This window comes from Legionella brunensis, from assembly GCF_001467025.1.
GTDB classification, from domain to species: domain Bacteria; phylum Pseudomonadota; class Gammaproteobacteria; order Legionellales; family Legionellaceae; genus Tatlockia; species Tatlockia brunensis.
This window is the reverse complement of record NZ_LNXV01000004.1, coordinates 439,949-487,781: the sequence shown is the minus strand read 5'-3', so window position 1 is coordinate 487,781 and position 47,833 is coordinate 439,949. Positions and strand designations below refer to the sequence as shown.

Below are 47,833 nucleotides of genomic sequence, written 5' to 3'. Positions count from 1 at the left end.
TTATAGTTATTAACAGATAAAGGTAGTTGCAACACCAGTAATCAAGGCAGTCAGAAAGGGGTTGTCGCACTTCGCCCGAGATTCTCCACACTTTAATTTAAGTCTGATTATCAAAATAATCAGACTTAAATGGTGGGTTGTAGGGTGCACTCCCCTGTGGGATACTTTGTACAAGATTTCAGAGATAAGTACTTGTCATAACCAACAAACAAGTAGTCGGGTAATATAATAAATCGTTCTTCTAGAATATATAGGACGCAGCTTCTATATTTTCTGCCCCTCTTTTTTCTTCTTGACTGAGCTTGTTCATGATTTCGTCCAATAGGATAGATTTTGTAGATAATGGGCAGATCGTTCATGTTTTTCTATCATTTCATTATCAAATTTATCTTTGAATTCCTTTACTGTTTTTTCATAACTTCCATCAATTAAGTTTCCTTTCTTAAGTAGAGAGAAATAAACGAAATTTTTGTAGATGGGTTTTATCAATACCTCGCAATAATTGGCTAGTTTCATATGGAGTTAAACTTCTCGATACGGCACTCTGTGCAAGCTGTAATAATTCAAGCTCCTTATTTTTTTTAGAATTATCAGTCCTTTCAGATTTTTTGTAAGACATGTCTATCCCCCCAATTTATATAAAAATTAAGGGAATCCTACATAGAGTAATGCGTAATTGTAAAGCTGTTTTGTTGAGTTCCAACTGTCCATTAATGGTCTAGTTAGAGAACAGCCACGTAAGGCAGCTTGCTGTCTCAAAAAGAGAGATAAAGAGTACCTGATTTATTATTCATCATTGTTAAAATAGCGGTTCGTCAAATACAATATCTTTCCAGCCCTTGTCACTAAAGGTAGTAGCGGGGTTTTGTATAGTCAGCATTAGAGTATCTGTTTCACAAACTATCTGGTGAACGGTTTTCTTAGGAACGTTAATTGTAGTCCCGTCGTTAAATTCTAGAAAATAATCCCCAATTAGAACCTTACCTCTACCAGAAATAAAGCAGAGTTTTGCATCATAAGTTTCATGATGATGTTTAACGTTTCGATCACCTGCATTCATAAAAGTCAGATTGTAGCCTGATCCGTCAAAGATCCCCAAAACTAGATCATATTCATGTACTCTCTCACTCCAAATTTCTGGCAGCTCAGAAAGAGCAGAAGCTATTTTATTAATGGACATGTTTAAACTCGGCTTCATAAATATGGTTATATTATTGGACAATAATTAAACAAATGCAAATTTGCCGTTACATTTTCAAGAGGTTGTCTACTCCTCAATTGGATATTGTTTTTGCTTCATCAATTGATGGGTAGAACTACCCATCAGTTATTTGTCTTAGGGACTCTGTCCTACACTTTATAAGTTGCTTTTAATGCCTTCAACTAATTCATCCATGCCCGATGTCAGAAGTTTCTGGCCTTTTTGATCCACGGTTTTAATTTTGTGGGATGCAATAAAAAATGAAGTGAGCGCAACAAGGCTTGCAACTGAGGTTTTAAATCCATATTGTCTAGCCAAATTTCCCATAGCATGCTTGTCTCTAGCATCAGCAGTTGATGAAGGTGAAGCTGTAATAACAATATTAGGAACATGAGAAAATGCTTGGCGAAGTGCCTTGAGTTCTTCGTCATTGAGCTTTTTTAGTGTCATCTCATCTAGATGCAGTGTTTGCAAATTAGGAAATACATTATCTAGTTGCTGGATATCCTTAGCGGATAAGTATTCAAACCCATTTAAATGTATTGTCTTTAATTGCTGAAGGGACGAAAATATTTGTTGTACTTTTTTGCCTGATCTTTCGTAGAAAATATTAGTATAGTTCAAATTGATCTCGATAATATTCTGATTAATCCTCGAAAAAGCCATTTCTAGTTCATAGGAGGAGTAATTTCTTAAGTCATTACTTTCTATGCTCAATACTTGCAAACCCTGCGGAAGTACTTCGAACAATGTTTGGAGCGATGCATTATCATCTAGACTATCCCTTAAGCTCAGACTAATTAGGTTTTGCGGCAGACAAGGAATCCATTTCGTAAGGTCGAATTGTCTAAATGGATTAACATTAACTGCCTCAAGATGTTTAAGATGGGATAAGATGGGTTTATCATTCTCTTGTTTTATAGAACAAGTTATAGTTCTCAAAGGTTCATGTCCCAACACTAGCTGCTCTAGGCTTGGAGGTAGATTCTCCCACAAAGAAATCCATTGAGTGTCTGTAGGAATATTCAAGTCATTGTAAGTAAGGTCAAGCTGTTTTACTGACTTTGGTTTAAGCCAGTCGAGTATCTTGATTATCCCTTCATAACCTAGTTCATTATGAGATAAATTCAGATTGATTACATTTCTATGGAGATAGATGAGAGCATATTGCAAGAAATCAGCCTCAAAATCATTGTTACTTAAGTCAAGTGTAGTAATTGAAGGAGGTAGACTTTCTAACAACGATAGATCCCCTCTGTTTTGGTGTTTAAGGGTGGTGTTAAGTTGATTAGATCTCAGGTTAAAATGGGTAATTGAGCAACTTAATGCGGAAAAAATGTGTTTTAAAGCAAAGAAATTTAGATTACCCAGTCCATTATTTCGACAATCTACTTTTCTCACGGTTTTAGGTAAATTCTTAAATGCTTCTGCTATTTCATAGGTTGATTTATTTTGCAAGGTATAATATTTACCATCAGCCATTATAGAGGCTTTGAATACAACAGATGTTGTATTGGCTGGAAGTTTTTTTACTTCATCAATTAATGAAAAATCGATTGGATTTACTTCAATAGTGTACAGCATAATTACCATCCTTTTGGAAGCAGTTCAATATATGTTAAAAGTGGCGTATTTTAGTTCAATTTGAATGGTTAATGTATGGGTAGTTTTACCCATTATTCATAAAAAATATGGTTAATATATTTTTTGAACAGGTTCTGCGAGAAAAATTTGAGTTTTAAAAATGGGGATCAGTAGTTTAGTTGAGATTTTTTCATATCATATTTTGAAATTGGGTTATAGGAGCTATCCCCCCCTATTTTTTTAAAAAATACAGATTACTTAATACCTGCCATATAATAAATGGCTTCTGTTATAGCTTTGTCAGAGCAATTTTTATGAGGTACATCTGCTTCTTTGCATAGGCCACCATGAGGCATTAATCCTTTGCCAATACTTGCTTTATATAATAAATAGTCCATGGCCGTTTTAAATTGAGTTGGATTATTTTTAGATTCAATCGCTGCCTTTTTAAATCGCTCAGCCCATGCCTTTTTATTAAATGCTGCAGGAGCATGCATCCCTATAGCAAACCTAGGAGTGTGACAAGTCTGACAAGTTATTTCATAAGTTGCTTTCCTAAGTCACTCGCTATAAGGGGGGTATTCAATGCAATAAACAGAATAACTAATATAACTTTCATAGTGAACTCCTGTAATAATAACGCATAAAATCCTAATTATTTCTCAATTATAACCGTTAGTTCTCGAAAATCTTATTGGATTTTAGAGAGCCTACATTATAATCAAGCTAAGTTAGGTGGTTTGTGTTTCAAAATAAAAAGCACTCTTGTTTATTTATAAGGTATCATGAAAATTTCTTTTTTTAGCACACAAAAATATGAGCAACCTATTTTTGAGAAAATAAATCAATTTCATCAACATGAAATTAATTATTTTGATTTTCATTTAAACTCGGACAGTATTGGTGCTGTTACACCAACGGATGTAGTATGTTGCTTTGTTAATGATTCGATTAATGCCAAAGTAATTGATGGACTTTATGAGCGGGGTGTTCAGCTGATTGCTTTGCGTTCTGCAGGATATAATCATATTGATTATGCTTATGCACAAAAGCAAGGAATAAGTGTATGTAGAGTTCCATCTTATTCACCGCAGGCAATCGCGGAGCATACTATTGCCTTAATTTTGTGCCTCAATAGAAAAATTCAACACGCCCACAATAGAATAAGAGAAGGTGATTTTTCTCTCAATGGATTAATGGGGTTTAACTTATACCAAAAGACTGTAGGGATAATTGGTACGGGCCAAATAGGAACAGCATTAGTAAATATTCTTAATGGTTTTGGTTGTCACTTACTTGCATTTGACCCTCAACAAAATGAACATTGTATTAAACTTGGTGTAAGCTACGTTGACTTGAACACGTTATTGGAAAATTCGGATATTGTTAGCCTAAATTGTCCATTAAACGACAAAACATTCCATATGATCGATTGTCATGCTTTAGAGCTAATGAAACAAGGAGCTATGCTTATCAATACCGGCCGAGGAAAACTCCTTGATACAAAAGCAGTTATTGATGCATTGAAGTGCAAGAGGTTAGGTTACCTTGGAATTGACGTATACGAAGAAGAAGAGCCATTATTTTTTGAAAATCATTCCTCTGAAATTATTAACGACGATGTATTTTGTAGACTTCTCACATTTCCGAATGTATTGATTACTGGCCATCAAGGTTTTTTTACACAAGAAGCTGTACTGAGCATTGCTACAACAACACTCGAAAATATAAGTAATTTTGAAAAAAAATCAGGACAAATTTATTGGCTCCCTACCTCCCTACCAAATCTGAAAGTATGAATAAATTATTATTCATAAAAAAATGTCGCTAAATATGTTTTTCGAGGAAACTCCTGCAAGGAAAATTTGAGTTTTTAATTTGTTGGTCATCTCTTTAGGCCCACAGACATAAACTTTCGTTTGCATCGGCTCCTGCAAATACGTTAATGCATATTTTTCTATAAAGGCCTCAGGAAAAAGCCCTTGGCTTTTTATCACACAAGGCTTAAAGAAAAATGTGTTGAACATCAGCGAGAGCATTTCAAGCTCCTCTCGATAATAAATATCTTCATCAATTAAGCCGCCATGAACTAATGTAATCCTCCCTTGATGATTTTGATTTAGAGCGCTCTTGATAATGGGGCTTAAAGGGGCGAGTCCAGTTCCTGTTCCTGCTAATGACATATTGAAAGACAGTTTTTCAGGAACCTAATTTTGATTTAGTCCCGTGCTTTAATAAAGAAAAAAGCTAATTGCTGTATTGTTCCTGAGGCATATTGGCCCAGGCAACGTTTATAGAGATTTTAAAGCGCTACACCGTGGCTGATGTACTCTATAACAAACATGACTTATCAGCTTTGTTAAAGATTCAATCTGTTTGATTTTTATTCTATGTTGCCGTATCATGAACAATTAATTGTATTTTCAAATTGAGGCTTTGAAATCCGATGGAAATTACAGCTTAAGTAGACCCGGCAAGACTGGGTAAATGTTTTTAAACTGCCCTATCAATACTTAAGGTGTAATATCATGCATAAGCCTATCCGATTTAAAGATGTCGGTCTTTCCTTTCCAAATAGACAGTGCTTCTCTGACTTTAGCGGACAAATTCTGTACGGTAGCCGTATTGCAATTATTGGTCGTAATGGTGCAGGTAAATCAACGTTGCTTAAAATCATATTCGGAACATGGGATGTCTACGAAGGAAGCGTAACGTTACCTGATGACATATGCATCGGCTATCTGCCTCAAGCAATTCATGCTTTTGAGACATTGAGTGGTGGGGAGCGTTTAAACCGTGTGCTTACAGAGGCACTTTGCAAAGCCCCAAACCTCTTATTGCTTGATGAGCCCACTAATCATTTAGACAAAACCAATCGACGATCTTTAATAAACCACCTTCGTCATTACAGAGGAACGTTAATCCTTGTGACTCATGATCTGGAGTTATTGGATAATATGGTGGATACAATTTGGCATATTCAGCATGGAAGATTGCATGTTTTTAATGGAAATTATGATGATTACCAACGTGTTCTGGCGCATAAGGCTGCTTCTATAGAACAGGAGCTTGGGCAATTGCAGCAACAAAAGAGAGAAACTCATCTTGCTTTGATGAGAGAGCAAGAAAGAAATAAACGTATGCGCATACGAGGAGAAAAAAGTATTGCTCAACGCAAATGGCCAACCATCCGTTCACAAACAAAACTAGGCAACGCCGCTAAAACAGGCGATAGGCGTTTAAATCAAATTCGCGAGGAAAAACAAGAGCTAATTAACCAGATGTCTGCGATTTATCAACCCGAAATTATTCAACCCAAATTTCAAATGACACCCTGCCCTACTCAAAAAACAGTGATTACCATCAAGGATGCTTCTGTTAGCTTTGATGATGGAACTGTAATTTTACGTAATATTGATTTCCACATGCGTTCATTGGAAAGGGTTGCAATATGCGGTGACAATGGTTCTGGCAAATCCACGTTTGTCAAAGCCATTTTAGCTCATGACAGTTTGAAAAAAACGGGATATTGGGTGTTGCCAAATCGTGCAAACATAGGGTATTTAGATCAACATTACCAAAATCTTCATGCCGATAAAACCGTATTGGAAATGGTGTCATCGAACATGTCTCATGCGACAAACATTGAGCTTCGAAAACATCTCAATGACTTTTTATTCCGAAAAAATGAAGAGGTCGAAACTCAAATTAAGTACCTTTCGGGTGGAGAAATGGCAAGACTTTCTTTATGTTGTATTGCAGCATCGCCACCTACATTACTCATTATGGATGAAATGACTAATAACTTGGATTTAGAGACAAGAGAACATGTCATTCAGGTATTAAAAAGTTACCCGGGTGCTTTGGTCGTGATTTCTCATGATATAGATTTCTTGCACGCTATTCATATTGAAACAACTTACCAGATCCATCAAGGACAAATTAAATGGACTGGAGCCTTTGAGAGGAAAAAATGAATGGTCATGTTTCAAGTCGAGCCCGTATTAAGCTTAGTTAATACGGGGCATCTTGATAATTACATTTGATAAGAATCTACCCATTCATCGATATGTGCATCAATTTGTTTAATGGCTTGGCGAAGCTGGGATTTACGAGGTGATAACTTGGAAAAAAACATAATATTAGAAAGACTTGGTGATTCTAATGAAGTATTCTCTTCATAAGTGGGTGATTTTTTTCTAAGTTGTTTTAAGCTTTCTTTGAGATATTCTAAAGACAGTTTTCTCTCTGAAAAATACTTATCCAAGTCTTCTATAGTATTTTTTACTGCATCATATTGATTAGCTAACGTGGATAATGAAGCCCTTATACTTTGATATTCCCTTTCAATATCGAGGGTCGCATAAGCTTCTATGGTTTTTAGATAAGATGTGTCGTCTTGTTCTGGTTGTAATGTAATGGGGCATATCTCTGGTGACAGTTGTATTTCTGTTTGTGCTGTTACCAGGAAATACTTATTAAGCTTGTTTGGGTTTTCCCTGCTAAGTTTCTCCAAGACAGCAGGCACTACCTCATTTAAATTTTCATTCTCAGTCAGGAAGTATCGTTGCCCTACTACAATTCTTTCTTCTTCTAATCTCCGGCGTAATTGGATGTATTCTTTTGAAGTTCTCTTGGAGGTATCAATAAACCATACTTCGTCAAATAGTTTTAAAGTGGATATAAAAGATAGGTCATATCTTTTTTTAGCTTCCTTATGTTTGGGTGAGGAAACTGTTTCCTCCGCACTTTTATCAAGAGTTTCGTCAGGTGCTGTCTTACTAGTTGGGTAAAAATAAGAACTAACAAATGTGAAAGCAGAGGATAAAAAATTTACGAAATAAAAACCACTTCGTGGTGATGGCATAACTTTTTTTCTTCTTGTGAAGAGTGGTTATCAGATTCTTTGACGATGGGAGTGTTGTCTTCATCACAATTCTTTATTTCTTGAATATAATGTAAATATTCATTAACAGAGAATAGAGCAATTTTTCTGGGAGGTTTTGGCAATATATTTGACAGGGAATGTTGTATTGTTTCAAAAAATTGTATCGCTTCCTCTGGGGTAGGTCGGATCTTGGGATTTTTATTAGCCATTCTAGAGAAACAATAAGAACGAAGCTTCAGGTAAAGATCTCGATCTTTAATAGGACATAATGAGGGATCGCTTAAGCTTAATAAATAAAAAAAGTTGCGCCCAGTGCATAAATGTCTGTTTCCTCACTGTAATGGCCTTTTTGCTCTATTTCAGGAGCCGTATACCCTATGGAGTATATTATTTCTTCTCTTTTAGTATTTAAAAAAGATCGTTTTTTTCGAGATGCGCCAAAGTCAATGATAGTTGCTTTATTTTTGATGAAACAGTAAAAAATATTTCCTAGCTTAAGATCCTTATGGACGATACCTAAGTCCTTTACTTTTTTATATTCTTTTAATACTTGCAGGATGATTTCAATCCATTTATTAGCAGATAAAACGTAGTTGCCTGTCGATAGATCAGCCAATGAAATTCCGTCGGCAAGTTCCATTAAGAGATTAGCTTGATAAGCTGACCACCAAGTACCAGAACCACTGGCATGTTGTTTTTTCTGATTTTCAATAAATGAATTATCTTTAAGCACTTTTCGCTCAAGATAACCCAAAGCCAAGTCAACTTTTTGCAGCACAAGGTATTCATTGTGCTCTTTATCTGGAACTGCCAGTTTTAAAACAGCCCATACACCTGTTTTAATATTTTGTACTAATTTTACATAACCGAAGCCCCCTATGCCCAAATGAGTGTTTCGTTTGGCTCCATAATAGATGGCGTAATAATTTTCATCAAAAGCAATAATATCGTAGGGAGTGTTTAATTCATTCTTTTTAAATCTTTGTGCAAAAGGTGCTTTTTTTAATGTCTTCGTGGATGAGTTTTTACTACTTTCAATTTTCTCAATGACTTGAGTTAGCAGTTGGTTGTCTAATAGTTTACCATCTGGCGTGAGGTCTTCTACTCTTACTTTGAGTGGCACAGAAGGGAGAACGATTTCATAGATTGTTGAAGACGGCATTTAGAACTCCTGTAATATTATGAATTGTCCTTTCTTCTAGATACCCCTGAAAAGACTATAAAAATGAACTTTCCAGATCATTAATTGGATTAGCTAGCATAGCTTAAATCCTAGGTACTATCTCTAATTTCTGTAGCTTGAGCAGAATGTTTGTAGAAATGAAACAACAAATTTGAGATTTTGAATGAGCCGAGCCATACTTTAAGCGTCCACCTGATTGGGATTTAAAATGAAAAAAATCAAAACCTATTTGTATTTATTCTTTTTAATTCTCCCTTGGTATAGTAATACCCACTCTATGAACCTTCGGATTGGTACTATCTTCGACAATGCCCCTTTTGAAATAATTACCAATAAAGAAAGTGGCCAATTTATTGGTTTTGATATTGCCCTAATGGAGGAAATTTGTAAACGACTCAAAGCGACCTGTACTTTTAAGGGGGTGTATTTCGATGAACTTTTTAAATTAGTTGAGAATGGTGAAGTAGATTTAGCAATTGCAGCAATTATTATAACACCAGAAAGAAGGGAACAATTCTTATTTAGCCTTCCTTATAAGGAAAGTCATGTACAGTATATAACCCATCATAATGCTCCATTTCAAGATGTTGAGGATTTGAAGAACCAAAAAATCGGCATATACTTAAATTCCCCCACAGAAGATTTGGTAGTACAACAATTTGGAAATACTGTGCAGCTACAAACTTTTCGAACTTCTGCTCAAATGTTTGATGCGCTGAGTGCTCAAAAGGTCGATGCAATTATTACCAACCCCCCTCAGGCTATTTATTGGATGTCTAATGATTCAGGGGTATATAGATTACTGGGTGAGGTATATCCTATAGGTGAAGGTTACGGAATAATGACTCAGTTAGGTCGTGATGACTTAATTGCTCAAATTAATAATGTCTTAAATGATATGGAAAAGGATGGGACCTATCTTAGCATTTATAATTCGTTTTTTAGTGAATAAGCTGTTTAAGGTCACCGTTAGCATGACTCCCAACTAGGCAATACCTCCATTCACACCAATCGTTTGTGCAGTTATCCAGCCTGCTTCGTCACTGACTAAAAAAAGAGCTGCTTTGGCAATATCTTCAGGTTCTCCAATACGATTAAATGCGCTAAGCCCGGCCAGCTTTTGTATCATTTCAGGTGTTTTACCTTCGGTAAAAAGCTCGGTATTAGTAGCCCCTGGAAGAATGGTATTAACACGAATGCCTCTCTCCCCTACTTCTTTGGCAAACACGCGAGTAAGTTGTTCAACAGCTACTTTACTTGCTGAGTAACCACCATAAGTTGGCATTAACAATCGTGTAACGGTTGAGGAGATATTAAGAATGCTGCCCCTATCAGCTAAACGAGTTGCTGCTTCTTTAAGAGCAAAGAAAACGCCCTTCAAATTAATGCGTAAAAGCTTATCAAACTCTTCTTCGCTAGTGTCCTTGATTTGTTTATAAAGAACAATCCCTGCATTATTAATTAAAATATCCAATTTACCGTATTCATCAATTGCTGCATCGAATAATTTAGTTATATCAGCTGAACTGCCAACGTCAGCTTTGACGGCTATAGCCCTACCTTTAGCTGCTTTAATTTCATTAACAACCGTAGTGGCTGCAGAACTATTACTGGCATAATTAATTACTACAGAGGCGCCAGCGCCAGCCAAGTGTTTGGCAATAGACGCACCTATGCCTCGAGAAGACCCAGTGATCAATGCTACTTTATTATTTAAGGTACACATCAGTCTTTCCTTCTTCCCCTATCAGGAAATTAAAAATGAATAGGGAGAATTGTAGTATCAATGACTAAAAATAATTACTATAACGCATTTTATAACGATAAGGATATATGAATTATGTTTAGTGCAATTGTAGAACTGTTATCTAATGCTGTTGGAACATTTGATGATATTTTGCAAGACACTCCAGCCCACCAAATTGTTTTAGCTACCGCAGCACTTTATTTTCTTTACAATCAATATCACAATCCTTGGATAGCTCGGTCTTACCGTGCACGTCACAGCAAGACCTCTCAGCAACGTATTCTTGATGTAGTCTATGAGATGGCTAAAAATTTACCGTCTGTCCAGCAATATTTGGAGAAAAAACTCGATAAAGAACTTGAGTCCACTCGAAAAAAATTGGCTGAGCAACGAAAAGAAATGTCACTTCTGGATAAGATGCCTGAAAAAGGCCGCCCTATCATCGAGATTTTAAATGAGTTTGGTATTGATATAAAAGATTGTAGTTTTGATTTCCAGGCATTAAAGGATGGGGATAAAGCTAGAAAGTTTAGGGTAAATCAAGGTGATGGCCAGGATTCAGGGGCACTTTATGCTGTTCATCCTAAGGAACTTACGGAGTTACTCAAAGAAGTCTATGGTGAAACGGCTTTAAGTAATCCTATGCATGATAAATGGCCTCGTATCAATGCTATGCAAGCCGAAGTGATACAGTGGTGCCAAGAGTTGTTTCATGGATCAAAAGAAGGATATGGCCTCATAACTCACGGTGGAACGACGAGTATCATTGAAGCAATGGCAGCCTATGTGATTGAAGCTCGTGCCAGAGGTATTGAACACCCTGAAATTGTGGTGCCAGAAACGGCTCATGCAGCATTTAAAAAAGCAGCAGAACTTACTGGTGCAGTATTAGTAACGGTGCCTGTTGATCCTAAGACAGGCGCTGTTAGTGCTGCTACAATGAGTAAATATCTCTCTGGTAATACCGCTGTCATGGTAGGGTCTGCACCATCATTTATGAATGGAATTAATGATCCGATTGGTGAGCTTGGAAAATTAGCGCAGCAAAAAAAGATTCCTTTCCACGTTGATGCTTGTCTAGGTGGTTTTTTAACAGCTTACTTGGATACAGATGGTAATCCAATGGATTTTCGTGTACCTGGTGTAACATCTATTTCGGCTGATCTGCATAAGTACGGTTATTGCCCCAAAGGAACATCGGTTTGTTTATTTAGTAAAGACTCCCCTGCGTTGTCAGTTTATGCGGCATTGAACTGGTGTGGAGGGTTATATGCTACGCCCGGGATTCTAGATGGTTCAACCAGTGGTGCACGTGTTGCTGAGATCTATGCCACCTTGTCTTACTATGGACGACAAAAATATCAAGAAATTGCTGAAAACATTATAAAATTACGTCAAAGTTTACAAACAAAAGTAGCTGGATTAAGCCAACAAAAAAACATTAAACCTGGTGATATCTATGTGTATGGTGATCCAAAATGGTCAGTATTGGGATTTCGTAGTGATTCGTTAAACCCACATCTGATTGCTGATGAGTTAGATGCTCGTGGCTGGAAGTTAAATTTATTACAAAATCCCCCCGGATTTCATTTATGCATGACTCATGTACACACGCTAGTGGAGGGGTTTGAAGATAAATTTATTAAAGATCTTAATGAGGCTATTGCTACTGTAAAGAAATATCCTGCAAATAAAGAGCCTACTGGGAATGTGAAGACCTATGGTGCCGTTGGAATGATGCCTACTGCTGTACAGCGAGACGTATGCGTACAATATCAAAAGGAGCGCCTGCATTATAGAGCTGCAGCTACCAAATTAGGGATATTCACCACTGAGCCTGACACGAATAATTTAAAACAGGAAACAGATATAATTAATCAATATGAATCTGTAATGTAACTAGATTATAGCTAGCCAAAGCACACATCAAAGTAATTTGGCTAGCTATAAGTACAATCACTTTAGTTTATGATTAGCAAAAATTTGTATTATTTGAAGCAAGAGTTCTGCTCAGCTATCTAAATGAACAAGACACATGATATAAAGATTACGTAACGTGAATTCAGCAAATCTGAATAAATTTATTTGGTTTGCAGTAGTGAGTTTTAAGGATTTGTTTGGTCTGATTGGTTTTGATCCAATGTTTCATTCTCTTCTTCTTTAGTTGTTGCCTTATCAATAAGATTTCTGTAATTTTCTCGCCAGAAATTATTTTTATTCACACTACCAGGTAAGCTTTTAGTACTTTGTTTTCGTGTTGTCCATTGTTGTTGCCACTCTTTTTCTTCCCAGAAAGGATCGACAACCTCTAACACATAACCATTGGGTGTTGAAGTTGCTTTGACAAATTTAAACGTTTGTTGGGCTACCTCGTTTAATTTATCGCCAAATTCGTGGGCAAGCTTATAACACCTCCGTAGTTCTGTTAATGTAACTCCTTTTTCAAAAGGATCTGGTGCTCTTGCGGAAATTCTGGCGAGATCATAGGACTTTTTATCCAAGCCTACAACAAAAAATAAGGGAGTTATTGGTTGACCATTCTGTTGTTTCTTATAATTCTCCAGCACTAAGGCATTTAGAAGATATTTAAAATGATCATACTGCCCCATAGTTTGTCTTTTATCAAAAACCTCCATACTGTAATCATAATCTTCTGAATTATAGGCTTTCATACCAGAAAGGGCATTGATAGCCTCGCATATTTCTAAATAATTAAAATTACCAAAGCCATAGACAACAACCTCCTTGCTTTCGCCACAAATAGCTTTTACGGATTCCTCATCAACAGTTTTCATATGGATTAGTCGCTATGAGAACACTACAACTATATTATAGATTAAATTATGAACATCACTGACAATTGCGCTTTCTGCGCTAATTTAGTACCGTAAGCTTTTCTTAAAAAAGTAAGGACTTGATACAAAATGCAGAACATGACCAACAAAATAGTCTTGATTACTGGTGCATCAAGTGGCATTGGTGAGGCATGTGCTCGGCTTTTTGCATCAAACGGAGCAAAATTGATTCTCTGTGCCCGTAGACAGGATCGTATTGAGTCTCTGGCAAAAGAATTAAAATCTTTGTATGGTACAACCAGCTTGCCCCTGCAACTCGACGTTAGAGTTAGGGAAAATGTTGAATCGACTTTAGGCTCCCTTCCTGGGGAATGGCAATTTATTCATGTATTAATTAACAATGCGGGACTTGCCTTATCAAGTGACCCTATTCAGAAAGGTTCATTTGAAAACTGGGACACGATGATTGATACCAATGTTAAAGGATTATTGTACGTAAGCCGCACTTTATTGCCAGGCATGATACAGCGTAATCAAGGGCATATCATAAATATTGGTTCTATTGCTGGTCAGGAGTGTTATCCGGCTGGAAATGTATATTGTGCTACCAAACATGCTGTTAGGGCGATAACAAAATCAATGCGTTTAGATTTATTGGGTACACCCATTCGAATTACCGAAATTGCTCCAGGGGCAGTGGAAACAGAGTTTAGCGAAGTAAGGTGGGGAAATAAGGAAAAGGCAAAGGCATTTTATCAAGACTTCAATCCTTTATTAGCGGCAGATATTGCTGATGCTGCTTATTATTGTGCTACGAGGCCTGGACATATGGATATCGCTGAAATGACTATTATGCCTACTGTACAGGCTTCAGCAAATCATATTCATAGAGGGGACAAATGAGTTTGCAAAAAAACTCATTTGTGTTTATTGGTTTAGCCTTTTGATTGAACAGCTTGCTGTTGTACTTGTTTGATTTGTTGTTGAAGATCATTTTGTATTTGTTTCATTTGATTCTGAGTTTGCGAGTTTACTGTTTGAATTTGTTGCTGTAGCTGAGTTTGCATCTGCTTCATTTGTGTTTGAAGTTGGGTGCTTAAGTTATTAATTTGCTGCTGTTGCTGTGCTTGCAGTTGTTTTAATTGAGTTTGTATTTGCGTATTTAATTGTTGTATCTGTTGATCGGTAGAACCTGATAATTGGGCGGTTGGTGGTGCTGCATAAGCATTTATAAAAACAATGAAAGAGAGACTAAAAAGTCCAATTTTTTTGTTCATAGCTAACTCCCTTGATTATAGAAGAAAAATTCTAGCATCTACTTTAAAGGTTTTTACTATGAATGCAAAGTTAGATAACTGAAAGAATTACATTTTAGAAGTAATGGTTGATAATTGATCTACAACATGTTAAATTATTGAGCAGTTTCACTTATTTGATTTGCCTTACTCATGTTTTTAAAAGAGACTAAAGCTGATACTACTATGAACCCTCAAGAGTTCGTAAATTATACGAGTTTCATTAATCAGACTTGTAAAGAACTGTTTAGAATCACTGGAGTAAATCATTTCAGCTATGTTGAGATGAACGATAACGGCCAATTTTTTTGGCTTGGTAGTGATGGTAAATATTTAGAGGAATGTATTGATAGTCAATTGGTCAATACCGCTCCTTTAAGCATCCTTAAAACCTATCCCAAGACGGGTTTCTATATTATTGATGTTTATCAGGAAGAATATAAACAACATAGTTTACCGGTTTTTCAAATGCTTAATCGCTTTGATTATGGTCATTCATTTCGGATATTGAAAGTTGATGAAAACCAAACTGTGAAGCTATTTTCTTTTGATGCGCCAATCGAAAAAAATGATATTAATCACATGTACTTAAATAATTTGGAAACCTTTAAAAAATTTAATAATTATTTTGAGGACAGGATTACTTTCATTCGTGAAGACCTACAGAAAAGCCACATTCTAGAAACACAGCTTTCAGAGTTTATTGATTTATTTAATGTCTCTTTGAAGCAAAAAGATCTAGTTAATCAAGCGCTTTCTACGGATTTTTACCCCTCAGAGACTAAAATCCAGCTTACTCCTCGTGAAAAAGAAATATTATTCTGGTACATCCGAGGTAAAACCTCGGATGAAACAGCTAAATTGCTTAATATATCGCGACGCACTATTGAAAGGCACTTTGAAAATTTACGTGATAAATTCGGTTGCTATTCAAAAAACCAAATAGCACTCAAAGTAATGAACTTGTTCGACACTAATGCGTGGGTTTAAGAATCAGAGGCTAATTATTTGCAAAAAGCATTAAACTTTTGAGGAGTGCATAATTTGTGTTGTAAAATTGCTGCGCAAATAAAATCCACGAGGAAGTGTTAAAACCTTATTCCCTTCTTCGTCAAAACCATAACAGAGAGATTTAGCGTTTGCTGCTTTAGGCCGGACTTGTAAATATTGACCAAATTTTGCATTAATTTCTTCTAAACGGCCACTACTTATCATGAAGACCAACTCCTGCCAATCATTCGCAAGAATGCGTTCGTCGGCTTCAGATGGAGACCATAAAAAACCACGCCCTATTCGGCGTTGCTCAAAGGGAATTTCTCGAGCGCCCTCAATAGGTATCCAAAGTACTCGCTTTAATTTAGCGTAGCATTGTGAAGTTAGCCATTGTTGTTGATGAATGGTAAGCAAAGGAATACTGGTAACAAAGGTGGATTCGGCTGATTTGCCATGATTATTGAGTGGTAAAGTTTTTAGCTCAATTCCAAGATCTGAGAAGTCAGGAAGAGACTTGGTTCCTGCTGTAGTTCCAAGTGCGAGTTCTATTGCAAGTCCTGTCCAGCCTTTACGTTTGGAGTTTTCGGGAATATTGATTTGTAATAAAGCTGCTAATTGTAAAAAACTTAAACCCTCAATGATGGCACAGCGCTCTAAAAGTTCAGATTCATTCTTCAATTGCTTTTTGGGCAATAATTGAGCCATATTCATTCTCTTTCAATTCTACACTGATAGGAGGAATAGGAGCTTTCACTCCCGCTGCTTTAAACTGCGCAGTAATAGCAAATAATACTTTTGAGCGGATTTCGAAGCGCGTATACAATTGCACATTGATAAAGTAACGTATCTCAAATTCGATAAGTGCGTCATCAATTTGTTTTAAAAATACCTGGGGCGGAGGATCAGCGACAATCTCAGGAATAATCGCCAACACATCAAAAATTATTTGTTGAATCATCACTGGATCATCAGCACGACTTACCTTAATGGGAACTACAGTTCGAACAATACTGTCTTGGTGAGTCCAATTCGTAAATGGTTTATTAAAGGTTTCAGCATTTGGGATCAATACTTCCATGTTGTCCCATGACGATACGCGCATAGAGCGAATACCAATATGAGCAACTCGCCCTTCATAGTTACCTAGGGTAATTAAATCCCCTACTCTCACGGGGCGTTCGATTAGTAACATGAGTCCGCCAACAACGTTAGAAGCAAAGTCACGTAGACCAAATCCCATGCCTACAGCAAGTCCACCTATAACCATTGACATGCCACTGAAATCTAAGCCTAAAACGCGTAAGGTTATAAAACCACCAATTAAAATAACGGCATATTGTGTAAATACTGATAAGCTATTGCGAATACCTGCATCTCTCACGTCACGATAAAGCCAGCGATAACCAAATTCTCTTGTCCACTTGGCCGCCCAGATAAACACTGAAAGCAAGATGAGAAACTCAATAATACTAATCGAGGTTATATAAACCCCCGATATATTGACCAAAGGATACTCACCAAATGTTAGAAGGTTGGTGATAACTGCTGAATCTGAATGCAAACCAAACAGTTGACCTAAAACGAACAAGCTAAAAATTAGTAGTAAAACACGGAAAATTTTATCCAGGGGCTTTAAGAAAACCTCGATCCACAGCCAGCCATTACGCATAGAGGAAATCATCCATTCGGATAAGAGCTCTAAAGCGTCAACAAGCAACCCTCGCGTCAACACGTAACTTGTAATAATAAGTAAAATTTGAACTTCATAGCGACTCATCGTCCATGCCAAATTAATATAGCCAATTTGACCAATAATCGCTGTGGTAAATAAAGTTAATGGAATTAATACGACTAATAGCATGACCGCGTTGCGGAAATAACGCTTTTTTGTTTTCAGTAAGGGATGTAATAAATGAGTAATAACCTCTTTACTTTTCCAGCCAACAATAGATACCGCCAGCAAAAATAGCATGAATAAACGATTAAAAATGTCTTGCAGAAGCATTGATAGTGGTAGTAGGTGGCTAATTACCATTAGTGCTGTAGTCCAGCCTCCAGCTAATAACAGCCATTTAAGACGATAATATAAACGAACATCAGTGCCTGATGAGTCACTTACCCTCTCAAGTAAAACAAGACGAGCTATTAAAATGAGAACTCGGAAGATGAGCCAGACAAAAACTAAATTTAAAAGTAATTGGTAATTAGAAAAAAGAATATGGTTGGAATAGAGCAATATCAGAATAGACGCCATCATAGCTATATGAGGAATATTGCGACTTAATAAAACTAAAGCACCGTCATAGAGGTGACCTGACAATCGAGACCGTTCTTTATCATGAGTCAATCGTTTTAGTAACTTGTGCAAACCATAAGCACTAAGGATGATAATTCCCAGTATTCCCCAAAGCAGGGTCGCAGGGAAGAAGTCTTGCCATAGATAGTTATCCTTAACTTTTAATGTCAATGACTTTAGATAATTATAAAATTGTGTAGGAATATGAATTAATTGTTCAAAAATAACCGGCCAGCTATCCAGGCGATACTCTGACAAACTTTGCCTTACAGATAGTTGTTTTTTTAATTCTTCTTGATGATTTTCCAAGTCCTCTTGCAAGGTTTGTTGTTGGATTGCAATACCCTCTATTCTTGCATTAACTATTCGCAAAAGTGCTGTAAATTGCTGTTTTAAATTCTCATTAGGCAAGTGTGTTTGCTCTTCAGTTAGCATTAGGACCATTTTCTTAAGAGACAGTTCCATCTCCGATAATTGGCTGATGGCATCTCTATAAGTTTCGGTAATCTTTTGCAGTGTTCTTATATTAGGATCTTTTAGTAATAAGTAATCAGCTTTAACCAGTTTTTTTTGTAAGTCCAGCTCAGAAATTTTATATTGAGTTAAATTAATAACCTGGTTATTTAAAAGTAATCTGGCTTCGGCAATATATATCGAAGGAAACCCACTGTCTGATTTAATTTCTTGCTGCAACTTGATGGTATTTTCATATAAGCGGTCGAGTGATTTATGGAATTTATCTTCTTGACTGCGTAGCTTTTGTAATTGCTCTTGCATCAGGGCTTTGGAATGCCATAAGTCTAATTGCTGTTTTTGTTGAGTCAAAGCATCCTGATAACGATTTGCTAATGCTAAATCTTCATTGATTAATTCAATAGTCTTTTTATTGACATCATTGAGTGTATTAATTTTACCAATTCGTTCTTGAGAGTTATTTTGAGTTGATTGCGATAAAGGGGTTTGCTGTAGACGCTTTAATCGTTGTATAAAATCCTGTTGCAACTGTTTCTGATTAGCTAGAAAACTTTCGAGGCTGGTAATTCTGGCATGATTAAGTGCGGCCATCGCATCGTTTTCTTGTCTTAGTTTGAGATAAGCCACCTCATCAACGGGGGATGCTGTTAATTTTATTTCATTGATAGCAAGAGTTAATTTAATTTTTTCTTGAACAAGATATTCTATTAGCCGATTGGCAGCACTATCTGGAGTTTTGGCAAAGCCTAAGCTTAATGGAAGCCAGGCAATAACCAAACCAAGGAGAAAATACCAGTATCTCACTGAGAGTATACTGGCTTTAGAGTGTTTATTTTGTTGCTGTGGGTGCAAGACGAATACCTAACTCATTAAGCTGCGTATTACCAACAGACGTGGGTGCATTAGTCAAAAGACAAGATGCAGACTGTGTTTTGGGGAACGCAATAACATCACGAATTGAGCTGGAATAAGTTAACAGCATTGCTAATCGGTCAATACCTAATGCAATGCCTCCATGGGGGGGACAACCATACTCCAACGCATCTAGTAAAAATCCAAATTTCTCATTGGCTTCCTGCTCACCAATACCCAATAAATCAAATACGGTCTGTTGTAATTTGGGTTGATGGATACGAATGGAACCACCACCAATTTCATAGCCGTTAATAACGATGTCATAAGCTCTGGCAAGGGTTTCGGTTGGGTTTTGCCTTAAAGCTTCAGCCGATAATTCTTGCGGTGATGTAAATGGATGGTGCATTGACTGTAATTGTTTTGTTTTAATATCTATTTCAAACATTGGCCAATTGACAACCCATAATAAACGCCAGCCCTTCTCTACCAAATTGTTATCATGCCCTAATTTTACTCTTAAGGCTCCCATCGACTCATTGACGATTTGTGCATGTGCTGCACCAAAGAAAATGACATCGCCTGTTTTAGCTTCAACACGCTCAAGAATGGCACGGACACAATCTTCGGAAAGGAATTTAAGAATTGGGGATTGTAAGCCCTGCATGCCTTGATCGATATCGTTAACTTTAATGTAAGCCAAGCCTTTAGCGCCGTAGATACCTACAAAAAGACCATAATCATCCAGTGCCTTGCGACTTAATGCACACCCATTAGGCAGTTTTAGAGCTACAACCCTTCCCTCAGGATTAGCAGCTGCTGTGGCAAACACGTTAAAGTCACAATCTTTCACTAAGTCAGCAACATCGACTAACTCCAAAGGAATACGTAAATCCGGCTTATCGCTACCAAAGCGACGCATGGCTTCAGCATAGGTCATTTTGGGTAGTTTCTCAGGTAATTCAACTTGTAAAATTTCTTTGAAAACCTTCTTTAACATGCCTTCAATAAGATGTTGAATGTGCGTTTCGTTAATAAAACTCATTTCAATATCAAGCTGAGTAAACTCAGGTTGCCTATCTGCACGCAAATCCTCATCTCTAAAGCAGCGTACAACTTGATAATATTTGTCGAAGCCTGACATCATCAACAATTGCTTGAATAACTGAGGAGATTGAGGCAGCGCATAAAACTGTCCAGGATGAACCCGTGAAGGTACTAAATAGTCTCTTGCGCCTTCTGGCGTTGCTTTTGTGAGCATGGGGGTTTCGATATCAAGAAATCCTTGTGAATTTAGATATTCTCGTATAGACCTGATTAAATTATGACGAAGTGACAAATTGTATTGCATGTCAGGACGTCTTAAATCCAAGTAGCGATAGCGATAACGTAAATCTTCATTAATGGTTTGATGTTCATCTGGTAAAAATGGTGGAGTTTTAGATTGGTTTAGTATCACTAGCTCTGTGCCAAGGACCTCAATGCGGCCTGTGGCCATTTTGTCGTTGATCATTCCCTCTGGGCGATTCCGAACTGTACCGGTTATTTGTACTACATACTCATGTCGCAATTTTTCAGCAATAGCAAATACAGTGGCAAACTCAGGTTCATAAACAACTTGTACTAATCCTGAGCGATCACGGATATCTAAAAAGATAACACCACCATGATCTCGGCGATTATGAACCCAACCACAAACATTAACTGATTGTCCAATCATTGATTCATGAATACTAGTGCAGTAATGTGATCTCATAAGGCCGCCTGTTTTAGATAATTAAATTTTTGAATTCTGGAGTTGTAGTTACTGGCTGCATAACTCCAAGTGAAATGATAAATTTCAATGCCTCATCCACTGTCATTGGAACTTCAATGGCCTCTTGTTTAGAAATCATCATCAAGAAACCCGATGTGGGATTAGGTGTTGTCGGTACAAAAAGCGAAAGCATCTCTTCACCAGTATGCTCTGAAATCACTGAACCATTTGTATTACCTGTCAGGAAAGCAATACTCCATATCCCCTTTCGTGGGTATTCTATTAATAAGACTTTGCGAAAGGCTTGGCTATTTGTTGCAAATAATGCATTAATAACCTGCTTGACTGCATTGTAGATTGAGCGAACCAAGGGGATTTTGGCGAGTATCTTTTCTCCCAAATTAACCAAGCGCTGCCCCAAATAATTCGTTGCAATAAGTCCTGTCACCAAGATAATGACAAGGGAAAGAATCACCCCTAAGCCTGGAACATGGAAACCCAATAACTTATCAGGATGATAGGCGTTAGGGAGCAATGACATCGTCTTATCAAGCATCTCAACAATAAAACGCAAGACAATAAAAGTCACAACAATGGGTAACCAAACTACCAAACCTGCAAAGAGGTAGCGGCGAAAAACTTTAGATTTCAATCTTTATCACCTTTTTTTTCTGGTTTGGCAGAGGTTGAATCTGCAGGTTTGGCTTCTGCTGTTTTTGTACCTGTTTTATTTTCTTTATTCTTAAAGTCAGTGACGTACCACCCTGTGCCTTTTAATTGGAAGCCAGCTGCAGAAACTAGACGTACGGCAGCATTCTCAAAACACTTTGGGCATTGTTTTGTTGGCGCATCACTAATTTTTTGCATCAAATCGAAATGATGATGGCAATTTTTACATTCATATTCATAAATTGGCATCAACTAATCTCCATAAATTGACCATTCACGCTATTTTTTAGCTTTTTTAGAAATAGTATTGAATTATAGCTAACAAGATGATTCTGAACAATGCATTATGTCGTTTTAACCAATCGCGAAGGGGACTTTTATTAATTGACTAAATTCATAATAAAGCAAAAGTACTTATTAAATGATCACCTGTTACCATAATGCCAAAAAGTTATCCATTAAGTCAACTTGATTAATTAAATATCATCTTTGGTTCTACGCACAAGTTAAGTAATAGGAAGAAGAATTTTTATTATTCATTATGTGAGATGGTAATAATCCCCTACTCCATTAGTTATAAGACATAGAATTTGACGTACATCAACAAGTTGTTTAAAATTAGAACCATTTTATCAATTTATGGCAATATCTATATGCGAATGAAAATAGTATCAGATCAAGTGACTTCAGAGCAAAAAAGCACAAAAAAAGTTACCCTTTATACCGTGACCAAAGCAATTAAATCTTTAACAACGTTTGCCGATATGCAGTATAGAGAAATTGAAAATTTTTATCGTTATGATGATAGAGGCTATGTTTTTTACAACCCCATGAATGTCCCAGCTAATTTACCTGGAGGAGTTAGTCGAGGGAATTGGGCGCTGCAAATTAATGCTTTCGTCTTAGCGAGAGAGGTTTACTTTAACTTAGTCCAAACTAACAAGAATTTACCCGCTACATTGAAAAGCATTAAGGGGACGCTAGATAAATTACAATTTGAAAAAGACTCCGACCTTCGAGCTAATAAAATTAGTAGGGATGCTTGTCCTCTTGAAGATCGATTCTATCCTGCCTATCAAGAATTCTCTCAAAATATTGAGGAAATTCTTACTAACCTCGACAAAATTCAAACTGCCTCACCTGGCTATGAACAAGAAATTATATCTGCCTTAACTCAGCATGCTCGTTATCTAATTATAGAAGGAAAGATGACTCCAGAGGATTTTCAATCTGCTTTAGATGCGTACAAAAAGGAAGAGACGAAAGACGAGTATGAAAATAATGCAATTAATTTTGATTACTTTTATCAAATGAACAATTTATTTTCTATTCATGGTGCGTTAATAATTGATTTACAAACAAATGGTAAGGTTAAATCTGTTTCCGAAATAATCCCTAAAGATTCGCAAGTCAATAAATTAGTGAATTATTTGAAAAAATTAAATCAAGAACATGTTGAGCTCTTTTTTGAAGTTTTTGGTGATGTCTATTTTCAAGAAGTCCTCTACCCCAAAGCACAGCACTCACTTCAGTCTGAGGTCAACATTAAAGATGAACCAACAAGATGGAACATGTTTCAATTTTGGTCTCAAGAGCAAAAAGATCATTATCAAAACATGACTGCGGTACGAGAGGAGATTCAACGACGTAACTCCATGTAACCAAAGATTTAATAGACAGCTTGTTATTAGATCCTGAACTTTACTCAGTTTATTACCCCATAAAAGGAAGAATGGGGTATAAGTTTCCCTTGAAAAGGTACTGTGGCAAGTAATGGCATAGGCATTTTTTGTGATAGTGTGGTAATGTTCTCATTTAAAACCAGCATATTTTTATCAAGGCAATTAGCCACCCAACCCACATAAGGGATTTTATGGTTTTGGAGCACTGATGCAGTTAGTAACGCATGGTTAATGCAACCTAGTTTCATGCCGACCACCAGGATAGTTGGGATTCTGGTTAATCTCAGAAAGTCTAGCCAAGTTTCCTCCTCGTTCAATGGAACTAACAATCCTCCCGCCCCTTCAATAAGAAGACAATCGAGATTTTTATATTGTTCATGCTGACAAAATGCCGCAATTTCTTTTACAGACAGAGAACAACCCTCTTCTTTTGCTGCAAGATGAGGTGATATAGGGGAGCGAAATTGCCAACAGTTAACAGTGTAGTCTGAGTTTAAATTATATTGTTGCAAATGGTTTACATCTTCGCTGAGTAACTGCCCGTTTATCTCAATGCAGCCACTTGCAACAGGCTTAATAGCCAAGATTTTCTTCTCAAAATTTTTTAAATAATCAAGCAATTGGCAAGTTACATACGTTTTTCCGCAATCGGTATCGGTGCCTGTAATAAAAAAAGGTTTCATTTTAACAAACTCTCTAAAATGGTTAAAAACTCTTCCTTATGAGACAAGAAAGGCATATGTGCCGCTTTAGAAAACATAATGTAATTAAAAGAGGGGTAATTTTTTTGCATTACAGCCATGGTTGCTCTAGGAGTAATTGCATCAAGCCGACCAAATAAATAAGTCGTTGGTTTTTTAAAGTGGTATAACTGTTCTCGCAGATCCCAATCAGCAAGAATTGTTAAACCAGCTTCTAAACTGACTGGATCAGGTAATATTTGATCGCGATATTCATAATTTTGATTTTGTAATTGTAATCCAACAAATTCAGAAATAGTTTGTTGCGGATTAGTGACCAGATTTCTTAGGAAATTATCAAAAACCAATGGCTCAACCCCGGGCCAGTTCTCTTCTTTAATGAATCGCGGTGACGATGCTACATTAAATAAATGAGTGGTTCGCTCTGGTATTTCAAGGGCTAATCGTGAAGCAAACAACCCGCCCATAGACCAGCCAACTACTGCAAAATGCGCGGGTAAGTGTTTCAGTAGATCGGTTTTAAAATGTGGCCAATCCATCAGTGGACTAAGTCCAAATCCTGGAAGGTCGACCAAATAGAGTGTATATTTTTGCTCGAGAGCATCAACTAAGTTAAGCCATACTTTGTGATCAAAGCCCCATCCATGTAAAAATACGAGCGCTTTACCCTGCCCTCTTACCTTAATATTCAGATTCATAAATTTGATGCAACTCGGAAAATAAAATATCAATATCTTCAGGTTCATGATGATAATTTAAAATGACCCGAAGACCTGTGTTTTTTTTGCTCACCGTGGGCTCGCGCATTGCTTGACAAAAAATTCCCCGCCTCTTTAATTGCTCAGTATAGTTTAAGGCCTTATGAGGACAAGCCAACTGCAATTGCTGAATAGGGGTTATAGAATGACGCCATTTTAATGGCGATAATGCTATTGCTTTATGAAAATAATCTATTAACTGAAAAAGTTTATCTCTTCTATCGTTGGACTCTTTGATCACAGTTAAGGTCTCTAGTAAGCCGTGGGCAATCGCAGGACTGACAGCTGTTGAATAAATATGTGATCTTGCAGATTGTAATAAAGCATCAATCCAAATATCTTGGCCTACGACTATAGCTCCTTGACAACCAAAAGCCTTTCCGAAAGGAATAATACGCAGGGGTATCTCATTTTGAGTTAATTGATAATAAGGGACAGCCCCCATGCCCTGTGGGCCGAAAACACCAAAAGCATGGGCTTCATCAACAATAATTTTAGCCTGAGTGCCATTACATATAGACATCATATCTGATAAAGGAGCTACCTCACCGCTCATACTAAACACCCCTTCGGTAAGAATGATTGGGTTTGTGCTAGAATGGGGTAATTTAAGTTGCAAGTCGTTTAGGTCATTGTGTAAAAAGCGAGTGTAATGAGCATCATTAAGTTGTATACCATCGTAGAAAGAAGCATGGATCCCTTTATCAATATAAAGATGGATTCCTATGCGAGCAAGTAATGAAACGACACCCAAATTGGCGGTATATCCAGACGAAAATAATAAAGCATCATCTGTTTCTAAAGCTCGTGAAAAAGCTATTTCCAATGCTTTATGGGTAGGATGGTAACCACAAACAACCATGGAACCACCACTACCGCAGGGGTAATTATTAAATCCTTGCTGAAAAGCTTTTTTGATACGCTCGTCTTGAGTAAGTGATAAATAATCATTTGAGCTGAAATTTAATAAATTCTCAGAACTACTTGTCAATAATTGCCGCTGACGGTGAAGCCCCTTTGCTTGAAGTTGCTTGGAGTAATTGACCAGTATTTCCCCTATCATGCTTCTTCAAATGCCTTTAAACCTAATTTTTGAAACAGTTGATAATCTTTATCTTGTTTAGGATTGTCTTCCGTTAACAATTTATTACCAATAAAAATGGAGTTTGCGCCGGCAAAATAACACAGAGCTTGTAGCTCATCACTCATTTCGGTTCTACCTGCGGTCAAGCGAATTACACTTTTAGGCATTAAAATTCGTGCTGTTGCAATGGTTCGGACTAATTCTATTCCTTCGACCTGGGGAGAGTTGGCCAGAGGAGTACCTTCAACTGGGATTAAGCGATTGATAGGAACACTTTCAGGAGGTGTTTCCATATTGGCTAAGGTGAGTAAGAATTCTATTCTATCCTCGCGGGTTTCTCCTAAACCTAAAATACCACCGCAACATACACCGATACCAGCTTGACGCACATGCTCTATTGTTTGTAATCGATCGTTAAAAGTTCTGGTTGTTGCTACTTTATTGTAATAGCTGGGTGAGGTATCAATATTGTGATTATAGTAATCCAGTCCTGCATCTTTCAGTGTTTTGGCTTGGTCGGAAGTGAGCATCCCTAAGGTCATGCAGGTTTCTAATCCCATTTCCTTTACCCCGGCAATCATTTCTTGCAGCTGAGGCATTACCTTATCAGGGGGACACCGCCAGGCTGCCCCCATGCAGAAGCGTTTTGCCCCATTTTCTTTAGCTTCTTGTGCTTTGGCTAGTACTTGTTCAACAGACATCAATTTTTCTTTTTCCACATGGGTTTTATGATGACCGCTTTGTGAGCAATAGCCGCAATCTTCTGGGCATGCCCCTGTCTTAATGCTTAATAGTTTTGCAAGTTGCACGACATTTTGAGGGTGATTTTCCTTATGAACACAGTGTGCCTCATGAATTAGATCATTAAAAGATTGTTCATAAATTGTAGTAATTTCACTAAGAGTCCACTGCCGACTAGTATTCACTTTTTCCCCTTGCTTATTCTGTGGTGTACATCTTCCGCTCAACGTGCCAAACATGATAAAGTCACTGCATTTATTGTCAACCTAAAAATAAGGTTATGGTTAACATTCAGCAAGTTATTGAAAAAGATTTAAAGCATATTTGGCATCCATGTAGTCAAATGAAAGATTTTCAGACGTTTCCTCCCCTAGTAATAAATTCTGCACAAGGTAGTTATTTATATACGGATAAAGGGCCGCTTATTGATGGTTTATCGAGTTGGTGGTGTAAATCGTTAGGACATGGCCATCCAGCTATTCTTGCAGCGATTAAAGAGCAGTTAGAATCGTTTGAGCATATCATTGGGGCTAATACAACGCACCCTGTATTAGCCGAATTGGGAGAGAAGCTGGCAGGCATTAGTAAAAATCAACATGTCTTTTTTGCAAGTGATGGCTCTAGTGCTGTTGAAATAGCCATGAAACTTACCCTTCATGCTGCTCAGTTAAAAGGACAAGCTCATAAGACAGAGTTTATTGCTTTGCAAAATGCTTATCATGGAGAAACACTTGGGACGTTAAGTGTCAGTGATTTAGGCATTTTCAAAAAACCTTACGAAGGTTACGGAGTAACTTGCCATTTTCTTGACTGTATTCCTTATGTTGATAATCAATGCGACCCGCTATGGTCAAATGCCGATCTGTACTGGCAAAAAACATTAACCCAGCTCGAAAAAATAAAAGAAAATGCCTGTGCAATCATCGTTGAGCCTATTGTGCAGGGAGCTGGGGGGATGCTTTGTTATAGTGCTGATTTTTTAAAAAAATTAGCTAATTGGGCAAAAGAAAATGACATCTACTTTATCGCTGATGAAATCATGACTGGTTTAGGGCGCACCGGGAAATGGCTTGCTTGTGAACATGCGAATGTTAATGCGGATTTGATTTGCTTATCTAAAGGATTAACTGCTGGCACATTGCCTCTAAGCTGTGTGTTAATTAAAGATGAAATTTATGAACTTTTTTATGATGATTATGAAAAGGGAAAATCTTTTCTTCACTCACACACCTATAGCGGGAATGCTTTGGCTCTAAGTGCGGCCCTGGCCACAATAAAGGTTATGGAAACCGAAAATATCAATGAACAAGCAACGAATCTTGGTTATTTCATGCAATCTTTATTGCATGAAATTGCATCAATCACAGGACATATAAGTCGCGTCAGGGGAATAGGTGCAATAGCAGCGGCTGATTTAGTGGAAGTAGAGAACCAGCGCATGGGTTATCAGCTATACATGGAAGCAGTGAATAGAGGCGCATTGATAAGGCCTTTGGGCAAAACTTTATATTGGTTACCTCCTTTAAATGCTAAAACTGAAACTATTGAGAAATTGGCAGAAATTACCCTAAACTCTATAAAAGCAATCTATAGCTAAATTTATTTAATGAAGAAAACTGTCCATAATAGCTTATCCATTGTATGGATGCTTCTTACTCTTATGTTTCTTATGATTGCAATTTATTATGAGCGAGCGAGTTATCAGGTAGAGAAACAAAAAGAGGTGCAGATTCTAGTTAATAATACCAGAAGCAAAATTGATAATTTGATAGAAAATGTCTTGAGTTCGGCTTATTCTCTGCCCTTATATGGACATGAATTTAATGATTGCCAGCACGAATTATTACCTCGTCTAAGAAGCATCTCATTTAACTCTCCTTTTATTTCAGGGGTTGTGATCAGTAATATCAATAATCAAATTATCTGTTCTACCTTGGGAAAAGAGTATCTTCTTCCTCCTCCTGCGAAAATTTACCCGACACTTTTTGGACCTCTTAAAATTGACAATTTAAGACAAGATGCTTTTTTGCTGCAACAAAAATTGGGAGAATATTATCTGGGTCTTTATTTAACTACTAATATTATTAAAAATGCATTAACTCCCACTTCTTCTGAAATTTCTTTCGCAGGACTTTATAATAAAAAATCAAAGAAATACGTAATGGAGGCCGGAAATAATCCTGATATTTTCCATCAAAGAGTGCCTGCCTATCAAGCTGAAGCTCAGCTAGAGTATGTAGATGATTTTAAAATTGTATTCGCTGCCGATCAAAAACAATTCAAGATAGGTTTTCTCTATCATATTCTAATAGCTGCACTGGCTGTGCTTGTAATTTCTTTTTTCTTGTATTTTAGAACCAGGAGCATCGTTAGTAAGCGCTATTCTTTAACGTATGCCTTAAGCATGGCAATTAAAAAAAACAATTTTCAGCCCGTGTATCAACCAATCATGGATTGTACTCAAAATAAATATTGCGGTGCTGAAATTCTCTTGCGTTGGCAGATGGGTAAAAATGAAGTAATGCCTGAATCCTTTATTGAGGAGGCTGAACAATCAGGCCTGATTGTTCCTATAACATTGCAAGTGCTAAAAAAAGCATTTAAAGAAATTCATCAATTCCTCAATACGAATCCTGAGTTCCATCTTGCTGTTAATCTTTCAGCAAGTCATTTCCATGATAAAAACTTTTTCATTGAATTTTATAGCTTATGTGAGCATTATGAAATTAAGCCTCAACAAATTATGCTTGAATTAACTGAAAGGGAGTTGCTAGATCAAAATAATAAAAAACTTGTTGCACGGATGTATGAGTTACGGGAAAAAGGATATTCTTTAGCAATTGACGATTTTGGTACGGGTCATGCGAGCATAAAGTATTTACAACATTTCCCTTTTGACTATTTAAAAATTGATAAAATTTTTATCCATGCAATTGGCACAGGAGCAATTACAGAAAACCTTAATCAAGCCATTATTCATATGGGAAATTCTTTAAAGCTGGAAATTATTGCAGAAGGCGTTGAAACCAAAGAACAATTTATGTTTTTACGCCAATCTCAGGTAAGATTTATGCAAGGCTGGTTTTTTGAAAAAGCAGTACCCTATGAGCATTTAATACGAATAATCGACGGGATTGAACATGAAGAATAAATTATTGGCAATTGTTTTTAGTGGATGTTTTTTCTTATCACAATCTTCTAGTGGAGTAACAGTAGTCGATACAACTTATTGGAAATGTACGGCTCATGATGAAGAAAATAAAATGTGGGTTGGGCATAGTGATTATCAATTGACTTCATTAAATAGAGCGATGGAGGCTTGTAAGAAGCAAAGCCAAGCTCCCTCAACTTGTAAGACTTCAAAAGCAGATTGTGAGGCTATTGTGAATGGTATGACCACTCGTCCAATGTGGCGTTGCATTGCTCTGGATTTAGCCGCGATTCCTTGGTCCAGTAATATCTACGATCGTGCTGATGATGCCGCATTGGGTGCCAAATCCTACTGCCAAGCTAATAGTGCGCTGCCTGAAACTTGTTATGTTTATTTATTCACCTGTCGAAATTTAAATATGCGGAAATTGTAATGTATTGTGTTGGGTTAACTGGAAATATTGCCAGCGGCAAATCCACGGTAGCTACCTTCTTTAAGGACAATGGGATAACAGTAATTAGTGCAGATGAAGTTTCTCGGGAGCTAACTGCTCCCAATCTACCAGCATATGAAGCTATCCATCTTCATTTTGGAAACTCAGTTATTAAATCGCCGGGGGAACTCGATCGTTCCAAACTGCGGCAAATAATTTTTACTAATCCTAATGAAAGAGTATGGCTAGAGCAATTATTACACCCTCTTATTAGAGAGCATATTATTCATCTATTAAGTGTTAGTAAAAGCCCATACACGGTGGTTGAAATCCCTTTGTTAAAAGATCGCTCGATTTATCCCTACTTAAATAGAGTATTAGTGGTGTTAGCTGATCCTGAAGAGCAAATCAGGCGAGTTATGGCTAGAGATAAGAGCTCCCGGGAGCATGCGCAAGCAATTTTGACTACACAACCGAGCAATTTAATGCGACAAAAGATAGCCGACGATATTGTTTTAAACAATGGCTCATTAGTTGACTTAAGAGAGAAAATTGCACAGTTGCACGAGAAATATTTACATTTAGCCGCTCAAAATGCAGATTAGAGCTGTAAGTTTTTAATTTTCCTGAAATTTTTGTATTATAGCTGTTTCATGATACACTGAGTTAAGACGCGGCTAAGGACAGCAAATTTTATATGCTCGATGATACAATCACTTTTCAATTAGCAACACATTACTTACCTAAAATTGCGCTGCGGCTAGAGTACCTCTATCAAACAATCAAAGAAGGCTCTGATGAAGCTCATCCTGTTATTCATCATTATGCTTTGAAAAATGTGATTGAAATTATTAAATTAATTGAAAAGCCAGAGTTGAAAAGCCGCTTTTTAAAAGAGTTAATGCGCATTGAGCACGCTTTAATCAAAACAAATACTGTCATCTCAGAGACTTTGCACAGAGAGCTATACAATCAAATTCAAATCTTAACTCATGTCGTTGGCCGGTTTGGTGGAGATATCCACAATAATCCTTTCCTGCAATCAATTCGAATTACACAATCAACTCACAGCAATGATTGTGAAATGTATTCTCCCCAACTTTTATTGTGGCTAGAGTCTGCTCCTGCACTTCGCCAGGCTGATTTGACAAATTGGCTGAAAAATCTAAAGGCTTTGCATTCAACGGTTGAGCTTTATCTATCTTTATTACGTGATAGCGCAGAGTTTGACAAAATTGATATGTTTAACGGTTTTTATCAACGCCCATTGCCACCTAAGACTTCCTGCCATCTTATTTTGTTAAGAATTGAGAAGTCATTTGGAATTGTCCCCCGAATGCAGTTGTGTCATTATGGATTGAGTCTGCGGTTATGCGAAATAGGTACTATGCGCGAAGTGCGTGAAACCAATGCCAAACTGGATCTGGCTATTTGCCAATTATAGCTTTGCTGTTCAGCTAGATTCTGTCCTCTTTTTGTTGTATTTTCTGTGAATGATTAATTCTCACATAGGGTCTGTTTACATTCCCTAATATTCTAAGAAAATTTATGAGGTATTTTCCTTGTCCTCCAGAAACAACGGCGCATTATACGCCGCACTATCAGGGCTTTTTTTTGGCTTAATTGGTTATTTTGGCGTTAGTGTCATGAATGCTAATATCTCTGTCAATAACATGTTGTTTTGGCGCTTTTTGGTTTCTAGCCTATTTATGTGTGTTCTTTTAATACCCCATCTAAAGACACTGCAATTGGATGGGAAAGAGCTCGCTAAAATAACCTTTTACGGGGCAGCCTTCTATGGTAGTTGTTCTATTTTTTACTTCGTAGCTACTCAATACATTGGTTCTGGATTGGCAATGGTAATATTTTTTACCTACCCTTCCATTGTTTTGTTGATAAATTTTGCATTTTTTGGGCAAAAAATAAGCAAAGCCTATTACCTGGCGCTGATAGTAATTTTTATTGGTATGTTACTATTGATGAGTGGAAGCAAATTTAATTTTAATCTGATGGGGATTAGTTTAAGTTTATTATCAGCTGTTTTGTACGCCCTATACTTAATATTCAGTAAAACAAGCACTGTCCCGGCTCTCTTATCTACCCTTTTTGTTTCTATAGGTGCCATGCTTGTTTCTTTAGTCGCAGCCTGCATTGAAAAAACATTCGTGATGCCAACTCGTTTTGATACCTGGTTCAATATTTGTGGCATAGGCATTATTTGTACTGCTTTGCCCATAGTCTTACTTTTAAAGGGACTAAAACACATTACATCATTACAAGCATCGATCTTGTCAGTTTTAGAACCAGTTTTTGTTGTTATTTTCGGTATCCTGCTTTTAGGTGAAAAAATTACTCCTATCCAGGGGGTAGGAGTAAGTGTTCTTCTTGGAGGGGCTTTACTTTCTTTATTAAGTTATCGTTTTGATGGCAAGATCACTAATTAGACTGTCGGATTCTTGTTTGGTCAGAAATTTAAAGACTTCAATGGATGACGATAATGTGTAGTTAGTAGGAGAGATGTCGGAGTCAATTTTTCCAGAAGATATGATGTACGATACAATTTTTCATTTAAATAATGAGGGTATGAAAATTAGGACTAAGTTATTTGCAAAACGATTTTGTAAAGAAACAAATTACTGTAAGAAGCTAGTTGCTTAAGGTATTGTCGAGTAATTGTGTTAACCTAGTTCAAGTTTCTATTTTTATGTAAATTATTTTGTATATATCTGTCTAGGAATTTTATGAGTGCATTTAAAAGCAATCTGTCCCTTCTGCTTAAAATAGCATTTCCCTTAGCATTCACTGGCTTATTACAGTCCTCCACTTTTTTTTTTGAAACACTTTTTCTTGCCCGTTTAGGAGCAGAAACCTTAGCTGCAGGAGCATTAGTAAGTTGGCTTTTTGGTACGTTTGTTGTAATCCTGTTTGGTATTTTAAGTGCCATTAATATTTTGATAGCACATAAATATGGCGCCAATGATCATCGAGGTATCTCCTTTGTTGTTCGAGATGGTTTTTGGTTAGCGCTTATTCTTGTAGTGCCTGCATTTATACTCTTCTGGAATATGTCATCTTTTTTCTTACTAGTTGGGCAGAGTCCTGATGTTGTTAGACTTGCTGAGTCTTATTTGCACGCCTTGACTTGGGGGCTTTTACCAAATTTTATTATGATAGCCTTACTTGAGGTAATTATAGGATTAGGACATGCTCGTGTTATTTTAAAGTTTACAATCTTCTCGGTGCTATTAAATGTCCTGGTCAGTTTTATATTAATTTTTGGTAAATTTGGTTTCCCTGCTTTAGGTATTGCTGGTGCTGGCTGGGGAATGACAGTCAGTTATTGGATTACTGCAATTATCTTATGTATCTATTTATCACGAAATAAAACCTACAATTGCTTTTTTAACCAGCTATTTACTTTTACAAAGCCTGTTTTTCTTTTCGAACTATTTCGAGTGGGTGCCCCCATGGGGCTGATGTATTGTGTAGAAGTAGCCTTCTTTTTTGCCTTAACCGTAGTGATGGGTTTGTTAGGCAGTCAGGAAATGGCTGCTAATCAAATTGCACTACAATATCTTGGTACTTTAATGTCTGTAATTTTTGCGATCGCTCAAGCAATTACTGTTCGAATGGGGCATTTGTTGGGTAGTGGTGATATAGAGTCTTCTAAAAAGACGGCTTACGCAGGGGTCGGAATCGCATTTTCATTTATGTTCCTCGTTGCTATTGGGTATTGGTTTTTTCCAAAAATTTTAATTTCAGTTGATTTTAATATTCACAAACCAGAAAACTTTCAAATAACCAGTTTTGCTATTCAGTTTTTGGCGATAAACGCACTATTTCAAATTTTTGAAGCCATGAGAATTTCCCTCTTTGGTGCGCTACGCAGCTTAAAAGACACACATTTTACTTTATTTGTTTCAATCGTTAGTTTTTGGGTAATAGCGTTGCCGCTTGGTTATTTATTGGCAACCCGTTTAAAGCTTGGCGGTACTGGCTTATGGTGGGGGATGGTATTGGGTGCTATTAGCAGCGTATTGTTATTATATTGGCGATTTCAGTACAAACTAAACCATTATCCTGTTGAACAGTCAATTATAAATGTTTAATCCTCTCGCGCCTTGGGTAATCCTTAGCTGGCAACGGACATGGATAAATTGAACTATAATTCAAGTAGTGCGATCTTTTTTAGGAGCACCACTCATGCTAAGCCCGTCAATTAGAAAATATATGAACAGCCATGATGTTACATATAAGACAATCAGCCATCCTAGAGCATATACAGCCTCACAATGTGCTCAAGCAGCACATATTAAAGGAAACTATTTTGCTAAATCTATTGTGGTCAAATTGGATGGTAAATTTGTACTTGTAGCAATTCCTGCGAATATGCGATTAGATTTAAATCTATTAGAAAAAGAAACTCACGCAAAACATGCAGAAATTGCTAAGGAATTTGAATTTCAAGACAAATTCAAAGAATGCGAAATTGGAGCTATACCACTTTTTGGTGAACTTTATGGTATGGATGTCTATCTTGCAGATAGTCTTGCGCATAAAGAATGGTTAGTATTTAATGCTGGTAATCATAATCAACTTCTAAAAATTAAAAGTGAAGATTTTTTAAATTTAGTGCATCCAAAAACTTTATCTCAATGTTAGAAAATGCACTATTTAAGCAGTATAAGAATAGGTAGAGAGACGAGGGCTACTTAAGTAGCTCAATGATTTTAACATTTGCTTCGGGGAAATTATATAAGGATAACTTGTTGACGTTTACCCAGCAAAGATCCATTTGGGATTCAAGGCAAGAAGCATCTCCTGCAAACTCTTTAATGCTATATACAAGTAAATGAACTGTTTTAGTACCATAAGAGTGAGTAATTTCCCCCAAGAAGCGATGCGAAACCACATCAATGCCTACCTCCTCCTTTACCTCTCTAATCAGTGCATCAGCAGGCTCTTCATTGTTTTCTAATTTCCCACCTGGAAATTCCCACATGCCCCCATGAGGGGCATGTAAGGGGCGGCGTGTAATTAAGACCTCGCCTGTTTTATTAAAAATTACTGCAACAGCAACTTTTATGCTCACACCAAGCTTCCATGGCAAGATTTGTATTTTTTGCCTGAGCCACAGGGACAAGGATCATTACGACCAATTTTTCTTTCAGCACGTCTAAAAGTAGTATCACCTTGCTGCTCACTATTTTCTGAAGTTTCATCTTGATGTAGAAACTGCATTGTTTGTACTTGTTCTGCACGTCGTTGTTCTTCAACAGCATTAACATCCTCGGCAGTTTGTACTTCAACTGATGAAAGTAAACGAACAATGTCATATTTCAAGTTATCAAGCATCATAGAGAATAAAGTGAATGCTTCGCGCTTATATTCTTGTTTAGGATCTTTCTGCGCGTAACCACGTAAATGAATACCCTGACGTAAATGATCCATTGCTGCCAGGTGTTCTCGCCAATGATTATCAAGCGTCTGTAAAATAACTGATTTTTCAAAATTAGATAGTATTTCTCTACCAGTTAACTTTTCTTTTTCCTGATAACGCTCTAAAACAAGTGAGTAAATTCTTTCACGAATTTGCTCTGGCTGGAGGCTATGATCCGCCTCAATCCATTCGCTAACATTTGCCTTAATTTTAAAATCCTCAAGAAGATCTTGTGACAATCCTTTCAAGTCCCATTGATCTTCCAGACTTTGTGGAGGAATAAAATTATCAACCAGGTCATAGATAACATCTTGGCGCATAGCTTCGACAACTTCCTGCGGATCATTCATCGCCATAAGTGCCGCGCGCTGAGAATAAATTACTTTTCGCTGTTCATTAGCAACGTTGTCATAATCTAATAGTTGCTTACGCACATCAAAATGATGCCCTTCCAATTTACGTTGGGCATTTTCAATGGCTCGTGTAACTAGATTATGCTCTATAGGTTCTCCTGGTTTCATACCCAAACGACGCATCATAGAGGCTACTCGTTCTGATGCAAAAATTCGCATAAGGTTATCATCCAGCGATAAGTAAAACCGGCTGCTTCCCTGATCTCCTTGACGTCCAGCACGACCGCGAAGCTGGTTATCAATACGACGAGATTCATGGCGTTCCGAACCAATAATTCGTAAGCCGCCAGCTTGCAAGACTTCTTCATGCCGTTTTTGCCAGTCAGCTTTGATTGCCTGACGCTCGGCATCAGTTGCTTCTGCGGGCAATTGGGCAAGTTCTGCAGATAAGCTGCCGCCCAATACGATATCTGTTCCACGCCCAGCCATATTAGTTGCAATGGTAACTACCCCAGGTCGGCCTGCTTCCGCGATGATTTGTGCTTCTTTTTCATGAAATTTGGCATTTAAAACTTGATGTTTGACTCCTGCCTTTTTCAAAAGCTGACTTAGCAACTCAGAAGCTTCAATTGATGCAGTACCAACTAATACAGGCTGTTTGCGGGCGATACAATCCTTTACATCCTCAATAATGGCCTGATATTTATCTTGTTGAGTTAGATAAACTAAATCTGGCTGATCATGTCGACGCATGGGTTTGTTGGTAGGAATAACAACAACTTCAAGATTATAAATTTGCTGAAATTCATAAGCTTCGGTGTCAGCTGTTCCTGTCATTCCAGATAATTTGTTATATATTCTGAAGTAGTTCTGGAAAGTGATGGAAGCCAAAGTTTGGTTTTCATGCTGAATAGCCACACCCTCTTTTGCTTCAACAGCCTGATGTAAACCTTCAGACCAACGACGACCTGCCATTGTACGGCCTGTATGCTCATCAACAATCACTACTTGATTGTCTTTTACAATATAATCGACGTCACGATGAAACATGGCATGTGCTCTAAGGGCGGCATTGACATGATGCATAAGTATAATGTTACTTGCGTGATACAGGCTTTCTCCTGGATCAAGTAGATTTTTTTCGCTAAGTAAATCTTCTATGTATTGATGCCCTGTTTCGGTTAAGTGAGCTTGCTTTTGCTTTTCATCGACCGTGTAATGGCCGCCATCACCCTCTTCTTGTTGTTTTCTTAGTTGAGGAATTAACTCATTAACCTTTCTGTAGAGTTCTGAGCTACCTTCAGCGGCACCGGAAATAATTAATGGGGTTCGAGCCTCATCAATTAAAATAGAGTCGACTTCGTCGACAATGGCAAAATTCAATTCACGTTGAACTTTATCCTCAAGGCTAAAGGCCATATTGTCACGTAAATAATCAAAACCAAATTCATTGTTGGTTCCATAAACGATATCGGCACGGTAGGCAGCTTGTTTTTCGGGGTGAGGCATATCAGGGTAAATAACCCCCACTGTTAATCCCAAAAATTCAAAAATTGGTTTCATCCATTGACTGTCCCGCTTTGCAAGGTAGTCGTTAACAGTAACAACGTGTACACCTCGGCCAGTCAATGCATTTAGATAAGCAGGAAGAGTTGCTACTAAGGTCTTACCTTCCCCCGTACGCATTTCCGCAATATTGCCTTCATGAAGAACCATGCCACCAATTAACTGAACATCAAAATGTCTCAAACCTAGTGTCCGAATTGCTACTTCCCGGACTGCCGCAAAAGCTTCTGCAAGCAACTCATCTAAGGTTTCACCTTCATCTAGGCGTGATTTAAATTGCGCTGTTTTAGCTGCTAATTCTGCATCAGAAAGTGCTTGCATTTGCGATTCGAAAGCATTGATCGCTTGCACTGTTTTTTCCATGCGTCGCAAAGTACGTTCATTGCGGCTACCAAACATTTTTTTCATCAGGGTATTTAACATAGCCTTGATAATCCTCTAGACAATTCCAGCTTCAAAACCGCCTAATTTACTAGAAATTTGCTAAAAATGCCACGTAAAGTGCTCATCGATTCATTGAAATAACAAAAGAATACCAGCGAAGCAGTCTATTGATTGTGGATTAGAAAGTAAAATTGAATTTTCTCACTCAATAATAGTAACAAATTAAGCCCTAATAACATCCTATATTATAGGTTCTTTCGTAGAATCTTCCATTGCTTGTTCCATCGTAGCTAAGAGGGCTACCGCATTGTGTAGTTTTGTTATTTGCTTGCTTTGTTGCGTTGTTGTTAAATGTTCTTTCCATTGTTTAGCGCCAACTAATCCATGCGCAAAATTAAACAAGGGCTTTAGTAAAATACTTAAAGCAATCCCTTGTGAGAATTTTGATTCAGCATAATTGATATAACTATCTAAAATGGAACAGCGTGTAGGAATGGGAACATCAGAATAATAATAGTGATGAATTGTCGCTAAGGCATATGGATTTTGACACGCAAGTCTACCAAGCATTACTCCATCTACAAATTGCATATGGTGATCAATTTCATTAATGCTATTAATATTTCCATTAATGATGATAGGCAGATGAGGAAGTTCTTCTTTAATTCTATAAACAAAATCATAATGCACCGGCGGAATTGTGCGATTTTGTTTGGGATTTAATCCATGAAGCCAGGCTTTTCGTGCATGGACAATTAGTTTATCACAGCCTGCATCAACTAATTTATGGGCAAATGCAGCGAAAAAATCATAACTATCCTGATTATCAATGCCGATTCTGGTTTTAGCTGTTATGGGAATAGATACCGCTGCTTTCATTGTCTGGATGCAGTTGGCGACTCGCTCTGGCTCTGCCATTAAACAAGCACCAAAATGCCCTGCTTGCACTTTATCACTTGGGCAACCAAGATTTAAATTAATCTCATTAAAGCCTTTTTCTTCCGCCATTTTGGCGCATTCAACAAGCTTTTCTTTATCGGCACCACCTAATTGTAAAGCTAATGGATGCTCCGTGGCATCAAAAGAAAGAGCGCGTGTCGGATTATTAATAATTGCACCAGTAGTTTGCATATCCGTGTATAAGAGTGCTTTGGGTGCAATCATGCGCATGAATACACGAAAATGAGTATAAGTCCAATCAATCATTGGCGCGATGGATAATGGAGATATTAATGCTGACAAATTACTAAACTTCCAAACTGATCATTAAATTCTTGTCCTATCCAGGTTTGTATAAGAGGATAATTGGTTGCAAGATGACAAAAGTGGCTTAATTATACACTTGCAAAGCCTCAATAACCAACTGTAAGCGCGTCCTGCCCTGATAAGAATTAATATCTAATTTATAAGCTGCATGAACTTGCCGGGCGCGATAATTAGGCCAAAGCTTAACATCAACATTGAAGGCAATTGCATCAAACACCCCTCCTTCTGGATGTGCTAAAGTAATTTTTAAATGATGCTGCCCCACCAGGCGCTGATCAAGGACTTCAAAAATATTATCGAAACAGGGTTCGGGAAATTGCTGTCCCCAAGGACCTGCTTGTTGCAAAAGAGTGGCTGTCTCAAGACTTAGTTCCTGAGAGGTTAATGAGCCGTCAGTCCAAAGCTCACCTTCGCATTCAGAGGCATCAATATGCTTGCTAACTTCGGTAATAAACGCTTGCTGAAAATCTGTAAAACATTGAGGTGATAAGCTCAAGCCAGCAGCCATAGCATGTCCGCCAAATTTAGTAATTAATCCAGGATGGTCTTTATCAACTGCTGCAAGTGCGTCACGAATATTTAAACCTGCTACGGAACGCGCAGACCCTTTGAGTTCTGTTTCACTGACTTTGGCAAAGGCAATGATTGGCCTGTGATATCGCTCTTTTAATCGACCGGCTAAAATACCAATAACGCCTTGATGCCACGAAGGGTCAACCAAGCATAGGGCAGCAGGTAAATGATTAGAGTGCTCTATTTTCTTTGCTAACTTATCAACAGCCAACATTGCTTGCTCTTTCATTTCAGCCTCAATGACCCGTCGCTCTTGATTGAGCTCATCCAAATGAGAGGCAAGTGTGTGTGCTTTTTCCATATTATCACTTAGCAGGCATTCGATCCCTAAGGACATATCATCTAACCTTCCTGCTGCATTGAGCCTTGGCGCCACTGAAAAGCCTAAATCACTTTCACGTAAGCGTGAACAATCGCGTCCCGCTATTTCAATTAATGCTTTGATTCCGGGGCGGCATTGACTTTGACGAATTCGTGCTAATCCCTGATTTACCATAATGCGATTATTTTGATCTAAAGAAACAACATCAGCGATTGTTCCAAGAGCGACTAAATCAAGAAACTGAGCCATATTTGGCTCGGCTAGTCCTCGTTGTTCAAACCAGTTGCTCTTTATAAGTTGACGTCTTAAAGCTAGCATGACATAAAAAATGACACCAACTCCAGCGATTGATTTGCTGGGAAATAAATCACCTACTTGGTTGGGATTTACAATCGCACATGCTTTGGGCAATTCTTCCGCAGGCAAGTGGTGATCAGTAATTAATACATCAATCCCAAGTGCATTTGCAGCATCCACTCCATCAATACTGGCAATACCGTTATCAACAGTAATAATTAAATGAGGTTGCCATTTTTTAGCCACTTCAATGATGGCAGGTGTTAGGCCATAGCCAAAATCAAAGCGATTAGGGACTAAAAATTCAACATGAGATGCTCCCATTACTCTTAATGCTGAAATGGCTAAGGTAGTTGACGTAGCTCCATCTGCATCAAAATCCCCGATAATGAGGATACGCTCTTTTGCGCGTAAAGCTTGCTCTAAACGAAGGGAAGCCTTTTCAATATCCGTTAAAGAATTGAAAGGTAACAAGGCCTGAAGGCTCTTATCGAGCTGTGAGGCATCTTTAATCCCACGAGAAGCATAAATTCGTTGAAGAACAGCAGGATAATCTGATAGAGAAGGTAATAAAGAGGATACCCCACGTTGTTTAATACGCATAAATTATGATCTCCACAATCTCGACCACCATCTAATGGGATGTTTTACATAAGCGAGGTTATTCCAATACCACTGGACGGTGTTTTTTTGAGTTTTTTCTTGTAATAAAGCAATATCCTTTTGATGCGGGTATTTAATAAGCAGCAAACTATCTTTATCATGTGATGAGGTTTGAGTTAGAGGCTGGAATGGTTTATCAGTCTTTGCCGAAACACTTAAAAAAATCTCATCATCAGTGAATACCTGTTTCTCTGTGAGGAATTGAAACTCCCCTTCCCCCCAAAACCACAAGCCATTAATAGCTAGCTTGTTCTGCCGATTATTATTAAGAGGATGTGAACTAAGATACATTTGCAATTCGGTAATAAGGCGTTGCCAATAAAGCTTTTCATCTAATGTATTTAAAGCGGGCATGAGAGATTGATGCAACATGGCATAAACAGATTTGCTAGAAATTGTTGGTTTGTGGTCAATTTTTAACAACCAGGTATAAGGATCATGGTAGAAAGATTCAATGTCATTAGATTGAAGAAATGCTGCAATTTCTAAGAACCAAGCACGAGATTCTTCATCGCTTAGGGCAAGCTCCTCATTTGTTGCAACAATCATGGCATCATTGTGAGTTACTTCCCAATGGATGGGGGAAGCAACTAACCAATGCCCCTCTAATCCATGATAAAGGCGTAATAAATCTGCCAATGGTGGATTAGAGGGATCAAAGTCCAGGCAAGTTAAAGCATTAAAATAATAGCTACCCTGATGGACTGATGGTTCACTATCGAGAGGGGCTTCCGTTATGCCATTGACCACTATCTCCATATTTAAACAGCCAGTGAGTAACCGTCTCGTTTAAATAATGCTTTTAAATTTCGTAGAGCTTGACGGATTCTTTGATGATTCTCGATCAAGCCAAAACGGACAAAGTTATCACCTTGCGGGCCAAAACCAATACCTGGGGATACAGCTACACATGCTTCTTTAAGTAAATATTTGGAAAACTCAAGCGAGCCTAAATGCTGATAGCAAGCAGGAATCGGGGCCCAAACAAACATAGTTGCCTTAGGTCTCTCTACATACCAACCGAGATCTTGTAAGCCGTCACATAAAACATTACGTCGCTGCTCATATAAATCTCTTATTTGATGTACACAATCATCAGAACCTTCAAGCGCTGCGATTGCCGCAACTTGGATCGGTGTGAAAGTTCCATAATCCAAATAAGACTTAATACGTGTCAAAGCAGCAACGAGTTCTTCATTTCCACAAGCAAATCCTACACGCCAGCCAGGCATGTTGTAAGATTTGGACATAGAGTAAGTTTCAATTGCTATATCAATAGCACCTGGTACTTGTAGAATAGACGGTGCTTTATAACCATCAAAGACGATATCGGCGTAAGCTAAATCGTGGATAATCCAAATTCCGTGATGCTTGGCTAAAGCGACTACCCGCTCAAAAAATTCATAATCAACGCAATGAGTACTAGGATTCGCTGGAAAATTGATTACAAGGGCTTTGGGTCTTGGCCATGTTTGTTCTATTGCGGAGTTAACGGCTTCAATAAATTGATTTTCATCAATTAAAGGAACTTGTTTGACATTTGCGCCTGCGATAATAAAACCATAGGTATGAATGGGGTAAGCCGGATCAGGGACAAGAACAGTATCGCCGGGCCCACTAATCGCTAATGCAAGATGTGCTAATCCTTCTTTGGAGCCGATGGTTGTTAGGATTTGCGTTTCACTATTGAGAGTGACATCGTAATTTCTTTTATACCAAGTTGCCATAGCACGTCGTAAACGTGGTATGCCCTTCGACATCGAGTAGCGATGAGTGTCTGGGCGCTGTGCAGTTTCTACTAATTTATCAACAATATGTTGTGGAGTGGGCTGATCGGGATTTCCCATCCCAAAGTCAATAATGTCCTCGCCTCGCGCTCGCGCCTCAGACTTTAGCTGAGTTAATGTATTGAATACATAAGGTGGCAAGCGTTTGATGCGGGGAAATTGACTCATGTTTTTCGCCTCTGTGATATAATGAACTAATAGTATAAATTATTGCTCGATTAAACACCATGCATATCAACTTAGAGGCAAGCGATAAACACACTATTCAAGCTTATAGTGAACGAGAGGTACGAATTGATTCAATTACCTATAGCAATAGTTTAATTGTCAGTAGTCATGAAATCATTACAGATTGGCCTATTAAAGCCTTTCACGAACTTAACGAGGACACCGTGTGGCCGCTTTTAAGGTATGAGCCAAAGATTGTTCTTATCGGACACGGCCAACAAGGCCAGCTTGCCCCTATTCCACTCATGCAAATGCTTGCAAAAAAAGGGATCGGATTGGAATGCATGTCTATTGGTGCAGCTTGTCGTACATTCAATGTATTACTCAGTGAACAACGCGAAATAACATTAGGACTCATTGTTTAACTTTTCTTGATATCACTGACCACTATGATGAACTACGTGGTGGTTTTTTTAAGTTATTTCACATGACGAGAAATAGTGTAGCTTTCATTATTATCATCTTCATTTTTGATAGTAAGTTGGCCATTCACTGGTATTGCCCCTTTGAAAAGGGTGTTAACAAGTTTATATACCGATAAGGTCTCATTTGAGTGTGTTTCGCTTCGGAAAAAATGCCGTTCCTCTTTCAAGAAGTGGTTTGGACTGCGCAAGATATGTAATGCTAACTTCTTCATTAGATCAGTATCTAAACTACCATAAGTCACTAGATTGTTCAGCTCTTGGAGATAGGCTTCTTTTTTTGCCTTAAGATCAGGTTCATGTCGTACTAGACTCCGCAAATGTTTATCGACATCCTCCGCCGTTTTGAATACAAGAGGTGTAATTGGGGTTTTTGGAGTAATATTGGATTTATTTGCAGCAGTTGGAGATTGATTTAATTGTTGAATAACTGAAGCTACATCCTTATCGGGAATATTGACAAATTTGTAATTTCCAGAAAGCCATCCTGCCTTTGAGCCCGGATATGCAGTAACAAATCTCTGGGCTTCAGCTACATCCTTAAATTGAATGCTTGTCATATTTGTATGACGCTGATCTGCTTGAACACGCGTCCCAGCTAATTGATAACCACTTTTTGTTAAAGCATTCCCCAAACCTGCCCTATCAACCGTTGCAGTTGGGGATTGACTTAATTGTTGAATAACTGAAGCTACATCCTTATCGGGAATATTGACAAATTTGTAACTTCCAGAAAGCCATCCTGCCTTTGAGCCTGGATACGCATTAACAAATCTTTGGGCCACAGATTTATCCTGAAACTCTATTGTTGTCATATTGGGATGACGCTGATCTTGCTGAACGCGAGCCCCTGTTAATTGGTAGCCATTTTTTGTTAACACAGTCTCTAAACCTGCTCTATCAATCGTCGTGGTTGTCGACATTGGCGCCGCTGAATAGACCTTGGGAGGTTGACGTAGCACAAGAGGAACAGCAACTTGATTACCTGCCAAAATATCTAACGTACTACAGCCTCCGTTTAATTGGGCATAACCATTTTGAACGTAAGCCTGCATGGTGGGGTAATCTTTTTGGTCGATATTCGTATCGCCCGCAACAATTCCAGAGTTGCTTGCTGCTTGCAAAAAAGCTAAACGGTTGTTCAATGCTTGAGCGGATGGTGGTTTATACATAGAACCCCAATCAAAATGGACATTGATATAAATTTGACCCTGAGCAGTTTCAATTATTTGATACTCTTTGTCCTTCAGTCCCAAGCTTTTGGCATAATTTAAAAGGTCACTTGCTGATTTTGAATAATAAGGTGGAAGAGCTGGATTGTTTTTTAATGATGTATAACAACAAACCTGGCCTGTTTCTCCCGGATTCTTTATTCCTAATCCTGGAATTAAACTCGCAACATTGGGATTACTATTTAAATAAGTGCTACTCGGACCTTCTTGTATAAGTACAGCTTGCATACCACCAGACTCATGAAGTGAACTAATTACTTTCGAACACAAAGCTATACGCTCAGCTTCACTACGTTCATCCATTGTAGAGGATGGGTTATCTCGTCCCCTTGTTCTGGGTTGTTGACCTCCTAGTGCGGCATCATTTTTTTGAACCCATTGCCCACCACAGCCCATATTCCATGATGCAACGCCGCTTTTTTCATCAGCTACTATCGTTTTATCACTGATATTGTTTTCAATAATAATCTTATTTAACTTAGATATGTACTCTTCTTGAGAGATAAGATCATATCGTTTATCGTCATTTAGCTGATCTATTTCAGCGAGAATGGCCTGAGTTAATTTAGGCATAATGCTTGGATCTCAACAAAATTTATTAAGTATATTATAAATAAAATAAGATCAAATTGATAGTATTTTAATCTTTTTACTTTCGGTCAAGCGTTTTTTGCCTCCGGGATATTCATCTAATTAGCCTGCAACCTGAACAATGATCTCCCGGGCATCCGACAAACCATGATCATCAACTACTCTTACTATAAATTTGCCTGTTTTTGCTGTCCATAAAAAGGGCTTGTCAGGTGACGTTTTTCCTACAAAAACGTCATTAATAAACCAATAAATCTTACGAATATCCGCGTCGGTGACTGCTGTTAATGGAATTTGAGTTTCTTTAGGAGAATGAGCACGAACAACATAACTTAGTTCAGTTTGCGGGGATGTGATTTGAGGACTCATTCCAGAATTGCCGATGCTAGAGCAACTAGGTTCATAGGCAGGGGGAATTCGGCGCTGTATTCCTGCCTGCTTAAAGATTTTAAGCAAATCAGTGGGCCAAAACTCATAAACTTCAAAGCGAGTATTTTCATTAAAATGACAAGTCCGTAAACCGGTATCTTTATTAATTGCGACTTCACGATAGATAGTGTCTGATTTAATTGGTGACTTGCCAGGGATAAACCAGGTCATTTCAGTATCATGACAATAGCGAGTTGGTAACATCCCAGAAGCTTTGCAAACCTCCACACGGGTTAAACGAAGATGCTCCGGATATTGTTCAATCATAGGCAAAGTTCCCTTCTCTTGTTCAATAGCATCAATTATTTCAAAAAATAAGGGAGCGGCTATGTTTTTGCCAACAAATGCGGGGTTACCTTTGTTATTAAAGTTACCAATCCATACAGCTAAAACATAAGGACCAAATGCACCGACTGACCAGGCATCGCGATAGCCAGAAGAAGTTCCTGTTTTCCAGGATACAGAAAGTGGATGAGATAGTTTTGAAAATGAATTGGATTCTGGCCGTGGGGTATCTTTTAAAATATCCAATATCAAAAAACTTGCTTCGGGGCTTAACAGTTGCTTACCGGTATCAGAAGGCTCATCTTCCCGCATACGCAAAGCATGCCAGACTCCTCGATTCACTAGCATCGCATAAAGTGAAGTGAGCTCTTGCATACTTAATTCAACACCACCTAAAGTTAAAGCTAGGCCGTAATAGGACTCTGGTTTTAGATTACTAACATGAGCTTCTTGTAAAAATTGATGTAAACTTGGATTTGACAATTGGCTGGCAAGATAAACGGCAGGAATATTGCGACTTAAAACGAGCGCATCTTTTGCTTTAATAGGCCCCATAAAATCATAGTCAAAATTTTCAGGATTATAGCTGCCAAAACTATGAGGAATATCTTTTAACACCGTATAAGGATGAATTAAGCCTTGATCAAAAGCTAGTCCATAGACAAAAGGTTTCAGTGTGGAACCTGGTGAGCGCTTAGTCTCTGTTCCATTGATTTGCCCATCGATATTTTTATTAAAAAAATCAACTGAACCAATTAAACCTTTGACACTCATGTCGTGAGTATCAACTAATAAAACTGACGCATTGTAAACCCCTAGATTCTTTTTACGAGCTATGTACTGGCGTGTTATTTTTGCAAGAATGTTTTGTAGATGAATGTCTAATGTCGTGACGACATCTTGTTTTTTAAAAGAAAAATCATTGAGTGCTGAATACACTAAGTGTGGGGCAATAAAAGGCATATCATGCAGGCTGCGCATGTCTATAGGCAAATTAATAGAGGCTTCTTTATTTTTATCTTCAGGATGTTCGGTAAGCCAACGAGCAAAAAGTTTATTGCGGATTTCTTTGAGGTTTTCATTACGCGGGTTACGCTTAATAGGGTTTTGGGGAATAACACTTAAAGTCAGTGCCTCGGATAAACCAATCTTCTCGGGCGGTTTATCAAAGTAGACCAAACTAGCTGCCCCTACTCCTTCAATATTACTACCATAGGGAGCAAGGTTTAAATAAGCTTCGAGAATTTGTTTTTTGCTGTAATGCATTTCCAGTTGCAGTGCGCGGATGACTTGCCAAATTTTACCTGATAATTTTTTTGAATTAATGCCATAACGGATACGGGCAACTTGCATGGTAATGGTTGAAGCTCCCATGCGGCGTGATTTTACAAAATAGGTCTGCCACCCTGCTTTCAGCATGGCTAGAGGATTAACACCATAGTGCCAATAAAAGTACTGATCTTCTTGCAATAATGTTGTTGCGATCAGTTGAGGGGAAATTTGTGAAAGAGGAGTAAAACGGCGATATTTATCATCATGACTCAGAGTTAGCCTCAATAAATGATGCTGACTGTCATAAACTGCTGTTGAGAAGCTAATGCCATTTAATAAAGGGGGCTTTGGCAAAAAAAATAACAGTGCCCAAGCACCAATAAGAAGAATGACGAAAGTTAAGCATACCAACTTTAAAAGTCGTTTCATGATCGCTAATA

The 47,833-nt window shown here is 37.8% G+C and carries 42 protein-coding genes and 3 pseudogenes; 17 read left to right on the top strand and 28 right to left on the bottom strand.

Annotated features, from left to right (window positions below):
* Positions 1-442: 442 nt before the first annotated feature.
* The 4 genes and pseudogenes from Lbru_RS17095 to Lbru_RS03820 all read right to left on the bottom strand — a co-directional run bounded on the left by Lbru_RS17095 (position 443) and on the right by Lbru_RS03820 (position 3,404).
* Positions 443-619, bottom strand: coding sequence for a hypothetical protein (locus Lbru_RS17095; protein WP_157061483.1), 177 nt, complete (start codon positions 617-619; stop codon positions 443-445).
* Positions 620-799: 180 nt separating this feature from the next.
* Complete coding sequence (locus Lbru_RS03830) at positions 800-1,180, bottom strand: cupin domain-containing protein (RefSeq protein WP_058440846.1); 381 nt, start codon at positions 1,178-1,180, stop codon at positions 800-802.
* A gap of 177 nt (positions 1,181-1,357) precedes the next feature.
* Complete coding sequence (locus tag Lbru_RS03825) at positions 1,358-2,785, bottom strand: leucine-rich repeat domain-containing protein (RefSeq protein WP_058440845.1); 1,428 nt, start codon at positions 2,783-2,785, stop codon at positions 1,358-1,360.
* A 254-nt stretch (positions 2,786-3,039) separates the two neighbouring features.
* Positions 3,040-3,404, bottom strand: a pseudogene (locus Lbru_RS03820) (c-type cytochrome).
* 166 nt (positions 3,405-3,570) lie between these two features.
* Between Lbru_RS03820 and Lbru_RS03815 the strand changes: the two are divergent.
* Positions 3,571-4,584, top strand: coding sequence for a 2-hydroxyacid dehydrogenase (locus Lbru_RS03815; RefSeq protein WP_058440844.1), 1,014 nt, complete (start codon positions 3,571-3,573; stop codon positions 4,582-4,584).
* A gap of 12 nt (positions 4,585-4,596) precedes the next feature.
* Here Lbru_RS03815 and Lbru_RS03810 read toward each other — a convergent pair.
* Positions 4,597-4,989, bottom strand: a pseudogene (locus Lbru_RS03810) (ferredoxin reductase domain-containing protein); the annotation flags it as partial.
* On the opposite strand from Lbru_RS03810, the pseudogene Lbru_RS18000 reads away from it, so the two are divergent.
* Together Lbru_RS18000 and Lbru_RS03805 are read left to right on the top strand one after the other, a co-directional pair.
* Positions 4,989-5,165: pseudogene (locus Lbru_RS18000) on the top strand (BadM/Rrf2 family transcriptional regulator); the annotation flags it as partial. The pseudogenes Lbru_RS03810 and Lbru_RS18000 overlap by 1 nt on opposite strands.
* Positions 5,166-5,310: 145 nt before the next feature.
* A complete protein-coding gene (locus Lbru_RS03805; RefSeq protein WP_058440843.1) occupies positions 5,311-6,762 on the top strand; it encodes an ABC-F family ATP-binding cassette domain-containing protein in 1,452 nt (483 codons plus the stop codon).
* A gap of 59 nt (positions 6,763-6,821) precedes the next feature.
* Here the strand turns inward: Lbru_RS03805 and Lbru_RS03800 are convergent, their stop codons facing one another.
* The 3 genes from Lbru_RS03800 to Lbru_RS03790 form a co-directional block, all read right to left on the bottom strand.
* Entirely contained in the window at positions 6,822-7,652 is an 831-nt protein-coding gene (locus Lbru_RS03800; protein WP_058440842.1) for a hypothetical protein, read from the bottom strand.
* A complete protein-coding gene (locus Lbru_RS03795) occupies positions 7,619-7,882 on the bottom strand; it encodes a hypothetical protein (protein ID WP_058440841.1) in 264 nt (87 codons plus the stop codon). Before Lbru_RS03795 ends, Lbru_RS03800 begins: the two co-directional genes overlap by 34 nt.
* A gap of 77 nt (positions 7,883-7,959) precedes the next feature.
* Positions 7,960-8,835 carry a protein kinase domain-containing protein gene (locus Lbru_RS03790; RefSeq protein ID WP_058440840.1) on the bottom strand — a complete coding sequence of 292 codons (876 nt, stop codon included), beginning with the start codon at positions 8,833-8,835 and terminating at the stop codon, positions 7,960-7,962.
* Between the two features lie 229 nt (positions 8,836-9,064).
* Between Lbru_RS03790 and Lbru_RS03785 the strand changes: the two genes are divergently transcribed.
* On the top strand, positions 9,065-9,808 hold the full coding sequence (locus tag Lbru_RS03785) for a transporter substrate-binding domain-containing protein (protein WP_058440839.1): 744 nt from the start codon (positions 9,065-9,067) through the stop codon (positions 9,806-9,808).
* A gap of 33 nt (positions 9,809-9,841) precedes the next feature.
* Here the strand turns inward: Lbru_RS03785 and Lbru_RS03780 are convergent, their stop codons facing one another.
* Entirely contained in the window at positions 9,842-10,582 is a 741-nt protein-coding gene (locus Lbru_RS03780) for an SDR family oxidoreductase (protein ID WP_058440838.1), read from the bottom strand.
* 114 nt (positions 10,583-10,696) lie between these two features.
* On the opposite strand from Lbru_RS03780, the gene Lbru_RS03775 reads away from it, so the two are divergent.
* A complete protein-coding gene (locus tag Lbru_RS03775; protein WP_058440837.1) occupies positions 10,697-12,502 on the top strand; it encodes a pyridoxal phosphate-dependent decarboxylase family protein in 1,806 nt (601 codons plus the stop codon).
* A 206-nt stretch (positions 12,503-12,708) separates the two neighbouring features.
* On the opposite strand, the gene Lbru_RS03770 is transcribed toward Lbru_RS03775, so the two are convergent.
* The gene (locus tag Lbru_RS03770) at positions 12,709-13,398 is read right to left on the bottom strand and encodes a hypothetical protein (protein WP_058440836.1); all 690 of its coding nucleotides are present in this window, start codon (positions 13,396-13,398) and stop codon (positions 12,709-12,711) included.
* Between the two features lie 129 nt (positions 13,399-13,527).
* On the opposite strand from Lbru_RS03770, the gene Lbru_RS03765 reads away from it, so the two are divergent.
* Positions 13,528-14,301 carry an SDR family NAD(P)-dependent oxidoreductase gene (locus tag Lbru_RS03765; protein WP_058440835.1) on the top strand — a complete coding sequence of 258 codons (774 nt, stop codon included), beginning with the start codon at positions 13,528-13,530 and terminating at the stop codon, positions 14,299-14,301.
* Positions 14,302-14,333: 32 nt separating this feature from the next.
* Here the strand turns inward: Lbru_RS03765 and Lbru_RS03760 are convergent, their stop codons facing one another.
* The gene (locus Lbru_RS03760; RefSeq protein ID WP_083500809.1) at positions 14,334-14,675 is read right to left on the bottom strand and encodes a hypothetical protein; all 342 of its coding nucleotides are present in this window, start codon (positions 14,673-14,675) and stop codon (positions 14,334-14,336) included.
* Positions 14,676-14,846: 171 nt separating this feature from the next.
* On the opposite strand from Lbru_RS03760, the gene Lbru_RS03755 reads away from it, so the two are divergent.
* Positions 14,847-15,683, top strand: a complete 837-nt coding sequence (locus Lbru_RS03755; RefSeq protein ID WP_058440834.1) for a helix-turn-helix transcriptional regulator — start codon at positions 14,847-14,849, stop codon at positions 15,681-15,683.
* Between the two features lie 30 nt (positions 15,684-15,713).
* Here the strand turns inward: Lbru_RS03755 and mutH are convergent, their stop codons facing one another.
* From mutH to Lbru_RS03730, 5 genes are read right to left on the bottom strand one after another with little or no spacing between them, the layout of a single operon-like run.
* A complete protein-coding gene (gene mutH / locus Lbru_RS03750; RefSeq protein WP_058440833.1) occupies positions 15,714-16,391 on the bottom strand; it encodes a DNA mismatch repair endonuclease MutH in 678 nt (225 codons plus the stop codon).
* Complete coding sequence (locus Lbru_RS03745) at positions 16,354-19,308, bottom strand: mechanosensitive ion channel domain-containing protein (RefSeq protein WP_058440832.1); 2,955 nt, start codon at positions 19,306-19,308, stop codon at positions 16,354-16,356. The genes mutH and Lbru_RS03745 overlap by 38 nt, the downstream gene beginning before the upstream one ends.
* On the bottom strand, positions 19,286-21,064 hold the full coding sequence (gene aspS, locus Lbru_RS03740; protein ID WP_058440831.1) for an aspartate--tRNA ligase: 1,779 nt from the start codon (positions 21,062-21,064) through the stop codon (positions 19,286-19,288). Before aspS ends, Lbru_RS03745 begins: the two co-directional genes overlap by 23 nt.
* A 13-nt stretch (positions 21,065-21,077) precedes the next feature.
* Entirely contained in the window at positions 21,078-21,716 is a 639-nt protein-coding gene (locus tag Lbru_RS03735) for a DUF502 domain-containing protein (protein ID WP_058440830.1), read from the bottom strand.
* A complete protein-coding gene (locus Lbru_RS03730) occupies positions 21,713-21,982 on the bottom strand; it encodes an FmdB family zinc ribbon protein (RefSeq protein ID WP_058440829.1) in 270 nt (89 codons plus the stop codon). Before Lbru_RS03730 ends, Lbru_RS03735 begins: the two co-directional genes overlap by 4 nt.
* A gap of 404 nt (positions 21,983-22,386) precedes the next feature.
* On the opposite strand from Lbru_RS03730, the gene Lbru_RS03725 reads away from it, so the two are divergent.
* Entirely contained in the window at positions 22,387-23,394 is a 1,008-nt protein-coding gene (locus Lbru_RS03725; protein WP_058440828.1) for a hypothetical protein, read from the top strand.
* Positions 23,395-23,438: 44 nt separating this feature from the next.
* On the opposite strand, the gene bioD is transcribed toward Lbru_RS03725, so the two are convergent.
* The 4 genes from bioD to bioB are packed head-to-tail and all read right to left on the bottom strand — an operon-like array spanning position 23,439 to position 26,938.
* On the bottom strand, positions 23,439-24,098 hold the full coding sequence (gene bioD / locus Lbru_RS03720) for a dethiobiotin synthase (protein WP_058440827.1): 660 nt from the start codon (positions 24,096-24,098) through the stop codon (positions 23,439-23,441).
* Complete coding sequence (locus Lbru_RS03715; protein ID WP_058440826.1) at positions 24,095-24,814, bottom strand: alpha/beta fold hydrolase; 720 nt, start codon at positions 24,812-24,814, stop codon at positions 24,095-24,097. Before Lbru_RS03715 ends, bioD begins: the two co-directional genes overlap by 4 nt.
* The gene (locus Lbru_RS03710) at positions 24,798-25,937 is read right to left on the bottom strand and encodes an aminotransferase class I/II-fold pyridoxal phosphate-dependent enzyme (RefSeq protein WP_058440825.1); all 1,140 of its coding nucleotides are present in this window, start codon (positions 25,935-25,937) and stop codon (positions 24,798-24,800) included. The genes Lbru_RS03715 and Lbru_RS03710 overlap by 17 nt, the downstream gene beginning before the upstream one ends.
* Positions 25,934-26,938, bottom strand: a complete 1,005-nt coding sequence (gene bioB, locus Lbru_RS03705) for a biotin synthase BioB (protein WP_083500808.1) — start codon at positions 26,936-26,938, stop codon at positions 25,934-25,936. Before bioB ends, Lbru_RS03710 begins: the two co-directional genes overlap by 4 nt.
* 41 nt (positions 26,939-26,979) lie before the next feature.
* Between bioB and bioA the strand changes: the two genes are divergently transcribed.
* The 8 genes from bioA (at position 26,980) to Lbru_RS03665 (ending at position 34,945) form a co-directional block, all read left to right on the top strand.
* Positions 26,980-28,296, top strand: coding sequence for an adenosylmethionine--8-amino-7-oxononanoate transaminase (gene bioA, locus Lbru_RS03700; RefSeq protein WP_058440823.1), 1,317 nt, complete (start codon positions 26,980-26,982; stop codon positions 28,294-28,296).
* A 63-nt stretch (positions 28,297-28,359) separates the two neighbouring features.
* Positions 28,360-29,850, top strand: coding sequence for an EAL domain-containing protein (locus tag Lbru_RS03695; RefSeq protein ID WP_162262384.1), 1,491 nt, complete (start codon positions 28,360-28,362; stop codon positions 29,848-29,850).
* Positions 29,840-30,283 carry a hypothetical protein gene (locus tag Lbru_RS03690; RefSeq protein WP_058440821.1) on the top strand — a complete coding sequence of 148 codons (444 nt, stop codon included), beginning with the start codon at positions 29,840-29,842 and terminating at the stop codon, positions 30,281-30,283. The genes Lbru_RS03695 and Lbru_RS03690 overlap by 11 nt, the downstream gene beginning before the upstream one ends.
* Positions 30,283-30,888 (top strand): dephospho-CoA kinase, encoded by a 606-nt coding sequence (coaE, locus tag Lbru_RS03685; protein ID WP_058440820.1) that lies wholly within the window; start codon positions 30,283-30,285, stop codon positions 30,886-30,888. The genes Lbru_RS03690 and coaE overlap by 1 nt, the downstream gene beginning before the upstream one ends.
* Positions 30,889-30,980: 92 nt before the next feature.
* Positions 30,981-31,727 (top strand): cell division protein ZapD, encoded by a 747-nt coding sequence (zapD, locus tag Lbru_RS03680; protein ID WP_058440819.1) that lies wholly within the window; start codon positions 30,981-30,983, stop codon positions 31,725-31,727.
* A gap of 118 nt (positions 31,728-31,845) precedes the next feature.
* Positions 31,846-32,727 (top strand): DMT family transporter, encoded by an 882-nt coding sequence (locus tag Lbru_RS03675; protein ID WP_065235415.1) that lies wholly within the window; start codon positions 31,846-31,848, stop codon positions 32,725-32,727.
* Positions 32,728-33,024: 297 nt separating this feature from the next.
* Positions 33,025-34,392 carry an MATE family efflux transporter gene (locus Lbru_RS03670; protein WP_058440817.1) on the top strand — a complete coding sequence of 456 codons (1,368 nt, stop codon included), beginning with the start codon at positions 33,025-33,027 and terminating at the stop codon, positions 34,390-34,392.
* A gap of 94 nt (positions 34,393-34,486) precedes the next feature.
* The gene (locus tag Lbru_RS03665) at positions 34,487-34,945 is read left to right on the top strand and encodes an aminoacyl-tRNA deacylase (protein WP_058440816.1); all 459 of its coding nucleotides are present in this window, start codon (positions 34,487-34,489) and stop codon (positions 34,943-34,945) included.
* Positions 34,946-34,991: 46 nt separating this feature from the next.
* Here Lbru_RS03665 and mutT read toward each other — a convergent pair whose 3' ends face one another.
* The 6 genes from mutT to alaC all read right to left on the bottom strand — a co-directional run bounded on the left by mutT (position 34,992) and on the right by alaC (position 43,102).
* Entirely contained in the window at positions 34,992-35,375 is a 384-nt protein-coding gene (mutT, locus tag Lbru_RS03660) for an 8-oxo-dGTP diphosphatase MutT (RefSeq protein ID WP_058440815.1), read from the bottom strand.
* Positions 35,372-38,065, bottom strand: coding sequence for a preprotein translocase subunit SecA (secA, locus tag Lbru_RS03655; protein ID WP_058440814.1), 2,694 nt, complete (start codon positions 38,063-38,065; stop codon positions 35,372-35,374). Before secA ends, mutT begins: the two co-directional genes overlap by 4 nt.
* Before the next feature lie 201 nt (positions 38,066-38,266).
* Complete coding sequence (dusA, locus tag Lbru_RS03650) at positions 38,267-39,232, bottom strand: tRNA dihydrouridine(20/20a) synthase DusA (RefSeq protein ID WP_083500812.1); 966 nt, start codon at positions 39,230-39,232, stop codon at positions 38,267-38,269.
* 124 nt (positions 39,233-39,356) lie between these two features.
* Complete coding sequence (gene recJ, locus Lbru_RS03645) at positions 39,357-41,087, bottom strand: single-stranded-DNA-specific exonuclease RecJ (RefSeq protein ID WP_058440812.1); 1,731 nt, start codon at positions 41,085-41,087, stop codon at positions 39,357-39,359.
* 3 nt (positions 41,088-41,090) lie between these two features.
* On the bottom strand, positions 41,091-41,897 hold the full coding sequence (locus Lbru_RS03640; RefSeq protein WP_162262383.1) for a hypothetical protein: 807 nt from the start codon (positions 41,895-41,897) through the stop codon (positions 41,091-41,093).
* A gap of 11 nt (positions 41,898-41,908) precedes the next feature.
* Positions 41,909-43,102 carry an alanine transaminase gene (gene alaC / locus Lbru_RS03635; protein WP_058440810.1) on the bottom strand — a complete coding sequence of 398 codons (1,194 nt, stop codon included), beginning with the start codon at positions 43,100-43,102 and terminating at the stop codon, positions 41,909-41,911.
* Positions 43,103-43,161: 59 nt separating this feature from the next.
* Between alaC and Lbru_RS03630 the strand changes: the two genes are divergently transcribed.
* Entirely contained in the window at positions 43,162-43,527 is a 366-nt protein-coding gene (locus Lbru_RS03630; RefSeq protein ID WP_058440809.1) for an Mth938-like domain-containing protein, read from the top strand.
* Between the two features lie 53 nt (positions 43,528-43,580).
* Here the strand turns inward: Lbru_RS03630 and Lbru_RS03625 are convergent, their stop codons facing one another.
* Positions 43,581-45,389 carry a hypothetical protein gene (locus Lbru_RS03625; RefSeq protein ID WP_058440808.1) on the bottom strand — a complete coding sequence of 603 codons (1,809 nt, stop codon included), beginning with the start codon at positions 45,387-45,389 and terminating at the stop codon, positions 43,581-43,583.
* A 120-nt stretch (positions 45,390-45,509) separates the two neighbouring features.
* Complete coding sequence (pbpC, locus tag Lbru_RS03620) at positions 45,510-47,822, bottom strand: penicillin-binding protein 1C (protein WP_058440807.1); 2,313 nt, start codon at positions 47,820-47,822, stop codon at positions 45,510-45,512.
* Between the last annotated feature and the right edge of the window lie 11 nt (positions 47,823-47,833).

Coding starts and splice junctions, on each gene's coding strand:
- Lbru_RS17095 (WP_157061483.1), bottom strand. CDS start 619: ATGTCTTACAAAAAATCTGAAAGGACTGATAATTCTAAAAAAAATAAG.
- Lbru_RS03830 (WP_058440846.1), bottom strand. CDS start 1,180: ATGTCCATTAATAAAATAGCTTCTGCTCTTTCTGAGCTGCCAGAAATT.
- Lbru_RS03825 (WP_058440845.1), bottom strand. CDS start 2,785: ATGCTGTACACTATTGAAGTAAATCCAATCGATTTTTCATTAATTGAT.
- Lbru_RS03815 (WP_058440844.1), top strand. CDS start 3,571: ATGAAAATTTCTTTTTTTAGCACACAAAAATATGAGCAACCTATTTTT.
- Lbru_RS03800 (WP_058440842.1), bottom strand. CDS start 7,652: ATGCCATCACCACGAAGTGGTTTTTATTTCGTAAATTTTTTATCCTCT.
- Lbru_RS03795 (WP_058440841.1), bottom strand. CDS start 7,882: ATGGCTAATAAAAATCCCAAGATCCGACCTACCCCAGAGGAAGCGATA.
- Lbru_RS03790 (WP_058440840.1), bottom strand. CDS start 8,835: ATGCCGTCTTCAACAATCTATGAAATCGTTCTCCCTTCTGTGCCACTC.
- Lbru_RS03785 (WP_058440839.1), top strand. CDS start 9,065: ATGAAAAAAATCAAAACCTATTTGTATTTATTCTTTTTAATTCTCCCT.
- Lbru_RS03780 (WP_058440838.1), bottom strand. CDS start 10,582: ATGTGTACCTTAAATAATAAAGTAGCATTGATCACTGGGTCTTCTCGA.
- Lbru_RS03775 (WP_058440837.1), top strand. CDS start 10,697: ATGTTTAGTGCAATTGTAGAACTGTTATCTAATGCTGTTGGAACATTT.
- Lbru_RS03770 (WP_058440836.1), bottom strand. CDS start 13,398: ATGAAAACTGTTGATGAGGAATCCGTAAAAGCTATTTGTGGCGAAAGC.
- Lbru_RS03765 (WP_058440835.1), top strand. CDS start 13,528: ATGCAGAACATGACCAACAAAATAGTCTTGATTACTGGTGCATCAAGT.
- Lbru_RS03760 (WP_083500809.1), bottom strand. CDS start 14,675: ATGAACAAAAAAATTGGACTTTTTAGTCTCTCTTTCATTGTTTTTATA.
- Lbru_RS03755 (WP_058440834.1), top strand. CDS start 14,847: ATGTTTTTAAAAGAGACTAAAGCTGATACTACTATGAACCCTCAAGAG.
- mutH (WP_058440833.1), bottom strand. CDS start 16,391: ATGGCTCAATTATTGCCCAAAAAGCAATTGAAGAATGAATCTGAACTT.
- aspS (WP_058440831.1), bottom strand. CDS start 21,064: ATGAGATCACATTACTGCACTAGTATTCATGAATCAATGATTGGACAA.
- Lbru_RS03730 (WP_058440829.1), bottom strand. CDS start 21,982: ATGCCAATTTATGAATATGAATGTAAAAATTGCCATCATCATTTCGAT.
- Lbru_RS03725 (WP_058440828.1), top strand. CDS start 22,387: ATGCGAATGAAAATAGTATCAGATCAAGTGACTTCAGAGCAAAAAAGC.
- bioD (WP_058440827.1), bottom strand. CDS start 24,098: ATGAAACCTTTTTTTATTACAGGCACCGATACCGATTGCGGAAAAACG.
- Lbru_RS03715 (WP_058440826.1), bottom strand. CDS start 24,814: ATGAATCTGAATATTAAGGTAAGAGGGCAGGGTAAAGCGCTCGTATTT.
- Lbru_RS03710 (WP_058440825.1), bottom strand. CDS start 25,937: ATGATAGGGGAAATACTGGTCAATTACTCCAAGCAACTTCAAGCAAAG.
- bioB (WP_083500808.1), bottom strand. CDS start 26,938: ATGTTTGGCACGTTGAGCGGAAGATGTACACCACAGAATAAGCAAGGG.
- bioA (WP_058440823.1), top strand. CDS start 26,980: ATGGTTAACATTCAGCAAGTTATTGAAAAAGATTTAAAGCATATTTGG.
- Lbru_RS03695 (WP_162262384.1), top strand. CDS start 28,360: ATGTTTCTTATGATTGCAATTTATTATGAGCGAGCGAGTTATCAGGTA.
- Lbru_RS03690 (WP_058440821.1), top strand. CDS start 29,840: ATGAAGAATAAATTATTGGCAATTGTTTTTAGTGGATGTTTTTTCTTA.
- coaE (WP_058440820.1), top strand. CDS start 30,283: ATGTATTGTGTTGGGTTAACTGGAAATATTGCCAGCGGCAAATCCACG.
- zapD (WP_058440819.1), top strand. CDS start 30,981: ATGCTCGATGATACAATCACTTTTCAATTAGCAACACATTACTTACCT.
- Lbru_RS03670 (WP_058440817.1), top strand. CDS start 33,025: ATGAGTGCATTTAAAAGCAATCTGTCCCTTCTGCTTAAAATAGCATTT.
- Lbru_RS03665 (WP_058440816.1), top strand. CDS start 34,487: ATGCTAAGCCCGTCAATTAGAAAATATATGAACAGCCATGATGTTACA.
- secA (WP_058440814.1), bottom strand. CDS start 38,065: ATGTTAAATACCCTGATGAAAAAAATGTTTGGTAGCCGCAATGAACGT.
- dusA (WP_083500812.1), bottom strand. CDS start 39,232: ATGATTGATTGGACTTATACTCATTTTCGTGTATTCATGCGCATGATT.
- recJ (WP_058440812.1), bottom strand. CDS start 41,087: ATGCGTATTAAACAACGTGGGGTATCCTCTTTATTACCTTCTCTATCA.
- alaC (WP_058440810.1), bottom strand. CDS start 43,102: ATGAGTCAATTTCCCCGCATCAAACGCTTGCCACCTTATGTATTCAAT.
- Lbru_RS03630 (WP_058440809.1), top strand. CDS start 43,162: ATGCATATCAACTTAGAGGCAAGCGATAAACACACTATTCAAGCTTAT.
- Lbru_RS03625 (WP_058440808.1), bottom strand. CDS start 45,389: ATGCCTAAATTAACTCAGGCCATTCTCGCTGAAATAGATCAGCTAAAT.
- pbpC (WP_058440807.1), bottom strand. CDS start 47,822: ATGAAACGACTTTTAAAGTTGGTATGCTTAACTTTCGTCATTCTTCTT.